This window comes from Blastococcus deserti (assembly GCF_042682525.1).
GTDB lineage: Bacteria > Actinomycetota > Actinomycetes > Mycobacteriales > Geodermatophilaceae > Blastococcus_B > Blastococcus_B deserti.
Window position 1 is genome coordinate 36911 of sequence record NZ_JBHUHP010000004.1, and the last position, 54487, is coordinate 91397.

Below are 54487 nucleotides of genomic sequence, written 5' to 3' on the forward strand. Positions count from 1 at the left end.
CACGGTGGCCGCCGCGCGCGACCCCGAGCTGGCCGCCGGGCTGGCCGACGCCCTCACCCCGGCGGTCGGCCGGGGTGCCGCCCACGACGCCGCGGCCGAGGCCGTGCGCGAGGCGGCCCGCGGCGGCCGGTCGCTGCGCGAGGTGATCCGCGCCCGCGGCGACGTCGACGTGGACGCCCTGCTCGCCGCCGTGCCCGACACCGGAGAGGCCGCGGCGCAGGTCGACGCGGCGCTCGCCGACCACCGCCGACTGATCGAGGGGACCCCATGAGTGCGATCGCCGTGTCCTACACCGTCGACGGCGCGGCCGACGCGCCGGTCGTCGTCCTGTCCAACTCGCTGGGAGCCACGCGGGGCATGTGGGATCCGCAGGTGCCCGCCCTCGCGGAGCGCTTCCGCGTGGTCACCTACGACACCCGAGGGCACGGCGAGTCGCCGGCGCCGGCCGGGCCGTACACCCTGGACGACCTGGTCGACGACGTCGTCGCGCTGATGGACGAGGTCGGTGCCGAACGGGCGCACTTCGCCGGGCTCTCGCTGGGCGGGATGACCGGGATGCGCCTGGCCGCGCGGGAGCCGGCACGCGTGCACCGCCTCGCCCTGCTGTGCACCTCGGCGAAGGCCGACCCGCAGGGCTTCCGGGAGCGGGCGGCGGCCGCCCGGTCCGCGGGCACCGCGTCCCTGGCCTCCACCGTGGTCAGCCGTTGGCTCACACCCGCCTACGCCGCCGCCCACCCCGGTCTGGTGGCCCGGCTGGAGGCGATGATCGCCGCGGCCGACGACGAGGGCTACGCCGCCTGCGCCGAGGTGGTGGCCGATCTCGACCTGCGCGGCGACCTCGGCCACATCACCGCCCCGACCCTCGTGGTGTCGGGAGCCGAGGACCCGGCCCTGCCACCGGACCACCAGCGGCTGATCGCCGAGGGCATCCCCGGGGCCGAACTGCTGACCGTGAGCCCGGGCGCCCACCTGCCGAACCTGGAGCAGCCGCTGCAGGTGACCGGCGCACTGCTCGGCCACTTCGACGCGGCCGGGGCCGCCCGGTGAGCGAGCCGACGACGGACGACGCGCGGCGCGAGGCCGGCATGCGGACCCGTCGCGAGGTCCTCGGCGACGCCTGGGTCGACCGGGCCGTGGCGGGCACGACGCCGTTCACCGCCGGCTTCCAGGACTTCATCACCCGCACCGCCTGGGGCGACCTGTGGCAGCGTCCCGGCCTGGCCCGGCGCGACCGCAGCCTGCTGACCCTGGCCATCACCATCGCGCTCCGGCACTGGGACGAGTTCGCCCTGCACGTGCGGGCCGCGAAGAACAACGGCCTCACCGACGAGGAGATCGCCGAGGTCATCCAGCACAGCGCGGTCTACGCCGGCGTCCCGGCCGCCAACCACGCCTTCAAGGTGGCCGCCCCGATCCTGGAGGAGCTCCGCGGCGAGGGTTGAGCACCCACCCCGTCGGTTCGTGCACCGGCGGTCGGCTCGTGCACTCGATGCGATTCACGCCGGGCGGCCGCGGCCCTCCCGCAGGTAGCGGACCAGCGCGTTGGTCGAGGAGTCCGAGTCGTACTCGGGGGCCCGCTCGCTCTGCAGCTTCGGGGCGAGCTGGTTGGCCATCACCTTGCCCAGCTCGACCCCCCACTGGTCGAACGAGTTGATGCCCCACACCACGCCCTGGGTGAAGACCCGGTGCTCGTAGGCCGCGACCAGCTGGCCCAGCGTGCTGGGCGTGAGCTTCGGGGCCACGATGGCGTTCGACGGGCGGTTGCCCGGCATCACCCGGTGCGGCACGACCGCCTCCGCCGTCCCCTCGGCGGCCACCTCCTCGGCCGTGCGGCCGAAGGCCAGCGCGCGCGGCTGGGCCAGGAAGTTGGACAGGAACAGGTCGTGCATGCCGTCGAGGTCGTGATGGGGCTGCGCGAAGGCGATGAAGTCGGCGGGCACGAGCACCGTGCCCTGGTGGAGCAGCTGGTAGAAGGCGTGCTGGCCGTTGGTGCCCGGCTCCCCCCACACGATCTCACCCGTCGGGACGTCGACCGGTGACCCGTCCAGGGTGACGGACTTGCCGTTCGACTCCATGCACAGCTGCTGCAGGTAGGCGGGGAACCGCGCGAGGTACTGCGAGTAGGGGAGCACCGCCTGGCTCTGCGCCCCGAAGAAGTCGACGTACCAGAGCGAGATCAGCCCCAGCAGGGCCGGCACGTTCTCCTCGTACGGCGCGGTGCGGAAGTGCTCGTCGACGGTGTGGAACCCGTCGAGCATGTCCCGGTAGTGGTCCCGCCCGATCGCCACCATCAGCGAGAGCCCGATCGCCGAGGTGAACGAGTACCGGCCGCCGACCCAGTCCCAGAAACCGAACATGTTGGCGGTGTCGATGCCGAAGTCGGCGACCTTCTCGGCATTGGTCGAGACGGCGACGAAGTGCTTCGCGACGGCCTTCTCGTCGCCGCCGAGTCCCTCGACCAGCCAGCGTCGCGCCTCTCGCGCGTTGGTCAGGGTCTCCTGGGTCGTGAACGTCTTCGACGCCACGATGAACAGGGTCGTGGCGGGGTCGAGGTCGCGGACCGCCTCGGCCAGGTCGGTCGGGTCGATGTTCGAGACGAACCGGAAGACCAGCGAGCGGTCGGAGTAGTCGCGCAGGGCCAGGTAGGCCATGGCCGGGCCAAGGTCCGAGCCGCCGATCCCGATGTTGACCACCGCGCGGATCCGCTCGCCGGTGGAACCGGTCCACGCGCCGCCGCGCACGCGGTCGGCGAAGTCCGCCATCCGCTCGAGCACCTCGTGGACGTCGCGCCGCACGTCCTGGCCGTCGACCCGCAGCCCGCTCGGCGCCGGGTCGCGCAGGGCGACGTGCAGGACCGCCCGGTCCTCCGTGCCGTTGATGTGCTCGCCCCGGAACATGGCCTCGGTGCGCTCCCGCAACCCGGCGCGCTCGGCCACGGCCGCCAGCAGCCGGATCGTCTGCCGGGTCAGCCGGTTCTTCGAGTAGTCGAGGACGAGGTCGCCGGCCCGGCAGGTGAGCTGCTCGCCGCGGTGCGGGTCCTCGGCGAAAAGGTCCCGCAGGTGGCGGTCCCGGACGTCGCGGTGGTGGTCGGCCAGCGCCTGCCACTCCGCGCTCTCGCTGATGCGCACGTGCCCCTCCTGCTCACGACCGGTGTCCCCGCCCACCTTTTCGCAGCGCGGCGCCGTCGGCGACCCGGGGTCCGTCGTCCCGACGGGGTGCGCCGGGCCCCGTCGGCGGCGTCCGGGCGGGCCACGGCGCACTTCTTCCGCGCGTTCCGCGCGGCAGCTCAGACGGTGGCAGGCAGGGGCATCGTGCGGACGTCGTCGGCGACGGTCAGCGGGGCGCCGGTGGCGGCCACCACCTCGTCGGCGGTCACGCCCGGCGCGACCTCGCGCAGCACCAGCCCCTCGTCGGTGACGTCGATGACGGCGAGATCGGTGATGATGCGGTCGACGCAGGCCTTGCCGGTCAGCGGCAGGGTGCACTCCTCGACGATCTTCGCCGAACCGTCCCGGGCGACGTGCTCCATCATGATGATCACCTTGCGGGCGCCGTGGACCAGGTCCATGGCGCCGCCCATGCCGTTGACCATCTTCCCGGGGATGAGCCAGTTGGCCAGGTCGCCCCGCGGGTTGACCTGCATGGCGCCGAGCACGGCCACGTCGAGGTGCTGGCCGCGGATCATCCCGAACGACAGCGCCGAGTCGAAGAAGCTGGCGCCGGGCAGGATGGTGACGGTCTCCTTCCCCGCGTTGATGAGGTCGGGGTCCTCCTCGCCCTCGAAGGGGTAGGGCCCCACACCCAGGATGCCGTTCTCGCTGTGCAGCACCACGTGCACGTCGTCGGGGACGTAGTTGGGCACCAGGGTGGGCATCCCGATGCCGAGGTTGACGTACTGCCCGTCCTCCAGCTCGAGGGCCACCCGGGCGGCGAGCTGCTCACGGTCGAGTGCCATCAGGCGCGTCCTCCGAAGGTGGGGTCGGTCGGGCCCTCGTCGCCGGCGGCCGCCGGGGCGTCGAAGCCGGCCTCGCCGCGGGGCCGGGTGGTGCGCTTCTCGATCTTCTTGCCCTCGGGGCCCACGACGACGACGCGGTCGACGAACACCCCGGGCAGGTGCACGTCCTCGGGCGTGATCTCGCCGGGCTCGACGAGCTCCTCCACCTCCGCGATCGTGATCCGGCCGGCCATGCCGGCCAGCGGGTTGAAGTTGCGCGCCGACTCGTGGAACACCAGGTTGCCGTGCCGGTCGCCCACGGCGGCGCGGACCAGGCCGAAGTCGGCGGTCAGCGCGGTCTCGAGCACGTACTGGTGGCCGTCGAAGACCCGCACCTCCTTCGGCGCGCTGGTCTCCACGACATTGCCCTCGGCGTCGTAGCGCACCGGGATGCCGCCCTCGGCCACCATCGTCCCCACGCCGGTGGGCGTGTAGAAGGCCGGGATGCCGGTGCCGCCGGCGCGCAGCCGCTCGGCCAGCGTGCCCTGCGGCGTCAGCTCCACCGACAGCTCCCCGGACAGGTAGAGGCGGGCGAGCTCCTTGTTGCCGCCGACGAAGGAGCTGATCGTGCGGCTGATCCGGCCCGCGTAGAGCAGCACTCCCAGCGCCTGGTCGTCGACGCCGCAGTTGTTGGAGATGGTGGTGAGATCCCGCGCGCCCTGCTCCAGCAGCGCGTCGATCAGAGCGATCGGCACACCGCAGAGGCCGAACCCCCCGACCGCCAGCGTGGCGCCGTCGGAGACGTCGGCGACGGCCTCCCGCGCCGAGGCGACGACCTTGTCCATGGTCAGCCCCTCCGCACGGCGGCGCCGGCGCCCCGCGTCTCTACCCAGTGCGTCCGATCCACCAGCGTGCTCCCATCGCTCAGAACTGCGGTGCCCCAGTATTGCCGCCGACGGGCGGATCCCCGACGTGCGGGCACCACTGGACGGAATGGCGGCCGCACCCATGGCGTGGGAACTCCGCGGCCCCGGCCCCCGTTGCGCGGGCATGGAGCTGACCTGTCCGAAGTGTTCCGGGACCATGCGGACCTACGAGCGCAACGGCGTGCACGTGGACCAGTGCACCGAGTGCCGCGGCATCTTCCTCGACCGCGGCGAGCTCGACCGGCTGATCGACGCGGAGAACGCCTGGCACGGCGGTGGCACGGCCGCGACGGAGGCCCCGGGTCGTCAGCAGCCGGGCCACCAGCAGCCCGGCTACCAGCAGCCGTCGCACCAGTCCGCGGGGTCGGGCGCCGGCCTCGGCGCCGTGGTGGGCGAGGTGCTGCGGCAGGTGCAGGGGTCCAAGCACTCCGGGCACGCGTCGGGGCACTCCTCGGGCAGCTACCACCGGCGCAAGAAGGAGTCCTTCCTGGGCGACCTGTTCGGCTGAGGCCGGCTGCGCCGGGCGGTCAGCCCACGCGGAGCGTGAGGCGGACGTGGGCGCCGTCGTCGTCGCCGAAGATGTCGACGTGGTCGCACAGCTGCCTGGCCAGCCACAGGCCCATGCCGCCGCGGGACAAGTCCTCCCCGTGCGCGGGACCGTACCCGGCGAACGGGTCGTCGAAGCCGGGACCGTGGTCGTCGATCCGGCACACGAGGCGGTCGTCGCCGACCCACAGCCGCAGGCTCACCGGCGGCTTGCCGTGGCGCACGGCGTTCGAGGTCATCTCGTCGACCGCGAGCAGGTAGTCCTCGATGGCGTCGCGCGGGGCGTCGACGGTCGCCAGCTCGGCGGCGACGGCGTGCCGCAGGCCGATGAAGTCGGCCACCGACAGCGCCGACAGACGGGGCGGGGTGCTCTCCAGCGGATCGACGGGGATCGGGAGCGTCCGCAGGTAGTCGGCCGGGTCGACGAAGTCGCCGTTGGGGAACCGGCCTGCCGGCGTCACGACGGAGCTGTGGGTCCGGCGGGCGGACTCGAGGATCGGCTCGGGCAGGCGCAGGGTGTCGAAGACGCACAGGCCCCAGAGCGGCCAGTCCGCCAGAGCCCGGTTGATCACGGACTCGTAGCGCTGCCACTCCAGCCAGTCGCGCTCGGTCTGCCCGAAGTCGACCTCGCCGACGACGCGCACCTGGCGCACACCGTGGGCGGAGCGCTCGTCGGCGAGCTGCCGGAAGGTGGTGATGGCCGTGGGCGTGCGCGCCCGGTAGACGTCGCCGCGTTCGAGGACGTGCACCCGCGGGTCCCCGTCCACGGCGTCGCGGAGGATCGAGGCGGTCCCGGCGCTGGTCGCGACGACGGCGGCATCACCGGCCGCCAGGCCCTCCAGCAGGAACGGCACCGCCACCGCGACCAGGTCGTCGTGGTGGTCGTACAGCAGCGCGTCGTGCACGTAGGAGCCGGTGCTGTGCAGGTGGTCGGCGGCGGGCGCGTGCGCTCCGTCGCCCGTCGACCACGCGTTCACTGATCCCCCGCAGATGTCTGGTGCCGCCCGGCACCCGGGGCTGCCGTCCCCACGGTAGAGCAGATCCGGCGGGCGAGCGGGAACGACGCCGAGCGACGTGCCACACCACCGTCCCTCGTCCCCCCTCGGCCACGCCCCGGTCCGAGGTGTCCGTTCCGGCGCGGCTCGATCGACCCCGGCCGCCACGGGGGGCCGTCGCGACGCCGGAGCCGGCCGCCTGCGGACCTCGATCGGGACGATTGCCCGCCCGGCCCGGCGGGCAGGGGAGCAGGGCATACGACGCAGTACGAGCAGGGGAGCTCAGCATGGCCATCGCCACGATCAACCCGGCCACCGGCGAGACGCTGAAGACCTACGAGCCGTTGTCCGACGAGGCGCTCGAGGACAAGATCGCCCGCGCCGCCGAGGCGTTCCGTTCCTACCGGCTGACGACACCGGAGCAGCGGGTGGGCTGGCTGCGGGCGGCCGCCGACGTCCTGGACGCCGACGCCGACAGCGTGGCCGAACTCATGACCACCGAGATGGGGAAGACGCTGGCCGCGGCGAAGGCCGAGGTGGCCAAGTGCGCCAAGGGTCTGCGCTGGTACGCCGACCACGGCCCCGCGTACCTGGAACCGGAGCGCAGGGACGCGGAGGCCGTGGGGGCCACCGACGCGTACGTCGTCCACCAGCCGATCGGCGTGATCCTGGCGATCATGCCGTGGAACTTCCCGCTCTGGCAGGCCATGCGGTTCGCCGCCCCGGCGCTGATGGCGGGGAACGTGGGCCTGCTCAAGCACGCGAGCAACGTGCCGCAGACCGCGCTGTACCTGGAGGAGGTCTTCCGCAAGGCGGGCTTCCCAGACGACGTGTTCCAGACCCTGCTGATCGGCTCGGGCACCATCGAGCGGGTGCTGGGCGACGACCGGGTGGCCGCGGCGACCCTGACCGGCAGCGCGCCGGCGGGCCAGTCGGTGGCCTCGATCGCCGGCGACGCGCTGAAGAAGACGGTGCTCGAGCTGGGTGGCAGCGACCCGTTCATCGTCATGCCCTCGGCCGACCTGGACAGGGCGGCCGAGGTGGCCGTCACGGCCCGGTGCCAGAACAACGGGCAGAGCTGCATCGCCGCCAAGCGCTTCTTCGTGCACACCGACGTCGCCGAGGAGTTCACCCGGCTGTTCGCCGAGAAGCTGGGCGCCCTGACGGTCGGTGACCCGATGGACCCCGGCACCAAGGTCGGTCCGCTGGCGACCGAGTCCGGGCGGGACGACGTCGAGAGGTACGTGCAGGACGCCGTGGACAAGGGGGCGACCGTGGTCGTCGGCGGCCGGCGACCCGATGGCCCCGGCTGGTACTACCCGCCGACCCTCCTGACCGGGATCACCCCCGAGATGGCGCTGTACTCCGAGGAGGTGTTCGGCCCCGTCGCCGCGCTGTTCACCGTCGACAGCCTCGACGAGGCGATCGAGATCGCGAACAGCCACCCGTACGGCCTCGGTGCCAACCTGTGGAGCGAGGACGAGGAGGAGCGCGCCCGGTTCATCCGCGACGTGGCCTCCGGCATGGCCTTCATCAACGGGATGGTCACCAGCTACCCGGAGCTGCCCTTCGGTGGAGTGAAGCAGAGCGGCTACGGCCGTGAGCTGACCGAGCTGGGGATGCGCGAGTTCATGAACGCCAAGACGGTCTGGATCGGCCCGCCCAGCAGCGAGCAGGGCGAGGGCGACACCGGGGCGGCCGCCTCCGAGTGACGGGGGCCTCCCGGCACCCCGCGGCCCCCGTCCGCATCCCTGGTAGCGGCGCGACAGGGACACCTGCGGAAGACCTGCCCGCGAGCTCTGCCGCTGCCCACCGTCGTGGGTAGCGGCAGAGCTGCGCAGGGGTCCGCCGTGCCCGGGCAGACCACCGCCGGCAGCAGTCCGTCGGCCGTGGACCCACCGGCTCCGCCGACGGCCCACGAGCGAGCCCCGGAGCGGGGTGCGGTCGGGCGCGTCCGCCGACGAGGGACAGTGGTGGGCGTGTTCGACGTCGACTGGATGGGTCTGCTCACCCGTGAGGTGCTCCGGGAGCGTGCCGCGGAACTGATCGCCGAGGCCTGCGCGTGGTCGGTCGGGATGTCCGACCAGCCGCACCACCTGCGCTCGGGCGGCCGCATCGTGGCCACCGGGCTGACGGTGGGGGAGCGCGCCGCGCACGGCCTCCCGCTCAGCGGCGACGAGGACGGCCGGCTCGATCTCGGCGACGCGCAGCCCGGCAGCTTCCAGGACGCCCTCAACTCGGTGGACGCGCACGGCACCGTCGCGGCCGACCGGTTCGACACCGACGTGCTCCACCCGTTCGTCCACGCCACCTGCCTGGCCGCGGCGGAGCGAGCCCGGCGCACCCAGCCCGACGCCTGGGCCGAGCTCGCCGACGACGTGGGTGAGGACGCGGCCGACCTCGACGACGTCGTCCGGGCCGGTGGCTGGGAGGCACCCCTGCGGATCGACGCCGAGCACCTGGTCCTGGCGGCGCTCCGCGACGTGCCGTTGATCGAGGTGGAGGCCGAGGGGCTGCCGCTCTCGCTGGTGCGCGCGGCCGAGTCCGTCGCCCGGGGCGCCGCGCAGGGATCTGCGGCCCCGACCTCGGACGACCTGGCGGGCTCCCTCTTCCTGGCCCGGGCGGCGGTGACCGCGACCGGGGCGCCGCTCCCCGTCGGGCCGGAGGCCGCGGAGCGGCTGGTCGAGGAGCTGCTCGGTCACGGCCTGGAGCCCGACGAGCTCGTCGCCGTCCTCCCGCGCCTCCCGCTGCAGCCGGCCACCGTCGACGAGGTCGTCGCGATCGTCCGGGCGGCGGGGACCGGGTGAGAGTCCTTCGGCCCTGTCCGTCCGCCGTCCGCGGGGGCCACCCTGACCACCGCTGTGCAGGACCCGGTGATGCGGGGGCGCCGGGAGACTCCGGACCAAGGACGGCCGACCCGTGACCTCGACCACCGGTACCCCCGCCGACGCCGACCGCGCCCTCAAGGCCAGGCACCGGTCCATGTGGGCCTCCGGCGACTACCCGAAGCTGGCCGCCGACCTGCTGCCCGAGCTCGGCGACGTCCTGGTGCGGGCGTGCGGCGTGACCGGTGGCCACCGCGTCCTCGACATCGCCGCCGGCTCCGGCAACGTCGCGATCACCGCCGCCCGGACGGGCGCGAGCGTGGTGGCCAGCGACCTGACGCCGGAGCTCTTCGACGCGGGCAGGGCGCTGGCGGCCGCCGAGGGCGTGGAGCTGGAGTGGCGCGAGGCCGACGCCGAGGCGCTGCCCTTCGCCGACGGCGAGTTCGACGTGGTGCTGTCCGCCATCGGCGTCATGTTCGCGCCCCACCACCAGGCGGCCGCCGACGAGCTGGTCCGGGTCTGCAAGCCGGGAGGCCGCATCGGCATCATCAGCTGGACGCCGGAGGGCTTCATCGGTCAGCTCTTCGCGACGATGAAGCCCTACGCGCCCCCGCCGCCACCCGGTGCCTCGCCTCCGCCGCTGTGGGGACGGGAGGACCACGTGCTCGGGCTTCTCGGGGACCGGGTCACCGACGTGACCACGGAGCGCCGGACGCTGACCGTCGACCACTTCGACCGGCCCGAGGACTTCCGCGACTACTTCAAGGACGTGTACGGCCCGACGATCGCGGTGTACCGCTCGCTGGCCGAGGAACCGGAGCGGGCGGCCGACCTCGACGCCGCCCTCCTCGACCTGGCCCGGCGTTTCGACCGCGGCCACGGCTCGACCGTCCTGGACTGGGAGTACCTGCTCCTGACGGCGACGAAGCGACGGGAGCAGGTGCCCAGCCCGCGGTAACCCCTCAGAGCTGGGCGGCGACCAGGGACTCCAGGAGCAGGTCCGGGTGCTTCTCCTTGAACACCCGCAGGCTCCACTTGTCGCCGAACACCGCGACCAGCTCACCGTTGGTGCGCTGCAGCACCTCGGCGCCGCGGGCGGTCGACACGAGGGGCGCGGACGCCTCGTCGGTGCGCAGCGCCAGGCCGTAGGGCAGCGGCTCCAGCTCCACAGGTGCACCGAACTGGTGCTCCATGCGGTGCGTGGCCACCTCGAACTGCATCGGCCCGACGACGGCCAGGACCGGTGCCTGCTCGCCGCGCCGGTCGGAGCGCAGCACCTGGACGACGCCCTCGGAGTCCAGCTGCTCGATGCCGCGGCGGAACTGCTTGTGCTTGGCGGTGTCCCTGCCGCGGCAGACGGCGAAGTGCTCCGGCGCGAACGTCGTGAGCGGCGGGTATGTCACCGGACGTCCGGCGTAGAGGGTGTCGCCGACGCCGAGGGCGGCGGCGTTCACCAGGCCGACGACGTCGCCGGGATAGGCGACGTCGATGCTCTCCCGCTCCCGGCCGAAGACGTGCTGGGCGTACTTCGTCGCGAACGGGCGGCCGGTGCGGGCGTGGGTGACCACCATGCCGCGCTCGAAGACGCCCGAGCAGATCCGGATGAAGGCGAGCCGGTCGCGGTGGGCGGTGTCCATGCCGGCCTGCACCTTGAACACGAAGGCGCTGAAGGGGTCGGTCAGCTCGCGCGTGGTCCCGTCGGCGTCCGCGAGCCCGGTGGGGGCAGGGGCGAGGCCGACGAGGGTGTCGAGGAGCGCGCCGACGCCGAAGTTGGAGACCGCGGAGGCGAAGAGGACGGGTGTGGTCACGCCGTCGAGGAACAGCGACTGCTCGTGGTCGGCGCCGGTGGCGGCGAGCAGGTCGACCTCCTCGACGGCCTGCCGCCAGGCGTCGCCCTCCCGGGCCAGGGCGGCCTCGGCCGACAGGGTCTCCTCGGGGGCGATCGTGGCGCCGCCGGCGGTGCGGGTGAACCGGCGGTAGGAGCCGTCGGAGCGGTCGAGCACGCCGCGGAAGTCGCCGGCGATGCCGACCGGCCAGGTGAGCGGGGTGGGGGTGAGACCGGTCCGCTCGCTGATCTCGTCCATGAGCTCGAGCGCGTCCTTGCCGGGCCGGTCCCACTTGTTGACCACGGTGAGGACGGGGATGCCGCGGTGCCGGCAGACGGCGAACAGCTTCATCGTCTGCGCCTCGAGACCCTTGGCGGCGTCGATGAGCATCACGGCGGCGTCGACGGCGGTGAGCACCCGGTAGGTGTCCTCGGAGAAGTCCGCGTGCCCGGGGGTGTCGAGCAGGTTGATGACCGCCTTGTCCTCACCGGGCCCGTACTCGAACTGCAGGGCGGCCGAGGTTATGGAGATGCCGCGGGCCCTCTCCAGGTCCATCCAGTCCGACACCGTGCCCCGGCGGCCGGCCTTGCCGTGCACCGCGCCCGCCTGGCCGATCACGCGGGCGTGCAGGGCGAGGGCCTCGGTCAGCGTGGACTTCCCGGCGTCCGGGTGGCTGATGACCGCGAACGTGCGCCGGCGAGCGGCCTGCGCGACGACGTCGTTCCGCCCAACGGGCGCCGTCCGCTCGTCCAGGGCGCTCATCGGCACGCCGCCAGGGCAGCACGGAACCGACCGAGCGCGAAGGGGGGCATCCCTCGACAGTAATCGGGCGCGGGGGGCCGACCGCGCGAGTGCGCCCGAGAGCACACCTGGCGGGCTCGGGACGGGTGCCTCCTGGCGCGATCGCCTACGCCGTGGTCCGCGTGCGGAGGCGGCGGTGTGCGGCCATCCGCACCGCGGCGTTGGCCGTGCCGTACCCGTCGTAGCCCTCCAGGCGCTGCACCACCTCGAAGAAGACGCGGGAGCCCAGCACCTCGGTCGCCAGGTGCAGGTAGCGGCCGTGCTCGTCCTCGTCGTAGAAGAGCCCGCACTCCCGCATGTCGGCCAGCAACCCGGGGTCCAGCTCGAGCCGGGCATCGAGGTCGTCGTGGTAGTTGGCCGGCACCGCCAGCAGTGGGGTGCCGGCCGCGCGGAGCGCCCGGGCGGCGGCGACGACGTCGTCGGTGGCGAAGGCGATCGACTGGGGAGCCGGGACGCCGGGTGCCCATTCCCCGCGGCGCAGCAGGGAGACGTGGATCGCGAGCCGGACCGCCCGCCCGGGACCGGTCACCGCCCGGCTGCGCACGATGCCGAACGGGGCGGCGACCTCGGTGACGCTCTCGGGCCCGAGCCCGAGGACCGCCCGGTAGAACAGCCCCGCCTCGTCGAAGGAGTCGAACGGCTGGGTGAGCGACACGTGGTCGACACGGGTCAGGCCCGCGCCCGCGCCCGGGACCGCGCCGGTCGGCAGGAAGTCGGCGGGCCAGCCGTCGGGGCCGGTCCGGGTGAAGAAGATCTGCGTGCCGTCGGGTGCGGCGACGGCCGACAGGTCGGCCTCGGCGACGCCGCGGGTGCGGGGGAGGACCGGGGCGAGGAACGCCTCCGCGCGCGCCGCCGACCGGCCGGGGTCCTCGCTCTCCAGCGCCAGGGCCGCCACCTCGGCCACACCGGCCCCTGTCGGCCGGACCACGGAGGCGTTGAGCAGGACCCGCGCCCGCCCCTGCTCCCACAGCTGCACCGGCTTGGACCGGTGCTGGCCGGTGTGGGTGAAGCCCAGCGCCGCCAGCGCGCCGCCGACCTGGGGTCCCGACAGCCCGTCGACGGCGAGCTCGGTGAACGCGTAGCCGGTCAGGGACGGCGCCGGTGGCGGCGCACCGGTTCCGGGTCGGGGACGCCGCACCGCGAGCGCCTCCTCCAGCCAGAGGAGCGAGCGCATGGCGTCGACGGCGGTCCGTGCCGGGTCGGCCTGGCGGAACACGTCGTTGAAGACCTCCAGCGACAGGGGACCGGTGTAGCCGGCCGCGAGCACGTGGTCGAGGAAGCCGGGCAGGTCGAAGGCGCCCTGGCCCGGGAAGAGCCGGTGGTGGCGGCTCCACTGGAGCACGTCCATGTCGATCCGCGGGGCGTCGGCGAGCTGGAGGAAGAACAGCTTGTCGCCGGGGACCTCGGCGAAGCCCGCCGGGTCCCCGCCGCGGGAGAGCACGTGGAAGCTGTCGAGGCACAGGCCCAGCGCGGGGGAGTCGGCGCGGCGGACCACGTCCCAGGAGCGGTCCCACGTGGAGACGTGCCGGCCCCACGCCAGGGCCTCGTAGGCGATCCGCACCCCACGGTCGGCGGCGAGGCCGGCGGCCGTGGCGAGCTGCTCGGCGAGCCGGTCGGCATCGGCGACGGCGTCGGCCGCCACCGACGAGCACACCAGGACCGTGTCGGTGCCCAGCTCGGCCATCACGTCGAACTTGCGCTCGGCCCGCCGCAGGTTGCGGGCGAAGCGCCCCGGGTCGGTGGAGTCCAGGTCGCGGAACGGCTGGTAGAGGTCGATCGAGAGGCCCAGGTCGGCGCAGCGCGCGGCCAGTTCCTTCGGCGCCCACGGCGCGGCGATGAGGTCGGGCTCGAAGACCTCGATGCCGTCGAACCCGGCCGCGGCGGCCGCGGCGAGCTTGTCCTCGAGCGTGCCCGACAGGCACACCGTGGCGATCGCCCGCCGGCCCCGTGCTCCCTCAGCGGACACGGGCGTCCGGTCCCGCGCCCACGAGGCCGCCGAAGTGGGCCAGCATGCGCTCGGCGTCGGGCTCGATGCCGGTGAACAGGCGGAAGGCGTCGACGGCCTGGAACACCGCCATGCCGCCCCCGTCGAGCACCCGGCAGCCGACCGCCCGGGCGGCACGGACGAGGGCGGTCTCCAGCGGGCGGTAGACGATGTCGGCGACCCACAGCTCCGGGCGCAGCGAGTCGGCCGGCACGGGGAGGCCGGGGTGGGCCGCCATGCCGGTGGGCGTCGCGTGCACCAGCCCGTCGGCCGTGGCCAGGGCCGCGGCGACGTCGGCGGCGGGGCCGCCGATGGCCCGGCCGGGGCCGAACCGGTCGGAGAGGGCGGCGGCCAGGCCGCGCGCCCGCCACTGGTCGACGTCGAGGATCGTCAGCTGGCCGGTGCCCAGGGTGAGCAGGGCGTGCGCCACCGCCGCGCCCGCGCCGCCGGCCCCGAGGAGGACCACGGAGGTCAGCGGGGCGTCGGGCAGGCCACGGTCGAAGGAGCGGGCGAAGCCCGACCAGTCGGTGTTGTGGCCCACCGCCCGCCCGTCGCGGAGGACGACGGTGTTGACCGCGCCGAGCGCGGCGGCGTCGGGGGACAGCTCGTCGAGGTGCTCGAGGACGAGCTGCTTGCAGGGGTGGGTGACGTTCAGCCCGTCGTACCCGGCCAGGCGGGCGGCGCCGAGGATCTCGCCGATCGCCGTCGCCGGACGGTCGAGGACGTCGAGGTCCAGGCGCCGGTACAGGTAGCGGAGCCCGAGCTCGTCGGCCTCCCGCTCGTGCAGCGGGGGCGTCAGCGAGGGGCCGATGCCGCTGCCGACGAGACCGACGAGGTAACTGGAGGAGCTGCGGCTCACGAGGGGCCTCCGGGATGTACCAGTTGGTGAGTTAGTTCTGAGGGGACCACATCCGCGGGGCGCGCGCCAGCCCTCCGGGCGATCCGGGTCACACCTCCTGGCGGGCGGGTCCGGACGGAGCGGCCGTGCGCCCTAGGCTCGGAGGATCCGTCGACCTGGGGGAGTGTCGTGACCGCGCAGCCGTCCGAGCCGGTGTCGTCCGCGGGCGAGGGCGCTCCGGAGGTGGCTGCCGTGGGCACCGAGCGGATCAGGGACGCCGAGCGGACCCGCGCCGACATCCTCGCCGTCGCGACGCGGGAGTTCGCCGACCGGGGCTACGCCGGCGCCCGGATCAACGAGATCGCCGACAAGACCAGCACCACCAAGCGGATGATCTACTACTACTTCGGCGGCAAGGAGCAGCTCTACGTCGCCGTCCTGGAAGAGGCCTACCGCCGGATCCGGGGCCTCGAGCAGCAGCTCGACGTCGAGCACCTCGACCCGGTCGAGGCCATCCGCGAGCTCGCCGGTCTGACCTTCGACCACCACGAGTCGCATCCGGACTTCATCCGGCTGGTCAGCATCGAGAACATCCACCGCGCGCAGCACATCGCGCGCTCGACCGTCCTGTCGGGGCTGGCCAATCCGGCCGTCGACGTGCTCAGTGCGATCCTCCGCCGCGGCTGGGACGCCGGGCTCTTCCGGGACGACGTCGACGCGCTCGACGTGCACCAGGTCATCAGCGCGTTCTGCATCTTCCGGACGGCGAACCGGCACACGTTCGGCGCCATCTTCGGGCGCGACATGCTCGACCCCGCCCGCCGGGAGCACCAGCGGCGGATGCTCGGCGACCTCGTCGTCGCCTACCTCACCGCGCGCTGAACCCGGCAGCGGCGCCCCTCGGACGTCGCCGACCGGAACTGCTCCGTCTCCCCCCGGTCGCTTGACAAGGTGACTGCGGTCACCTCACCATCTGGTACGTAACCAGTTGGTACATACGCGACTGGGGACGCGCACCGCGCCCGACCAGGGCGGGGGAGCGGGCGGCCGGTGACCCCGGGCGCCGCGCGCCGCACAGCACCGCCGCACGCTGACCGCACCGGGCCCGGCCCGGCCGCCCACCCGGCACGACCCGATCGATGCCGCTGGTCCTCCCAGGAGAACGCCCATGAGCACCACCACCGCAGCCGGTGGCCCCGCGACAGACCGCGTGCCGAGGAAGGCGGCGATCGCCAGCTTCGTCGGCAGCATGCTCGAGTACTACGACTTCTTCATCTACGGCTCGGCCGCGGGGCTGGTGTTCCCGACGGTCTTCTTCGCCGACAGCGATCCCGCCACCGCGACCCTCCTGTCGCTGGCCACGTTCGGCGTCGCCTACGTCGCCCGGCCGCTCGGGGCGGTCGTCATCGGTCACTTCGGCGACAAGCTCGGTCGCAAGAAGATGCTCGTCCTGACCCTCCTGCTGATGGGCGTCTCGACCTTCCTGATCGGCGCCCTGCCGTCCTACGCCGCCATCGGCGTGGCCGCGCCGATCCTGCTGGTGGTGCTCCGCGTCCTGCAGGGCCTGTCGGCCGCCGGCGAGCAGAGCGGCGCGAACTCGCTGACCATGGAGCACGCTCCCGAGGGGCGGCGTGGCTTCTTCACCAGCTTCACGCTGAGCGGCACCCAGGCCGGCCTGATCCTGGCGACCCTGGTGTTCATCCCGGTCGCCGCCCTGCCCGACGAGCAGCTGTTCAGCTGGGGCTGGCGGATCCCGTTCTTCCTCTCCGCGGTCGTGGTCGCCGTCGGCTACTGGGTGCGGCGGACCCTGCCCGAGACGCCGGAGTTCGAGAAGGTCGAGCAGGAGCACGCCGTGGCGAAGCTGCCGGTGGCCGTCCTCTTCCGGGACCACTGGTCGAGCGTGCTCCGCGTGATCCTGTGCGCGCTGGTGTCGGTCGTGAGCACCGTCGTCGCCACCTGGTCACTGGCCTGGGCCACCAACGACCTGGGGCTGGAGCGGTCGACGTTCCTGTGGGTCATCGTCGCGGCCAACGTCGTGGCGCTGGGCGCGATCCCGATGTGGGCGAGGCTGTCCGACCGGATCGGCCGCCGGCCGGTCTTCGCCCTGGGCGCACTCGGCTCCGCCGTCCTCGTCTTCCCTTTCCTGTGGGCCGTGGGACAGGCGAACTTCCCGCTGATCTTCCTCTTCGGGGTGCTGCTGTCCGGGGTCGTCTACTCGGCCGCGAACGGTGTGTGGCCGACCCTGTACGGCGAGATGTTCGACACCCGGGTGCGGTACTCCGGCATGGCGATCGGCACGCAGATCGGCTTCGCGCTCGGCGGCTTCTCGCCGACCATCGCGGCGGCGATCGTCGGCGACGGGCCGAACGGCTGGGTCCCGGTCGCGGTGCTCACCGCCGCCGCCGCCACGGTGGCCGGTCTCTGCGCGCTGACCGCCCGCGAGACCGCGCACGTGCCGCTCGCCCGGCTGGGGATGCCCGACGCCCGTGTGCCCGAGCGGGAGGCGCTGCCCGTCTGACCGGATCCCCTGTGGGCCCCGGCTGCGGCCGGGGCCCACAGGCATGTCCGGCGCCGGGCGCGTGTCGCAGCACGCCCACGGGTAGGGGCCCGGGCATGGCGAAGAACAACGACCAGGACGCCCAGCGCGCTGCCGCCCGCGAGGCGAAGAAGCAGGGCATCGCGCCCAGCGCGGCCGGGGCGACGACCGGCGCCTCGAAGCAGATCGAGCACCACCGGCACGGCGACGACCGGCACGAGCACTCCAGCGCCCAGGGCAAGAGCAAGACCTGACGCCGCGGGCGCTCGCGCACGAAAGCACCGGTCCGCAGGCACGGACGGGTGCTGTCGTGCGCACGGGCGAGGGGGTCTCAGACCTCGGTGACCTCGAAGGTGCGCGTCGGTGAGACGAACTCCTCCTGGGCGGCGACCAGCAGGATCTCCCGGGAGCCGGCCTCCTCGGTCCGCTTCAGCAGTCCGAACACCGAGGCCGCGGCGCGCCCGAGGGCGTCGGCGGCCGAGCGGGTGTCGAGCCAGTGGGCCAGGAACAGCGCCGCGATCGCGTCGCCGGCGCCGTTCACCGACACGTCCAGCCGCGGGGTGCGCACGCGGAAGTGCCGCCCGCCCTCCGAGGCCAGCAGGTCGACGGCGTCGTCGGGGGTGTCGTCGGTGACCAGTGACGTCGTGAGGACCACCCGCGGGCCGAGGCCCTGCACGGCGGCGACGGCGTCCTCGACCTCGGACAGGGAACGCGTGGTCCGGCCCGACAGCAGGTCGAGCTCGAAGTGGTTGGGCGTGACGATGTCGGCGGCCGGCACCGCGACCTCGCGCATGAACTCCTCGATGCCCGGGCGCACGAAGATGCCCCGGCCGACGTCGCCGATGACCGGGTCGCAGCAGTACACGGCGGCGGGGTTGGCGGCGCGCACCTTCGCCACCGTCTGCACGATGGCGTGCCCGATGTCGGCCGACCCCATGTAGCCGGAGAGGACGGCGTCGCACGTGCCGAGGACGCCGCGGTCGACGATGCCCTGGACGACCTCGTCGATGGCCTGCCCGTCGAACACCCGGCCGGTCCACGCCCCGTACCCGGTGTGGTTGGAGAACTGCACCGTGTGGACCGGCCACACCTCGATGCCGAGCCGCTGCAGCGGGAACACCGCCGAGGAGTTCCCGACGTGCCCGTAGGCGACGTGGGACTGGATGGAGAGGACGCTGACCACGGGGGAGAAGGTAGATCCCCAGCCGGTCCGGCGGCGCCCGGGGGCCCGTGACGCCGCGGTGACGGCCGGGGTGCTATCCCCGCACGGGGCCGCCCGGTCCCGCGCCCCGGCTGCCCAGGCAGCCCGACCGGCGAGGCGGATGCGATGGCTCTGGCCACCTACGTCGAGACGTCGTCCCCTCCGCGGGCTCCGGACGGCAGCGCGGCCGACCTCCTGCCCGCGGACCTCACCGTCGCCTACGGGCCCGCGGCGACCCCGGTGCCCGGCTCCGTGCCGCTGGCCGACTTCCTGGCCACGGCGGGCACGCTCACGCACGCGGAGCGGCTGGTCCTGGTCGACCAGGCGCTGCTCCTGCTGGAGGGCAACTACGTCCACCTGCCGCTGAAGTCGGCCATGCACGCGGTCAACCCGGTGCAGCGGCTGCGCCTCCTGCGCGCCCGGCTTCTCCGGCAGACCGACGCGACGATGGACCCCGAGCGCACCTTCCACCTGGAGCTGTCCGGCGTCTTCCACTCCGTGCGCGACCTGCACACCAACTACCTGCTGCCCGCGCCCTTCAACGGGCAGATCGCCTACCTGCCGTTCCAGGTGGAGCGGTGCACCGACGCCGGACGCACGGTGTACCTGGTCAGCCGGGTCGCGCCGGGCCACGACGCGGCTCCGTTCGGGGTCGGCGTCGAGATCACCCACTGGAACGGCGTGCCGATCGAGCGGGCGGTGGCGGTGAACGCCGACCGGTACGCGGGCAGCAACACGGCGGCCCGCCTGGTCCGTGGCGTCGACTCGCTGACCGTCCGCCCGCTGCGGCTGCACCTGCCCCCGGACGAGGAGTGGGTGACCGTCAGCTACGTCGACGCCCACGGGGTGCACCACGAGCTGCGCGAGCAGTGGATGGTGGCGGCCAACGCCCCCGCCATGGCCGACGACGAGGACGTCGTCACCGACGCGAGCGCGTCGATGGGCCTGGACCTGCTGGCCGACGAGAACGCCCGCGCCCGGGCGCTGCTGTTCGCGCCGACGGCGGTCGAGCGGCAGTACACCGCCGGCGCGCCCGACCTGGACACCCGCCCCGTCGCCGCCGGGGGCGAGGTGACCACCACGATGCCCCTGGTGTTCCGCGCCCGCAGCGTGCGCACCGCGGCCGGCACCTTCGGCCACCTGCGGGTCTTCACCTTCCGCGTGCCCGAGCCGGGCGCCTTCGTCGACGAGTTCGTCCGGCTGCTCGGGCTGCTGCCCCAGGAGGGCCTCATCCTCGACGTCCGCGGCAACGGCGGCGGCAACATCGTGGCCGCCGAGTGCATCCTGCAGACCCTGACACCCCACCGGATCACCCCCGAGCCGGTGCAGTTCATCTGCACCCCGCTCAACCTGGAGATCTGCCGGCGGCACACCGACAACCCCACGACGCGGGTGCCCCTCGGACGCTGGTTCCCGTCGATGGACCAGGCCGTCGAGACCGGCTCGGTCTACTCGTCGGCCTTCCCGCTGACGCCCGAGGACAAGGCCAACGCGCTCGGCCAGCAGTACTTCGGGCCCGTCGTCATGGTCACCGACGCCCGCTGCTACTCGGCCACCGACATCGTCGCCGCCGGCTTCCAGGACCACGCCATCGGCCCGGTCCTCGGCGTCGACGACAACACCGGCGCCGGGGGCGCCAACGTCTGGCCGCACCACCTGCTGCGAGCCCTGCGCAACACCCCGCCGGACCCGGACACGCCCTACACCGCCCTGCCGAAGCAGGCCGACATGCGCGTGTCGATGCGGCGCACGCTCCGGGTGGGCGCCCTCGCCGGCACCCCGGTCGAGGACCTCGGCGTCCGCCCGGACGTGCGCCACGACCTGACCCGGCGGGACGTGCTCGAGCGCAACGTCGACCTGCTGGACGCCGCCGGCGCCCTCCTGGCCGGTCGTCCGGTGCGCTGCCTCCGCGTCTCCGCGACCCCCGCGGTGGACGGGTCGTTGACCGTGGAACTCGTGCTCCGGGGCCTCGACCGCATCGACATCCGCCTCGACGGGCGGCCGGTGGGCACGTCCGACGTCGGCGACGAGGACCTCACCGTCGTCGTCCTGGCTTCGGCGGGTGCCGGGTCGGTGCGGGTCGAGGGCTTCTACCGAGGGGAGCTCGTGGCCGCGCGCACCGAATCGGTGTCGCGGACCTAGGGCCGGGCCGACCGGATCCCGCCGCCGGGCAGGGTGCGCGGGGCGGTGCGCAGTCGCGCCGCCAGGAGGCCGGCCAGCACCGCCCCGGCCGCGTTGAGCAGCGCGTCCAGGGGTGAGACGACGCGGCCCAGCGGGAGCAGCCACTGCAACAGCTCGATGGTCGCGCCCGCGGCGACGGCCGCGACGGCGAGCCGGTGGGGTGCCGACAGCGCCGGCCGGCGGAGGACGGCGAGCGCCGCGAGCGGCCCCAGCAGGGCGAGGTTGCCCAACAGCTGGAGCATGGCGGCGCCCGACCCCCACCCGGTCGCGTACCACTGCAGCTCGGCCACGGGCGCGCCCCAGGCCCAGCCGTGTCCGGTCGGGACGAGGGTGAGCAGCGCGACCCCCACCAGCGCCGTGGCCACACCCGCGTCGAGCACCCGGCGGGGCGGCGTCACGGCGGTCCTCCGGGCACCGCCCACGCCGCCTGCTCGGCGAAGGCGCTGATCGCGGCGGCGCCCAGCGCGTCGATCTCGACGGCGAGGTCGCGCAGCGGCACCGGGTCCCCGGACCGCAGGAGCGCCGCCAGCCGCGTGCTGATCCGATGCACCCGGGCCGCGCCGGAGATGTCGGCGACGTCCTCGTCCGGGTCGGTGCGCGGCGGGACGTCCCACGGCTGGCCGAGCTCGTCGCTCAACCGCGGGAGTCGCCGCAGCAGGTCGGCGCAGGACGCGGCCAGCCGCCACCACCTCCCCGCCTCCAGCGCGGTCAGCCCGCCGGTGGCCGCGGTCGCCCAGCGCAGGAGACCGACCACGTCGTGCCAGACGACGTCGGAGACGACGCAGGCGACGGCGGTCCGGGGGAACGGCCGCCGGGCGAGCACCACGTCGTGGGCGGTCGGCGGGTCGAAGAGCCAGCGGTGCGGGTCGTCGTCCATGCCTGCACACCGTGCGCCGCCGACCACCGGGCAGGCTGGGGGCCGGCTGTGCATCGGCTGGCAAGCCGCACCTGGCCCCACCCCGCGGCCGGGACAGCCCCGGCGGAAGGAGATCATGGCGGCGTGACGACGACCGGTCCGGGCACCGTCCGCGACGCCGTGCCGGGCGACGCCGTCCGCTGCGCGCAGATCTACGCCCCGTACGTCAGCGACACCGCGATCTCCTTCGAGATCGAGCCGCCGTCAGCCGAGGAGATGGCCCGGCGGATCGCCGAGGCGCAGCGCGGGCACGCCTGGCTGGTGCTCGAGGACGCGGGGACGGTGACCGGGTACGCCTACGGCGGGCCCTTCATGAGCCGGGCCGCGTACCGCTGGTCGGCCACCGTGAGCGTCTACCTCGACGGCGCCCGCCGCCGCACGGGCGGTGGCCGGGCGCTGTACGGGGCGCTGTTCGACCGGCTCCGCGAGCGCGGCATCCGCACCGTGCTCGCCGGCGTCACGCTCCCGAACGAGGCGAGCGAGGGACTGCACCGTGCGCTGGGCTTCTCGCCGGTCGGCACCTACCGCCGGGTGGGCTGGAAGCAGGGCCGGTGGCGCGACGTCGCCTGGTACCAGCGGCACCTGGTCGACGACGACGCCCCGCCGGTGCCGTTGCACTGACCGGCGGGACGGTCCCGGGCGGGACGGCGCCGGCGTCAGGCGGTGGCCGATTCCCCGTCGGCGCGGCGGGGGATCTCCACGTGGGGCCGGGTCTGCCAGAGGGCCCACTCGGCACTGACCTCGCCCGCCGTCCGCAGCAGGCGGGGGAGGTGCTCCTGGAGCAGCCGCTCGGTGGAGGTCTCGGCCGCGTGCACCGTCACGTTCATCGCCGCCCGCACCAGGCCCGCGCCGTCCCGGACCGGGACGGCCACAGACCGCACCCCTGGGGCGAGCTCCTCGTCGGCCAGCGCCCATCCCCGGGCGCGGACCTCGGTGAGCTCCTGCCGCAGGTCCTCCGGCCCCCGGCCGGTGCAGGGCGGGAGCCCGGACCGGCTGGGGACGGCGAGGGTCGCCTCCAGCTCGGCGGGGGAGAGGGCCGCCAGGAGCACCTTGCCCTGGGACGTCTGGACCGCCGGGAACCGCGTGCCGATCTCCACCCGCAGCGTGATGATCTTGGGTACCGAGACGCGGGCCACGTAGACGATGTCCGAGCCGTCCAGCTGGGCCATGGAGGAGGACTCGCCGGTCTCGGCGACCAGTGCCTCCAGATGCGGCCGGGCGATGTCCCACAGCCCCAGCGACCCCACGTAGGCCATGCCGAGCGTGAGCACCTTGGGGGTCAGCGAGAAGGCGCCGTCGGAGGAGCGGACGAAACCCAGCTCCTCGAGCGTGAGCAGCAGGCGCCGGGCGGTGGGCCGGGCCAGGCCCGCGGCCGCGGCGACCTCGGTCAGCGACATGCTCCGGTGCTCGGCGTCGAAGCAGGCGAGGACGTCGAGCCCCCGCGCGAGGGCCTCCACGAAATCGGGGCCGGTGCCGCGCCCTGCCATCTGCTCGTTCCCTTCGTTCCCCCGGGCGGACGCCCCGTCGGGTCGTGCGCCCGGGTCCGAGAATGGCACGGGGAGGACCGACGACCGCGGTCCTCCCCGTGTCGGCGTCCGGAAGGGGTCAGCGCCCCTCGCCGTTCAGCGTCCGAGCACGCGCTCCTCCCCGCCGGCGCGCTTCCCCTCGTCCTTGTAGTCGGTGTACTGGTACGGGTTCTCCAGGATCTCGGCCTCGGCGGCGGGCATCTCGGGGAACATGCCCTGCTGCCACGCCTCGTCGCCCATCTCCGAGCGCAGGTACTCGATCGTCGACTCGATCTCCCGGCGCACCGGGGCGAGGTCGATGCCGACCAGCTTCCCGCCGTGCTTCACCACCCGGCCGTCGACGATGACCGTGTGCACGTCGCCCCGCTGGGCCTGGAAGGCCACGTGCCCGAAGGGGTTGAGCAGCGGGAAGGAGACGGGGGAGTCGTCGTTCCTGATCAGGACGACGTCGGCCTTCTTGCCCGGCTCCAGCGAGCCGAGGTCGTCGCGGCCGATCGCGTGCGCGCCGCCCCGCGTGGCCCACTCGACGACGCGCTGGGCGCGCAGCCGCAGGTGCGTGACGGTCTCGCCCTTCAGGTGCGCGTCCATGTGCTCGGCCATCCGGTCGGCGTTAAGCGTCGCCCGGATGGCGGAGAACATGTCGCCGCTCCACCACACGCTGGTGTCCATCGACAGCGACACCGGGATGCCGTACTGCAGGACCTGCTCGGTGGGCGCGTGCCCCTGGCCGGCGCTGCACTCCGACTCGGTGGCCACAGAGATCGAGCCGCCGGTCGCGGCGATCCGCTGGTAGCTGTCCCTCGTCAGCGTCGAGGCGTGGACGTAGACCGTCTCCGGCGTCATGAAGCCGTGCTCGTGCATCAGCCGGATGCCGTCGTCGTTGGTGGCCCCCCAGACGCCGGCGTGCGTCGTCACCGGGATGCCCAGCTCGCGGGCCACCTCGAACGCCGCCTTCTCGGGAAAGGCCGGGTCGCCGGTGACGTCGAAGGCGATCTGCACGCCCATCATGTCGTCGGCGTCGTCGCGCAGCCGTTCGAGCAGCGCACGGACGGCGGGGTCGGCGCTCCACTCCCACGGGCCGGCCTGGATGTTGCCGTAGGCCATGACGAACCGGCCCGGCACCGACCGCAGCGCCTCGAGGGCGGCCTCGCCGTGGTCGATGGTGTGCAGGTTGTGCGACCAGTCGACGGTCGTGGTGACGCCCGCGTCGAGCGACTCGATGGCCGCCAGCCGGTTGCCGGCGGCGATGTCCTCGGGCCGGAACTTCCTGCCGTGCTCGAGGTAGTACCAGACGAAGTACTGGGTGAGCGTCCAGTCGGCGCCGTAGCCGCGCATCGCGGTCTGCCACATGTGCCGGTGCGTGTCGATCATCCCGGGCATGACGATGCCGCCGCGGGCGTCGATCTCCTGCGTGCCCTCCGGCACCTCGAGACCCGCGCCGACCGCCGCGATGCGATCGTCCACGATGAGGACGTCGGTGTCGGGGAGGACGCTCCCTGCCCCGTCCATCACCAGCACCGTGCCGTTGCGCAGCACCACCGGGCGACCGGGTGCCGGGGTGGGCTCCGGGTGGGTCATCGTCTCCTCCTGAACGTCGTCGTTCAACGCGGACAGACGTCCGCAGAGCGGTCGCTCGATGCGACGCCGGTCACCGTCGCGGTCGCGCACGCCTTCTGTCAAGACGTCCCGGCCGGTTTCGTTGCATCGCGGAGCTGCGGGTTGACAGTCGAGCGCCGGTCTGTCGAGACTGCCCGGGCGGGTCCGGACGAGCGTCCGTATCCGCTGAACCCGTCGAAAGGTGTCGCAGCGCTGATGACCGCAGAACCGGACCCCACACCCGCGGTCACCGGCCGGGGCCCGCTGTCGGGCCTGCTGGTCGCCGACTTCTCCCGGATCCTGGCCGGGCCCTACAGCACGATGCTGCTCGCGGACCTGGGTGCCGAGGTGGTCAAGGTCGAGGGGCCGGGCGGCGACGACACCCGCACCTGGCAGCCACCGGTCCGCGACGGGGTGTCCACCTACTACCTGGGCGTGAACCGCAACAAGCGCTCGGTCGCCCTCGACCTCAAGGACCCCGCCGACGCCGACCTCGCGCGCGAGCTCGCCCGCCGCGCGGACGTCCTCGTCGAGAACTTCAAGCCCGGTGGCCTGGCCCGGTTCGGTCTCGACTACGACAGCGTGGCGGCGGTCAACCCCGGCGTCGTCTACGCCTCCATCAGCGGCTTCGGCAGCGGGCCGGGCGGCGCGTCCCTGCCCGGCTACGACCTGATCGTGCAGGCGATCTCCGGCTTCATGAGCCTCACCGGCGACGCCGACGGTGAGCCCTACCGCGCCGGTGTCGCCCTCTTCGACGTCATGGCGGGGCTGCACGCCACGATCGGGGTGCTCTCGGCGCTCAACCACCGGCACGAGACCGGCCGCGGCCAGCACGTCGAGGTCAACCTGCTCTCCTCGGCGCTGTCGGGCCTGGTGAACCAGACCAGCGCGTACGTCGCCGGCGGGGTCGTGCCCTTCCGCATGGGCAACAGCCACCCGAGCCTCTTCCCGTACGAGCCGCTGCCCTGCGCCGACGGGGAGCTGATCGTCACCGCCGGGAACGACGGGCAGTTCCGCCGCCTGTGCGAGGTCCTCGGCGTGCCCGAGCTCGTCGACGACCCGCGGTTCCGCCGCAACGAGGACCGGACCGCCAACCGCGACGCCCTCCGGCCGTTGCTGGTGGAGCGCCTGCGCACCCGGTCGAAGATGGACTGGTTCCGCGACATCATCGGTGCCGGGGTGCCCTGCGGACCGATCAACACCATCGACCAGGGGGTCGCCTTCGCCGAGGAGATCGGCCTGGGCCCGGTGGTGACCGTGGGCCGGGGCGGCGCCGCCATCCCCTCCGTGCGCAACCCGATCACCTTCTCCGCCACCGCGCCGGAGTACCGCCTGCCGCCGCCGGCCCTCGACGAGCACGGTGCTGAGATCCGGCGCTGGCTCGCCGCCCCCGAGGAGAAGGAGCGCTCGGCATGAGCCCTGCTGGTCAGTCCCGCCCCACCACCCCCGCAGACGGCGCGCCCCTGTCCTTCCCCACCTCCCTGGGGACCTCCACCGCCGACGAGATCCGGCTGCTCGGGCAGGACCTGACCGCCGATCTGATGGGCAAGGTGGGTTTCGGGGAGCTCGCCTTCTGGCTGGTCGGCATGCGCCGGCCGACGCCGTCGGAGACCCGCGTCTTCGAGGCCGTGCTCGTGGCCCTGGCAGACCACGGCTTCACGCCCACCGCGATCGCCGCCCGGCTGACCTACCTGTCGGCGCCCGACTCCCTGCAGGGCGCGCTGGCCGCCGGGCTGCTGGGCGGCGGTTCCCGGTTCCTCGGCGTGACGGAGGACTGCGGCACCTACCTGCACGAGGTGGTGGAGCGCCACGACGGCGCCCTGCCCGAGGACGACGCCGGGTGGGACGCCCTCGCGCTCCGGGCGGTCACCGAGACACGGGCGGCGAGGCGCTTCGTACCCGGCCTCGGGCACCCGGTGCACAAGGTGCGCGACCCCCGGACGCCGGTTCTCATCGGCATCGCGGAGGAGGAGGGGTTGCGGGGCCCGCACCTGCGGCTGTTCGAGGCGATCGGCCGGGTGCACGAGCAGGTGCTCGGCCGCCGGCTGCCGCTCAACGGGGCCGGGGTGTGCGGCGCGGCGCTGGCCGACCTGGGCCTCCCTGTCGAGCTGCTGCGCGGCTTCGCGCTGCTGGCCCGCGCGGCCGGACTGCTCGGCCAGATCGCCGAGGAGCGGCGTCGTCCCATCGGCATGGACGCCTACCTCGCCGTCGACCGCAACGCCGTGTACGTCGCCCCGCAGGAGGAGCCGGCTCCCGGAGGGACGGCGTGAAGGCGGCCGTGCTCACCGTGCCGGGCAGCGCGCCCGAGCACGCGGAGCACCCTGATCCCGCCGGCGGCGACGGGACCACGCTGGTCCGCGTGACCGCCGCGCCGGTCGTCCCGCTCGACCTGCTGGCCGCGTCGGGCACCTCGTACTTCGGCGTCCCCGCGGTGCCCTACGTGCCGGGGGTGCAGGGCGTGGGCGTGGTCGAGCGGTCGGCCGTGCACGAGCCCGGGACGCGGGTCTGGTTCGCGACGAGCGCCGGCATGGCGCCCGGTGACGGGAGCCTCGCCGAACGCTGTGCCGTCCGCGACGTCGACGTCGTGCCGGTTCCCGGCGACCTCCCCGACGTGCACCTGGCCGCGCTCGGGCTGTCGGCGGTGGCGGCCTGGATGGCGCTCAGCTGGCGCGGCCGGGTGCGCCCCGGGGAGCACGTGCTCGTGCTGGGCGCCGGCGGCGCGGTCGGGCAGGCGGCGATCGGCGCGGCCCGGGTGCTCGGAGCCGGACGGGTCGTCGCCGTGTGTCGCTCCGAGCTGGCCCAGGAGCGGGCGCGTTCGGCCGGGGCGGACGTCGTCGTCCCGCTCGCCGGCGACGTCGACCACCTGACGGCCCGGTTCCAGGACGCGTGCAACGGCAAGGCCGACGTCGTCGTGGACCCGGTGTTCGGCGCCGCCGCGACGGCCGCCTCGCGGGTCCTGGCCGAGGGAGGCCGGCTGGTGAACCTCGGAGGGGCCTCGGGTGACGTCGCCGAGTTCTCGTCGGCGGTGCTGCGCAGCCGGTCGGCGGAGGTGCTCGGCTACACCAACAACGCGCTGACGCCCGCGCAGCGGGCCGAGGCGCTCACCGCGGTGGTGGCGCATGCCGCCCAGGGCCGTCTCGCGGTGGCGCACGAGGTGCTGCCGCTGGGCGCGGTCTCCGAGGCCTGGCGCCGCCAGGCATCGGGAGGAGTCGGCGCGCGCCTGGTGCTCACGCCCTGACCCGCTCGTTCCCCGGGCGGCGCCCGCCGTCCGGTTCCCGTCCCAGGAGGAAGCCGTGCAGCTGGTCACCGAGGAGAACATCACCGATCTGGCGGTGGAGCGCTGGGCGACGGCGAAGGATCCGCGCCTGGCCGAGCTGATGACCGCCCTGGTGCGGCATCTGCACGACTTCGCCCGCGAGGTCAGGCTGACCGAGGCGGAGTGGATGGCCGCCATGCACTGGCTGACCCGCACCGGGCAGATCAGCAACGAGAAGCGGGAGGAATTCATCCTCGCCTCCGACGTCCTCGGTCTGTCGATGCTCGTCGTCCAGATGAACCACCGCCTGGACCCGGCCGCGACGCCGGCCACCGTGCTCGGCCCGTTCCACATCGAGGGCTCGCCCGAGCTGGGCTTCGGCGGCGACATGTCGGAAGGGCTGGACGGCGTGCCCCTGTACGTGCACGGGATCGTGCGCGACCTGGCCGGCGACCCCGTGCCCGGGGCCGTGCTCGACGTCTGGCAGGCCGACGACGAGGGCGTCTACGAGGCGCAGCTCGGCGAGGTGGACGAGGCGCGCCTGCGGGCCAAGTACACCTCCCGCGAGGACGGCAGCTACTGCGTGCGGACGATCGCGCCCAAGGGCTACACCATCCCGATGGACGGCCCCGTGGGCGACCTGATCGCCCGCACGGAGATCAGCCACTTCCGGCCGGCGCACATCCACTTCCTGCTCAACGTGCCCGGTTACGAGCCGCTGATCACCCACCTGTTCCAGGAGGGTGCGGAGTACCTGGACAGCGACGTGGTCTTCGGGACCAAGCAGGAGCTCGTCGTGCGCTTCGAGGACCGCGACCCCGGCCCCACTCCCGACGGGGGCACGAGCGACCGGCCGTGGATCGAGGCGCGGTACGACTTCGTCCTCCAGCCGCGAGCCTGACCCGTGTGCGCGCCGTCCCGGTGAGACGGTCCGCGCGACCGATGAGTTCCGGCGCCGGCCGACGTCCTAGCCCCGACGGACGTCGTGCTCCGGATGGACGTCGTCCGGACGGAGGACGGGATGACCGAGCGCGCGGGCGGGCAGGGACCGCTGGACACCGAGTTCACCGCCACCCTGGTGCGGAGCCCGGCGAAGGGCGGCTGGACGTACGTGCAGATGCCGGGATCGGCCGAGTTCTTCGGCACCCGGGGGCTGGTCCAGGTGCGGGGGAGCGTGGACGGGCACCCGTTCCGCGGCTCGTTCATGGCTCTGGGCGACGGGACCCACAAGCTGCCGGTGGCGGCGCAGGTCCGGCGGGCGATCGGCAAGCAGGCCGGCGACGTCGTCACCGTGCGCCTGACGGAGCGGATCGCCTGACCGGTGCTCCGCGGGCGGGCAGGGGGCCCTCACGGGCGCCTGTCCACGTGCCAGCATGCGCCCATGAGCAGCCACGTCGCCGTCGACGTGAGTGCGCGGGCCATCCACGTCACCGTCCCGGCGTCGCCGGACGGACACGCGGCGCCGGGAGGAGTTCCTGCTGACCACGCTCGACGACCGGCTCCTCCAGGACGGGCGCCTCGCGGCGAGGGCCTACGGCGGGCCGACGGCCGGGGGCCGGGGAACGTGCATCTCCTTCCCGGTGCCGGACCGGCCGGAGCGTGCGGCTCTGGTGTCCGACGCCGCCCGTCGCGCCGGTGAGCTGTGGGCCGCCCACCGCGACCTCGACTGACTGCTCGGCCGTCGCCACGTCTGCGGGAGGCCGTCCTCGGCGCGGCAGCGCCGGCGCACGGGGAACCATTCCCTCTGGTCCGGCGTCGGGGGTGGCGCTGTTCGCCGCCTCTACCGCGAGCGCTGTTGCCGGCGGGCGATGGCCACGAGGACGCCCAGGACGATCACCAACGGCACCCACGACGGCACCCCGAACGGCCCCAGGATCAGGCCGACGACGAACAACAGCAGCTGGAAGCCGAGCAGGAAGGCGACCAGCAGCACGATCCAGAAGAGGACGGGCCGTTCCATCTGCAGGCGGCGCAGGTAGTCCATCGCCCCTCCTCGGTCGCGCATCGGTGACGCGGATCGGCGCCCCGCCACCCCCAACGCCCCCCGGCGATGTGACGTTCCCTGCTGCCCCGCGCATCGCCGGCGCTGCCCCCGCGCCACCGGATGGACCAGGACCGGCCGCCACCCCGCGGCCGCCGAAGGCACCGGGCCGGCCGCTGTCCCGACCCGGTCGGCGACCCCCGGCCCGTCGGGGGTCGGCAGCTCAGGCGTCGATGACCACGGGGATGATCATCGGGCTGCGCCGGTACGTGCGGTGCGCCCAGGTGCCCACGGCGCGCGAGATGAGCTGCTCCAGCTGGGTCGCGCCCCCGACGCCCTCCTCGGCGGCCTTGGCCAGCGCCTTCTCGACGAGCGGCACCACGGCCTCGAACGTCGTCTCGTCGTGCACGAAGCCGCGGGCGAGGAAGTCCGGCGGCTCGGCGAGCATGCCGGTGTCGGCGTCGACGATGGCGACGACGGTGATCACGCCCTCCTCGGCCAGGTTGCGCCGGTCCTTGAGGTGGGCCTCGGTGGCGACGGTCTCGCCGTCGACGTAGACGTAGCCCGCCGGCACCTTGCCGCTGATGCGCACCCGGCCCTTGACCAGGTCGACGGCCATCCCGTCCTCGGCGATGACGACGCCCTTCGGGTGCACACCGGTGCGGATCGCCAGGTCGCCGTTGGCCCGCAGGTGCCGCCACTCGCCGTGCACCGGCATGACGTTGCGCGGCTGGACGAGGTTGTAGCAGTAGACGAGCTCGCCGGCGCTGGCGTGGCCGGAGACGTGCACCCTGGCGTTGCCCTTGTGCACGACGTTGGCGCCCCACCGGGTCAGCTCGTTGATCACCCGGTAGATCGCGTTCTCGTTGCCGGGGATCAGCGAGCTGGCGAGCAGGACCGTGTCGCCCTCGCTGATGCGGATGACGTGGTCGCGGTTGGCCATCCGGGAGAGGGCCGCCATCGGCTCGCCCTGCGAGCCGGTGCAGACCAGGCACACCTGGTCCGCCGGCAGCTTCTCGAGGACCTTCATGTCGACCACGAGGCCGTCGGGCACGGTCAGGTAGCCGAGGTCGCGGGCGATGCCCATGTTGCGGACCATCGACCGCCCCACGAAGGCCACCTTGCGGCCGTGCGCGTGGGCCTGGTCGAGCACCTGCTGGATGCGGTGCACGTGGCTGGCGAAGCTGGAGACGATGACCCGGCGGGGGGCGGTGCGGAAGACCTTCTCGATGGCGGGGACCAGTTCGCCCTCGGACGTGGTGAACCCGGGGACCTCGGCGTTGGTGGAGTCGGTGAGGAAGAGGTCGACGCCCTCCTCGCCGAGGCGGGCGAAGCCGCGCAGGTCGGTGATCCGCCGGTCCAGCGGGAACTGGTCCATCTTGAAGTCGCCGGTGTGCAGCACCAGCCCCGCCGCGGTGCGGATGGCGACCGCCAGGGCGTCGGGGATCGAGTGGTTGACCGCGAGGAACTCGAGGTCGAAGGGGCCGAACTGCTCGAGATCGCCCTCCGCGACCTCGACCGTGACCGGCCGGATGCGGTGCTCCTTGAGCTTGGCCTCGATGAACGCCAGTGTCAGCCGGGAGCCGACCAGCGGGATGTCGGCCCGCTCGCGCAGCAGGTAGGGGACGCCGCCGATGTGGTCCTCGTGCCCGTGGGTCAGCACGATCGCCACGACGTCGTCGAGCCGGTCCCGGATCGAGGTGAAGTCCGGGAGGATGACGTCGACGCCCGGCTGGTGCTCCTCGGGGAACAGGACGCCGATGTCGACGATCAGCAGCTTGCCGGCGTGCTCGAACACGGTCATGTTGCGACCGATCTCCCCGAGACCACCGAGGGCCATCACCCGCAGGCCGCCGTCCGGGAGCGGTGGCGGGGTGCGCAGTTCGGGGTGCGTGCGGCTCATGCCCTGAACGTTACGGCGGCCCTCCGGGACGCTCGGCACGCACTCGCCGGGCGCGCTGCTCGTCGCGGTCCGCGGCGAGCCCGGGAGGGATGGCCGCCCGCAGGTCCCGGGCTAGCGTCCCCGGACCGGCGCCGACCGGGCGCCCTTCCCTGGGAGACGGTGTCCGCATGGCCCGATCGATGAGTGTTCTGCGCATCCTCGCTCGACTCGACCCCCGGCTGTGGGAGCTGGTGCACCCCCACGTGCCGATCCTGCACCAGGGCCTGCGCACGAGCCGGCGGTTCGGGGACGAGGTGTTCCTCAACCCGCAGCCACTGCCGCCGCGCGAACGACTGCTCCTCGAGACCGTGTCCGCGGCCCGAGCCGTCGCCGAGGCCGCCATCGCGGCGCAGTTCGCCGGGCGGGACGTCCGCGAGGTGCTGCAGGAGGTCGGCGACGACTGGTGCCTGACCCGGCCGGGCACGATCCCGTGGCCGCGGCACTGGCCGCACCCGTGGCCGCCCGGGGAGGCCTACCCCATCGCCGAGGAGATCGACCAGGTGGCCCAGGCTGCGCAGGCCGCCGCCGGACTGGTCTTCCAGTCCTACGCGGCCGGCATCCAGGACGAGCGGTTGTCCGCCTCGTTCGCCGAGCTCGCCGATCGCCTCGAGGAGGCGGCCGTCACCGACCGGCAGGGGTGATCCACGCCTCGGAACAGCAGAGCCTCGGAACAGCAGAGCCTCGGGACAGCAGAGCCTCGGAACAGCAGAGCCCCGGAACAGCAGAACGGGGGTCACGGCGCACTGCGCCGTGACCCCCGTTCCGGTGGATCAGAGCGGGCGGACGTTCTCCGCCTGCGGGCCCTTCTGGCCCTGGGTGACGTCGAACTCCACCTGCTGGCCCTCGTCGAGGGACTTGTAGCCGGTCGACTGGATGGCGGAGTAATGGCAGAAGACGTCGGCGCCGCCGCCGTCCTGGGCGATGAACCCGAAGCCCTTCTCCGCGTTGAACCACTTCACAGTGCCCTGAGCCATGCTGTTCTTCTTCCGTGCTGGAGGTGTCCGGACCGGCAGACACCGGTCGTCGGGTCGCTGCACCACCGGCAGGACCGCGAGGAACGTCAGGCAGAAGACGACTGCGGACGTTCGAGAACGAAGCAGAGGCACGACAGCGACCGGCCGCGAGTCTACGCGTGTCCGGGGGGCGGTGGTGCACGGGCGACGAGTCCGTGCCATCGTGCTGCGGGGAGCCGGGCGCCGGACCCGCTCCGCTCCGGCTGCGGAAGGGCCGCATGAATCAGCAACTGGCAGATCGGCTCCGCTTCCTTCGCGCGTTCGCCACCAACCCCCGGCAGGTCGGGGCGATCCTGCCGACGTCCCGCCTGGCCGTGCGCGACATGCTCGACATGGCCGACGTGCCCGGCGCCTCCCTGGTCGTGGAGCTCGGCGCGGGCACCGGCTCGCAGACCGGCGAGGTCCTCGCGCGCATGGCGCCCGACGCGCGGCTGCTGGCCCTGGAGATCGACCCGCGGCTGGCGAAGGTGCTGGAGGAGCGTTTCGACGACCCGCGGCTGCAGGTGGTGTGCGACTCCGCGGAGAACCTCCGCGAGCACCTGGGGGAGGAGCGGGCCGACGTCCTGGTGTGCGCCCTGCCGTTCACCTCGTTCGAGCCGGGCCTGCGCCGCCGGATCCTGGACTCGCTGCCAGGGGTCCTCAGGCCCGACGGCGTGGCGCTGATCATCCAGTACTCGCCGCTCATCCAGTCGGAGCTGCGGCGGCTGTTCCCGTCGGTGCGCCGCCGGATCTCGCCGCTGAACGTGCCGCCGGCCTTCCTCTTCGCCTGCCGGCTGCGGGAGGACCAGGGCTGATCCCTGCGCGGCGATGAGTTCCGCCGCGCCGGGACGTCGGAGAGCTCATGACCGACGACGAGGCGCAGGTCCGGGAACTGGTCCAGCGGTGGGCGCGTGCGGTCCACGAGGAGGACCTAGAGGGCGTGCTGGCCGACCACGCGGCCGACCTCGTCATGTTCGACGTGCCGCCGCCGGACGACGGCGTCCGCGGGCTCGATGCCTACCGCGAGACGTGGCCGCCGTTCTTCGCATGGCAGCGGCAGGGTGCGGTGTTCGAGATCGTCGGCCTGGAGGTGACCGCCGGCCGCGATGTGGCATTCGCGTTCGCCCTGCTCCGCTGCGGCACCGCCGAGGAGCTGGCGCGTGAGCCGGGCAGGCGGCTGCGGATCACGCTCGGGCTCCGGAGGGAGGACGGACGGTGGGTGGTCGCCCACGAGCACCACTCGTTCCCCCTCCGAAGCTGAGATCAGCGTCGGGCGAGCAGCGCCGAGATCTCGTGGGCGGACTCGACGGTGGGGGCGGCGGCCAGGGCGCGGGCGAGGGCTCGCTCCTCGCGCAGGTGGGCGCGGACGGCCCGGCGGTGGCTGAAGGCGTTCTGCAGGCGGGACATGGCGTTTCCTCCGGTTGCTAGTGACTGGCGGTTGCGAGGAGGGGGTCGGGAGGGGCCTCGGCGGATACCGGCTGCGCGCTGGCCGGCAGCGGGCTCACGACGTCGTAGACGCCGGCGTCGGGGACGAGCGTCGAGTCAGGGAGGAGCCGGCGGACGAGGCCGAGGACCGGCTGGTTGTCTGCCTGGACGGTCGCCGTGAGGCGCCGGACGCCGCGGCGGGCGGCGAGGCCGGTGAGCTCGCCGAGGAGCTGCCGGCCCACGCCCATGCCCTGCCAGGCGTCCTCGACCAGGACGGCGACCTCGGCGGTCGACGGGTCGCCGACGGGACGGTCGTACCGGGCCACGCCGATGACCTCCCCGCCCACGACGGCCACCACGGCCTCGCGCAGGTCGTGGTCGACGGTCACGAGGCGGCGGACCGTCTCCTCGGGGAGGGAGTGCACGGGCGAGTGGAACCGGCGGTACACCGTCTCCTTGGACAGGCGCCCCCACAGCCGGCAGAAGAGCGTCCGGTCCGCCGGTTCCACCGGCCTGGTAGCCACTGCGATGTCCATCGCGGCCTCCTGAGTTCGTAAGACGAACTGTGCTCCTCCTTTCGAGGTTCGTCAAGTGAACCCAGCCTGGTTAGGATGCGGATGTGAGCGATGCCTCGTGGGACCGGTCCCGGTGCTCGGTGGCGGGCACCCTCGCCGTGGTGGGGGAGAAGTGGAGCCTGCTGGTGCTCCGGGAGGCGTTCCTCGGCGTCCGCCGGTTCGCCGACTTCCAGCGCAACCTGGGCGCACCCAAGGCGGTCCTCACCGACCGGCTGGCCACCCTCGTCGACCAGGGCATCCTGCGTCGGGTGCCGTACCAGGCGGAGGGGGAGCGGCAGCGGCAGGAGTACCGGCTGACGGAGAAGGGGATCGACCTCTATCCGACCCTGGTCGCGTTGATGCAGTGGGGGGACAAGTACCTCGCCGACGACGTCCCGCCCCTGGAGCTGGAGCACCGCGACTGCGGTTCGCCGGTGCACCTGGGTCTGGTGTGCGAGGGCGGGCACGAGCTGACGGGTGCTCGGGAGGTCCGCCCCGTGCCGCGGGCGACCGCGGCCAGCCCGCGCTGAGCCGGCCGCCGACGGTGGCCGATCGAACTGCCGTGTCGCCGCAGTCGGCGGCGTTCACCCTGAAGGCCTCCGTAGGGACAGCCTGCGTCGTCTGTCAGGCCTGCGGTGTCGGGTCCCGTGTCGGCGGATGCTGGCTCATGTTGCAGCGCGTGCGGTCGACGACCAACCCGCGCCTACCGTCGGAGGGCGCTCGGGGAGGGCTGCGCCAACTCCCTTTGGGGAAGACGGTGCCGCTTCCCTTGTGCACCACCCCGGTGCAGCAGATGTCGGAGCGGTTCTGGCGCCGGAGGGCGCGAAGTCACGCTGGCGTAGATGCCGTCGCGCGCCTGTAGTCGCAGCCGTCGCGGGACAGAGCCACCGCGCACTGGGAAGTCACTTCGGCATCCCGGGAAGGCGGCGCTCAGCCCGTTCCCGGAGACATTGGACCGGGACCTGCCACGGTGGAGTCCCGCGCATGCGGTGCCCCTGCAACGCTTCAGGCGCCCGTCTTGGGCTCAGCCACTCGTGACTTCTTCTCCTGACCGCTGGGTCCCGCTGCGAGGAACGAAGGTTGGAGCTGCGCGTCCCAGTCCCGGGTTCGCAGTTCGCCCTCCTGCGCCCGTCAGTAGAGCCACGCCGATCCAGACATGGCTGCCCGCGAAAATCAACGTCGACAATGGCCCGAGGACCGGGACGAACGGTCCCGCGAGCAGCGGGAACGCAACCGCACCGATCGTGAGAGTCAGCGCCGCCCCGGGGGGCACGATGGCGGAGCGCCATAGGGCGAGGCCCAGCAGGGCCAGTCCCACGACCCACAGCCCGGCCAACGATGCGCTGAAGACAGCGGCCCACGAAGTGACGACTGGGCCGTCCCAGGCGACTACCTCGGGAGCGTGCGCAGCGATCACCGGCAGTAGGAACGCCTCCCAGTAGAAGAGGCAGGCTGCCATGACCAGGCCGGGAACAGCGAGGGCGAACCCAACGGCACCCAATCGGCCCAGGCGGTCGGCGCGAGGGGCATAGCGGCCGAACAACCCCGCCAGCGACGAGATCGCGGCGATAACGAGCCCCGCGTGCATCGGTACCCACAGCGTGGTGTCCAGGGCCGCGTCGGCGAGCGTCGTCTGGAAGATGTCAGGGTGGACGATGACGGGCAGGATGAGCAACGCGGCGACGATGAAGCAGCCACCCGACCAGCGGTCCATTCGTCGGGAGACCCCTGGGTCGGAGTCAGCCATGATGACCTTTCCGGGGCCGACCCGAGCGGCGCCACTCAGTGTGCTTGCATGAGGAACGGTTCGGGAGCTCTTCAGATCGTGAGGTGATCTCTTAGACCGTCCCAGCCACTGACGCCGCTTCGCCATCTCGAGCACGAACAGGCCTCATGGTCATGATGAGAGCAGTCAGAACCATCCACAGCGCAAACATGAAATGCATCAGGATGCCCGCGGCGTCCAGAACGCCAGAAGCGGTGGACCCCGTGCCTGCGAGGGGACGTAGACCGGACAGTAGCGCCATGGCGGTCACCAACACGCCGAACCAGCCTGTCCAGCGGGGCAAGATCCGCCAAGTCAGCACGGCGATGGAGACAGCGCCCACGAATACTGCAACGGGGAAAGGCGAGAACCAGAGGACCTCCCCGAGCAACCTGAATGAGTAGAACGTCTGAACGGTGGTCGGATCCAGAGCGGCGAGGTCCCGGAACAGAGGGGCCGCCATGCACAGCACCGCTATGAGGTAGAACGCGGCCGTCACCAAGCCGCCGGCGAAGGCCACATCGGAGATATGTCCGAATCGACCTTCTGTCAGCCGTAATGAGCCACGAAGCGATCCGAGCCAGATCAGGAAGAAGGCCGCAGCTAAGCCGCCCAATACGGTCCCGACCTGTATCAATGTCGCCTCGGACTCGAAGAAGGCAACCAACTCGTCGGGCGTTGTCTCACCGAGGCGGGGCCCGACGTCGTGACCCATGATCCCGGGCAGAAGCAGAAGTCCCGCGACAACCCCACTGGCCGAGCCCGCGCGAACCAGGTTCACGATCTCCCACCTACTGCTACTGGCTAGCGCTGGATGATCGCGCTGCGGCCGTTGGCATCGACAGGGTCGAAGGGCCTCAGCCCATCGCAACATGCGGGGCCCTCGCCGGTTACCGCCGCCCGTCAAGCCGAGGAGGGAGGGCCGATGAGCTGCCCATGTCGACGGTGCTGACGGTGACTGTCACGGAGTAGGCCGCTTCGGGACACAAGTCGTCCAAGAACACGCCTGCTCATCCGGGTGCCCCGTCGCCGTGGAGGAGCACCCGCACGGCCGGCACCGCTTCGACTCGGCCGATCAGGAACGAGGCCGCCACCACCGATTGTCCGGCCGGTTCTCGGGGTGCAGCCTGTGCGCCGTGACGATCCGGTGGTTGACCGATGCCGACCGGGCCCAGCAGGAGCAGATCGTGCGCGAGCGGTGGGAGCGTGATGAGCTCCTGCTCGAGTTCGCCCGGTGGCTGGCGGACCGTTCCGGACATGATGGGCCAGTCACCGTGCCCGAGCTGAACCCGGAGACGGAGTCACATCTGCTCCGGCTGCTGCGGGACGGGATGACTCCGCCAGCCCCCTGAGCGCGATCGGGGCCCCCCATCTGTGCGACCTCTCGGCGGCGCTCCAGCCGGTTCGGTCCATCACGGCGCCGGGTGCCCAGCAACCTACGGACGGAGGTGCCCGCCTGCACGGGTGCCCCGGGTGCGCCCTCACGGGCACAGTCGCAGGTCGGACGCTCCTGCGGAAGCGTCCGACAAGGCGCACACCTTGTCGGCGTTTCCGCGGAAGCGTCTCAGCGGTCTCCCAAGGTCTGAGTGGGCCGCTTACGGCTGCTCGCCGCAGCGACGACACGTTCCCGCGGAATCGCCGTCACGCCATGACCCCTGACCGCGCTTCCGCGGAAGCGTCGCGGACAGAGTCACGCTGTTCTCGAGTGGGCCGATCCGGGCCAGTCAGCCGGCTCACGGTGAGCGGCGCAGGGTCTGTCGGAACCGGAGAAGACCTGATCGACAGCCTCAGCCGGCGAGGACGCCGGCCATGAGCCGCCGCGCCCGCCGCCCCTCCGGCACCGGCAGGAGGGGGTGCACGTGGATCAGGCCCGTCTCCTCGTGGTGGTCGACCGGTACACCGGCCGCACGAGCGCGGCTGACCAACAGCCGGGTGTCGGGGCTGGTGATGTCGCGGGTGCCGCTGAAGACGGTGAGGGGGCCGAGGCCGACGAGATCACCGAACAGGGGGCTGACCAGCGGGTCCTTGATCGGCAGGTCGCCTCGCCAGAGCTCGATCGCCGCCCGGGTGCCGGGCCGGGCGAGCCACGGGTCCCGTGGCTCGACCAGGTCGATCTCGGGATTGGCGAGGGTCAGGTCCAGCGCGGGTGAGATGAGCACGGTCCGGTGCAGCGGGGGCACGCCCCGGTCGCGCAGGAGCAGCGCCGCGGACAGCGCGATCTGCCCGCCGGCGGAGTCCCCCAGGGAGGCGACCCGCCCGGCGCCGTACCGGTCGACGAGCGCAGCGATCAGATCGGCGACGGAGGGCACGACCGTCGCCGCAGTCCCGACGGGCGCCAGCGGGTAGATCGGAACGGTGACCGCGGCGCCGCTGCGGGCGGCCAGCCCGGCGACCAGCCGCCAGTGCAGCGGGTGGATCTGGTTGACCCAGGCGCCGCCGTGCACGTAGACGGCGGCACGGGTAGGCGTGCGGTGACGCGGCAGGAACCGGTAGACCGGCCAGCCGGTGTCGTGGCCGACGTCCACCTCGATCTCGACCGAGCGCAATCCCCGCGGTGGCCCGTACGGGACGGGCCGCACCAGGCGGTCCTGCACCCCGCGCAGCATGGCCTCCGGGCTGGCGAACTGGCGTCGGAAACCGAGCAGCCGGAACAGCCCGGGCAGGAGACGGCCGGCGAAGCTCGGCATGGGGTCCTCTCGGCTCGAGCGGGGCGGGGACACGGGGCAGCTTTGCAGCGCCGCCTGCGGGCACGGACACGAGGGCCCGGCCGCCGCTCTCCACCGAACCCCAGGAGCACGGGAGGGAGATGCGCCTCGAGCGAGCCGCTCGATCGGCCCTCGACCGGCTGCTCAGCTCTCGGCCAGCACCTCCATGCTGCGGACGAAGTCGGCGGCGCGCTCCTCGTAGTTGCGGTACCTGCCGAAGCTCGGCGCGGCGGGGGAGAGCAGCACCACGCCGTCGGGGCGCGCCCACTCGAACCCGGCGCGCACTCCTTGCGCCAGCTCCGGGACCTCCCGGACGTCGAGGTCGGGAGCCCCCGCCCGCAGCGCCTGGGCGATCCGGGGGCCGCTGTCGGGCAGGCACAGCACCAGCAGGTCCGCCCGTCCGGCGAGGCCCTCGGCCAGCGGCGCGTAGTCGATGCCGCGGTCGTGCCCGCCCACCAGGAGGGCGACCCGCCGGCCCGGGAAGGCATCCACGGCCGCGAGGGTGGGGAGGACGTTGGTGGACAGGCTGTCGTCGACGAAGTCCACGCCGCCGACCCGGCCGACCGGGCGCAGCCGGCTGCCCAGCCCGGCGAAGTCGCGCGCGGCAGCCGCGATCCGGTCGTCCTCGTCGGCACCGGGCACGCCGAGCTCGACCAGCGCGGCACGGGCGAGCAGCGCGTTGCGGACGTTGTGCTCCCCGAGCAGGCCGAGCCCGCCGGTCCAGCCCCGGTCGTCGGACGCGTGCACCCAGCGGACCGCGGGGCCCAGTAGCTCGGCGTGCTCCCGCAGGAGCGGGCTGTCGCCGTCGGCGACCACCCGGCGGACGCCGGGCCGCGCGCACAGCGAGAGCTTGTCCCGGAAGTACTGCTCGGGGCCGCCGTGCCAGTCCAGGTGGTCCTGGCTCAGCGAGGTCACCGCCACGACGGCGGGGCCCAGGGCCACGTCGGTCGCCTGGTAGCTGGAGGTCTCCACCACCCACCAGTCGACGTCCTGCGGCGCCTCCGGGTCCCAGGGGGCGGTGCCGAAGTTGCCGCCGAGCAGCACCCGCTGTCCCAGACCCGTGGCCAGGTGCCCGGCGATGGCCGTGGTCGTGCTCTTGCCCTTGGTGCCGGTGATGCACAGGACCCGGTCGCGGTCGGCCTCGGCCAGCCACAGCCCGAGGCCACCCACCACGGGCACGCCGGCGGACTCCAGCGCCCGGAGGTCCTCACGCCGCCGGGAGATGCCCGGCGACTTCACGACGACGTCGCACCGGCCGAGGGCCTCCAGCCCGCCGGCCGCGGTAGGCAGGACGTCCTCGGACGGCGGCCGGTCGTCGACCAGGGCCGCGGGGGTGACGCCCAGGGCGGCGAGCTTGCGCAGGTTCGCCCGGCCCTCGACGCCCAGCCCCCAGACCCCGACGGCCCGGCCCGGCAGGTCAGACCAGGAGATCGTCGGCGGCATACGGCGCTTCGATGAAGTGCTCGCCCATCGGGGCGAAGTACCGGTCGGTGGACCCGGGGGCGGCCGGCTGCTCGGCCCGCAGCTGCGCCAGCACCGGGTTGCCCGCCCGGTCGGGGCGGGCGGCGGCGAGCTCCAGCGCCACGCGGCACTCGCCGACGTCACCGACGCACTCGAACGGCTTCGTGGCGGCGGTGTCGCCGAGCAGTCCCCGGAACCGCGGCAGCAGCTCCGGCCGGTCGAGCGGCTCCCGGCCGCCGAAGACCGCCCGCAGCTGCTCGGCCGACATGAACGGGGCCAGTATCAGGTCGATGAACGCGCACTTGTCGCACTCGCCGCACCAGGCCGAGGCGCGCAGCGCCGGGTCGACGTGGAAGGCGCGGTTGCAGCTGCGGAAGACCGGGTGGTACTCGGTCAGCTGCGCGAACCGCTCGGCCACCCACAGCTCCGAGTACGGCCGGAGCGCCGAGAAGTAGCGGAAGCCCGGCAGCACGGCGTCCAGCAGCCGGCGGAACCCGCCCTCGAAGTCCAGGGACTTGGAGTACTGGTGGTTGATCCCTCGGCCGTCCACCTCGATGGTCGGGGCCGACGCCGACCACTCGTTGCTCATGATCACCGCGCTGCGGGAGTCGAGGACGGCGGCGACGACGGCGATCGCCGAGAGGACGCCGGTCACCGGCACGTGCCCGTTGAGGAAGCCGAGCTCCCGGCTCCGGAGCACCTGGGGGTCGAGCGTGCGGCTCGCCCGCACGATCGGCAGCCCGGTGACCGCCGCGGCGTCCTCGATCGGGTCGAACCGCCCGACGATGAACAGGCTGCTGTCGGGGAACCGCCGCTTGGTCTCCTCGACGACGACCACCGAGTCGATGCCGCCGCCGAAGGGGATCAGCGGGCGCTCCTCCGGCAGCTCCCAGCTCACCGGCGCGGCCAGGTCGCGGCGGCCCCCGACGATCTGCAGGTCGTCGATCGGCAGGTCGTTGACGTAGCTGAACTCGCCCAGGCCCTGGACGTAGAAGTCGCGCAGGAAGGCGACCTCGTCCTCGGTGACCGGGGTGTCGCCGAGGTCGATCACCGGGGGAGCGGCGGTCTTGTAGTACGAGATGCCGCTCAGCAGGAAGAGGATGCGGGCCGCGGCGGCGACCGCCGGTCGGTGCCAGTCGAGCCCGGCCGGAAGGCGGACGACCTCCTGGAAGGAGCGGCCGTCGAGCGAGTAGCGCGACCTGATCTCGCCGGTGGCGGGGACGACGTCCACGCCCTCGTAGGTGAACCTCTCGCCCCGGCGGTCGTCGCTCTTCATCGCCGGCGAGCCTACCCGTCGCCTGCCACCGGATCCGGTGCGCGACGGGACGCGGCGCAGGCCGGCACGGTCGCCGATCGGCCGGCGGATCCGGGCCGCACCGGCCCGCGCCGGCGCGGTACCGCTCGGTCGTGGTCCGGTCGGGCGACCAGGCCGGCCTGCGGGGCGACGGCGGCTCTCAGATCCTGGCCGCGAGGTGGGCGCGGAGCGCCGCGACCACCATGCGGTGGTCGTCCACCTGGGGCAGGCCGGACACGACGACGACGCCGACCGGCCCCACCGAACGCACGAGGACGGGGAACGCGCCGCCGTGGGCGGCGTAGCCGTCGGGATCGAGCCCGAACTCCGCCTCGAACGTCGTGCCGCGCTCGATGCTCGCCTGCCGCACGTAGAGGCTGCTGTGCCCGAACCGCTCCACGACGGCGGCCTTCCGGCGGATCCACGCGTCGTTGTCCGGGGTCGCGCCGGCCAGGGCGGCGTGGAAGAGCTGGTGCCGGTTGCGGGTGACGTCGACCGCGATCGGCGCCCCCTGGTCGCGGCCGGCGGCGACGAGCGCGGACCCGAGCGCCCAGGCGTCGTCGTTGGTGAACGAGGAGAGGTGGAGCTCCTGCTCCTCGGCGGCCAGGTCGGCCATGGTGTACGGCTGGTCGCTCATGACCTCTTCCTATCGCGTGCGGTTCGCGTCCGGTCGGCGAGGGCACAGGGAGGTCTCCGGTCCGTCATCCACACGAGGATCCTCATGCGCGCGATGGTCTACCGCGGCCCGTACAAGATCCGGGTCGAGGAGAAGGACAAGCCGGTGATCGAGCACCCCAACGACGCGATCGTGCGGGTGACGTTGGCGGCGATCTGCGGCTCGGACCTGCATCTCTACCACGGGCTGATGCCGGACACCCGGATCGGGCACACGTTCGGCCACGAGTTCATCGGCGTGGTCGACGAGGTCGGCTCGTCGGTGCGCAACCTGCAGGTCGGTGACCGGGTGATGGTGCCGTTCAACATCTTCTGCGGCTCGTGCTGGTACTGCGCGCGGGGCCTCTACTCCAACTGCCACAACGTGAACCCCAACGCCACGGCGGTCGGCGGCATCTACGGCTACTCGCACACGACGGGCGGCTACGACGGCGGGCAGTCGCAGTTCGTGCGGGTGCCCTTCGCCGACGTCGGCCCCGTGAAGATCCCGGACTGGATGCACGACGAGGACGCCGTGGTGATGACCGACGCCGCGGCGACCGGCTACTTCGGTGCCCAGCTCGGCGACATCGCCGAGGGCGACACGGTCGTCGTCCTCGGCGCCGGGCCGGTGGGGCTGACCGCCGCGCAGTCGTCCTGGTTGATGGGGGCGGGCCGCGTCATCGTGATCGACCACCTGGAGTACCGGCTGGAGAAGGCGCGGACCATGGCCCATGCCGAGACCTTCAACTTCACCGAGTACGACGACATCGTCGTCGAGATGAAGAAGCAGACCGACTACCTCGGGGCGGACGTCGTCATCGAGGCCGCGGGCGCCGAGGCCGACGGCAGCTTTCTGCAGCACGTCACGGGGACCAAGCTGAAGCTCCAGGGCGGATCCCCCATCGCGCTCAACTGGGCCATCGACTCGGCGCGCAAGGGAGGGACGATCTCGGTCGTCGGCGCCTACGGGCCGGTGCCCAACGCGGTGAAGTTCGGCGACGCGCTGAACAAGGGGCTGACCTTGCGGATGAACCAGACACCCGTCAAGCGCCAGTGGCCGCGGATGTTCGAGCACGTCCGCAACGGCTACCTCACCCCGCGGGAGACGGTCACGCACCGGTTCCCGCTGGAGGACATCGCCGAGGCCTACCACGTGTTCTCCGCCAAGCTCGACGGCTGCATCAAGCCGCTCGTCCTGCCGAGCGCGGCCTGAGGGGGAGCCCGACCATGACCGAGCACCACGGCACCGCCACCGACGTCCCGAGCGCCTACCTCCGGGACAGGCGCACCCCGCCCCCGAGCCGCGAGGAGCTCCGGGCCCGGATCCCCGGCTGGGGCGCGGACCTCGACCCGGCCGACCGGCCGTCGCACCCCAAGCTGCACTACGCGCCGGACAGCACCGGGGCGCACTGGGACTTCCCCGAGCGGCAGCCGGAGAAGTGGCCGCGGGAACGCTCCGTCGAGCACGCCTTCGTCACCCCGGTCTTCGGGACGGCGCAGCCGCCGAAGGGACTGTCGGGCGCGATCCGGAAGTTCTCCTACGCCAGGTACAGCGAGGGCCGGCTCGGGCACTGGTTGCTGCTGATCCTGGCCGACCGCGTGGACGCCTGGGAGCACCACCTGAGGTCGTTCCTCACCCTGCATCCGGACAACCCGATCACGGAGACCGGGGTGCGCAGCGAGTTCACGCACCACGGCCTGAGGTCACGGTTGCGCCATCGCCGCGCCGACCGGGTCCACCAGCTGCTGGACCCGGTCGTCGTCGCCGGGCCCTGGGTGGCGGCCGCCGGTGGCGTCGTGGTCGGCGCCCGGCGGCTGCTGCGAGCCGTCCGCCGCTGATCGTCACCGCGGACGTATCCGCAGGGATTCGGCGCCCTCTTCCCTCCGACGGCCGTGCGACGGGCGCGGCCCTCGGGACCGGGAGGAGATGACCATGGTCGGGACGCCCCAGTCGACGGCCCTGATGACGCGGACGGCGGAGGTGCCGGCCGCCACCCCGGGCAGCGGTGGCCCCATCCCGTCCCGGTGGCCCGGGGCCGCCCTGCTCGACCGCGCCGAGGACATCAACCAGCGGATCGCGCCCACCCTGCTGCGGCTGGCGCTCGCTGCCGTCTTCGTCTGGTTCGGCGCGCTCAAGCTGGTGGGCGCCAGCCCGGTGCACGAGCTGATCGGCGCCACCCTGCCGTTCGTGGACGCAGACCTCAGCGTCCCGGCGCTGGGCGTGGTCGAGGTCGTCCTCGGCCTGGCCCTGGCCGCCGGCGTGTTCCCGCGAATCACGCTGCTGGTGCTGTGCGGGCACCTGACCGGCACCTTCCTCACCTTCGTGACGGCGTCGGAACTGATGTGGTCGGCCAACCCGCTGGAACTGACCGCCGACGGCGAGTTCGTGGTCAAGAACCTCGTCCTGATCACCGCGGCCCTGGTCCTCATCGGCGGCTACACACGGCGGGCGCGGGAGCGTCGCACCGCCTGAGCGCGTGGCCGGCGCCGGAGCCCCGCACGGGCTCCGGCGCCGCACGTTGCGACGGACCCGACTGCCGGCCGGGCGACGTCCTCGAGCCGGCACCGCCGGTTGACCGCGCCCTCGGGCCCCCAGCCGAAACTCGCTCGCCACCGATGACTTTCGGGCGGACCCTGCGTCTCAGACGTGACAGCACCCACGGGGCAGAGACGAGGAGTCCCATGACGACGCACGCAGCACTCGCGATCGAGGCCACGGCGCTGGAGAAGTCCTTCGGATCCACCCGCGCGGTGGCCGGCATCGACCTGGCGGTGCCGCAGGGCGTCATCTACGGCGTGCTCGGGCCCAACGGCGCGGGGAAGACCACGGTCATCCGGATGCTCGCCACCCTGATCCCGCCCGACGGGGGCACCGCGCGGGTCCTCGGGCACGACATCCGCACCGAGGGCGACGCCGTCCGTGGGCTGGTCAGCCTCACCGGCCAGCTGGCCTCGGTGGACGAGGACCTGACCGGTCGGGAGAACCTGGTGCTGCTCGGCCGGCTGCTCGGGCTGTCCCGCCCGGCCGCACGGAGCCGGGCCGACGAGCTGCTCGACGCGTTCGGCATCGCCGAGGCCGCCGGGCGGCTGGTCAAGCACTACTCCGGCGGCATGCGCCGGCGGCTGGACATCGCGGCCAGCATCGTCGTCACGCCGCAGGTGATGTTCCTCGACGAGCCGACCACCGGGCTGGACCCGCGCTCGCGCAACCAGGTCTGGGAGATCGCACGGGCACTGGTCGCCGGCGGCACGACGATCCTGCTCTGCACCCAGTACCTGGAGGAGGCCGACCAGCTGGCCAGCGGCATCGCGGTCATCGACCGGGGGCGGGTCATCGCCGAGGGCACGCCGGGGCAGCTGAAGGCGTCGGTCGGCGCGGGCGCGCTGCACGTGCGCCTGCTCGATCCCGCCCGACGCACCGAGGCGGCAGGTGTGCTGGCGAGCGTCGTCGGCGCGGTGGAGCCGGCGCCCGACCCGGCCGCGCTCACGGTGTCCTGCTCGGACGCCGCACGGGCGGCGGTCGGCGTCGCGGAGCTGGCCAGGAGCGGCATCGGCATCGCCGAGTTCTCCCTGGACCAGCCGAGCCTGGACGAGGTCTTCCTGGCCCTCACCGGGCACATGACCGAGGAGTCGGACGCAACCCTCGAGGAGCAGGCGTCATGAGCACCGCGACCCCGACCACCGGCCGCGCCGACACCGCGGCGGTCCGGCGGGCCATCGCCTCCACCGAGCGGCCACCCCGGCCCGGACGGCTGGCGACCGCGCTCACGTTCGGCTGGCGCGGGATGCTGAAGATCAAGCACGTGCCCGAGCAGCTGCTCGACGTGACCATCACGCCGGTCATGTTCGTGGTGATGTTCACCTACCTGTTCGGCGGCGCGGTGGCGGGCTCGACCAGGGCCTATCTGCAGTACATCCTGCCGGGCATCCTGGTCATGTCGGTCCTGTTCACGACCGTGTACTCGGGGGTCTCCCTCAACACCGACCTCACCAAGGGCGTCGTCGACCGGTTCCGGTCGCTGCCGATCTGGCGACCGGCGCCGCTGCTGGGCGCCCTGCTCGGAGACAGCGTCCGCTACGTCCTGGCCGGCACCGTGATCATCGTGGTCGGTGTCGCGCTCGGGTACCGCCCGGCAGGCGGGGTCGCGGGAGTGGCCGGCGCGCTGGCCCTCGTCGTCGTCTTCTCGTTCGGGCTGTCGTGGGTGTTCTCGGTGCTGGGCCTGCTGCTGCGGTCGCCGAACGCGGTGCTCAACGGCGGCTTCCTCGGCATCTTCCCGCTGACGTTCCTGTCGAACGTCTTCGTCCCACCGAGCACCCTGCCCGGCCCGCTGGAGGCCTTCGTCGAGGTCAATCCGATCTCGGTGCTCGCGACGGCGTCGCGGTCGCTGATGGCGGGGCGTCCCGACGGCGAGGCCGTCGTCATCTCCCTCGCCGTCGCGGCGGCCCTGGCGCTGGTGTTCCTGCCGATCACGACCCGGCTCTACCGCAGCCGCTGACGCGGGAGGCCGTGGTGGACGCGGCCGAGGTCGGGGGGTGAAGGCTCGCGTACCACCGCGCGGGCACCGGCCCCACCCCTCAGGCCGCTTCACGGCGGCTGCAGCGACGGCCGGGAGGTCCTCCTGACCGTCGCGGTGCCGACCCTGGTGCTGCACGGCGCCGCCGACGTGCGGGCGCCCCGGCCGGTCGCCGATGCGCTGCACGCGGCGATCCCGGGCGCCCGGCTCGTCGTCCTCCCGGGCGTGGGACATCTCATCAACGTCGAGGCGCCGGAGGCCTTCGACGCCGAGGTCCGCCGCTTCCTCCGGACGGTCGAGACCACCGTCTGACGACGGCGGCAGGCCTTCGCCCGGCGGCCCCTGTGCCGCGCGGCCGCGGACGATCCGCGCCGACTCCGGGTGAATCCCGCTCGTCGCACCGGCCCTCTTCCCTGCGAGCTCTGCGAAGGAGGACCGCATGCCCACCGCGACCGCCCTGCTCCCGAGCCCGGCCGGCAGGTCCAGCGGGGCCGTTCCGACCCTGCTCGGGGTGTGGGCGCACCCCGACGACGAGGCCTACCTCTCCGCGGGCCTGCTGGCGACCGCCGTGGACGCGGGCTGGCGGGTGGTGATCGCGACGGCGACCCGCGGCGAGATCGGCACGGACGACCCCGACGGCTGTCCCCCGGAGGTCCTGTCCCGGGCGCGGACCCGCGAGCTGGTCGACAGCCTCGCCGTTCTCGGCGTGCAGGAGCACCGGTGGCTCCGGGCGTCGCGACCCCTCGTGGACGGTCGGCTGGCCGACGTCCCGGAGGAGGCGGGGATCCGCGCGGTCGCGGACGTGCTGACCGACGTCGGACCCGACCTCGTGGTCACCTTCGGGCCGGACGGCCTGACCGGGCACTCCGACCACCGGACCGTGTCGCGGTGGGTGACCCGGGCGCGGAACCGGGTCGGCAACCGGGCGGCCCTCTGGTACGCAGCCCTCACTCCCGAGTTCCTCCACCGCTGGGGCGACGTCTGCACCGAGCAGGAGGTCTGGATGGACGGCGGCCCGCCCGAGCCGGTCGACCCGGCCGACCTCGTGCACGTGCAGACCTGCTCGGGGCCGCTGCTCGACCGCAAGTACGCCTCGCTGCGGGCCCACACGTCGCAGACCGCCGGGCTGATCGCGCGGGTGGGGGAGCAGCGGTACCGGCAGTGGTGGAGCACGGAGGCGTTCGTGGCAGCACCGCCACCGGACGACGCCGTCGCGGCAGCGGCGGCCGCCTGACCCGGTCACCCGGTCAGGGCGGGCCGGATGCCGGCGCGGCGCCGCCCCGGCTGCGCCGCGCGTCCTCCCCGACGCGCGCCTCGACCACCGCCGCCGGGAGCACGGCCTGCACCGTGGTGCCCCGGCCGAGATCGCGGCCGTAGGAGTCGGTGGCACGGCACTCGCAGGTGAGCCGGCCGTCGCGCACCTCGACGCAGCGGGCGACGATCCGGAGCGCGTCGCCCACCCAGCTGGGCGCCAGGTGCTCGACCGACACCGCGGTGCCGATGCCGGCCTCGCCGGGCTCCAGGTGCGGCACCAGGAGCTTGCGGCCGGCCTCCTCGAAGTGCTTGGCCATCGCGTAGGTCGCGTAGACCGGGTGCACCTGGCCCATCTCGTCGAAGTCGACCGTGTGCTCGGGGCGCACGACGACGTCGAGGACCGCGGTCTTCCCGACGGGGAGGGGGAGCACGGCCGGTCAGGCGTCGAAGTCGACGGTGAGGGCGTCGGTGACCGGCAGCGCCTGGCAGGTGAGCACGTAGCCGGCGTCGACCTCCGCGGTCTCGAGGGCGTAGTTGCGCCGCATGTGGACCTCGCCGGAGGTCACCCGTGCCCGGCAGGTCCCGCACACGCCGCCCTTGCAGGCGAAGGGGAGGTCCGCGCGCACCCGCTGCGCCGCGTCGAGGAGGGGTTCGTCGCGGGGCAGGGCCATGGTGGTGATCCGGCCGTCGAGGACGACGGTCACCTGGCTGCTCGGTCCCGTCACCGCTGCCTCGTCGCCGCGCACCGGCTGGGGCGGGACGTCGTCGACGTAGAAGAGCTCCTGGTGCACCTTCTCGTCCGGGACGCCGAGCTCGGCGAGCAGGGCGCGGGCGTCGGTGACCATCCCGTGCGGTCCGCACAGCCACCAGTGGTCCACGGCCGGGACGTCGACCAGACGGCCGACCAGCGTGCGCAGGCGGGCCCCGTCGAGGCGGCCGCTGGTGATCTCCGCGTCGCGCGGTTCCCGGGAGAGCACGTGCACCAGCTGCAGCCGGGGCCCGTAGCGGTCCTTCAGGTCGGCCAGCTCGTCGGCGAACATCACCGTGTCGGTGCGCCGGTTGCCGTAGAACACCGTGACGGTCGAGCGCCCGTCCCGCAGGGCGGTGCCGGCCAGGGACAGCGCCGGGGTGATGCCCGAACCCGCGACGACGAAGACGTGGTCTGCCGGGGTGTCCAGGTCGGCGGTGAACGTGCCCGACGGCGGCAGCACGTCGATCGCGTCGCCGGGCCGCACCTCGTGCACCAGGTAGGAGGAGAAGAAGCCACCCGGCACCTCGCGCACACCCACCCGCGGGGGCGCCCCCACCGGGGCGCAGATCGAGTAGGACCGCCGCTCGTCCCGCCCGCCGTCGACCCGGCGGAGCGTGAGGGCCTGCCCCGGCCGGAAGCGGTACTCCTCGGCCAGCTCCGGCGGGACGTCGAAGGTGACCGCCACCGCGTCGTCGGTCAGCCGCTCGACCCGCGCCACCGTCAGCGGGTGGAACCGGGGACGGCGGCGCCGGGTCGCCACCCGCTCCGGCGGTGCCTCTGTCGTCGTCACGCCTCAGATCTCCTTCACGTGCTCGAACGGCTCGCGGCACGCACGGCAGCGGCGGAGGGCCTTGCAGGCCGTGGCGCCGAACTCGCTCAGCTCCTCGGTGTCGCGGGAGCCGCACAGCGGGCAGGCCGCCGTCCGGGGCGTCGGGTCGAGCCGGAGGGGCACGGGTCCGGGGGAGCGCACCGGGGCGGGCCCGGGCGGCGCGATGCCGGCCGCGGCGAGCTTGCGGCGCCCGGTGTCGGTGATCCAGTCGGTGCTCCAGGCGGGGGCGAGCACCGTGCGGACGTCGACGTCCTCGAACCCGGCCCGGCGCAGGGCGTGCACGAGGTCCGCGCGCATCGCCCCCATCGCGGGGCAGCCGGTGTAGGTCGGCGTGATCTCCACGACCACGGTTCCGTCACCCTCCGTCCGCACGTCGCGCAGGACGCCGAGGTCGGCCAGCGTCAGGGTCGGCAGCTCCGGGTCGGTCACGGTCTCGGCGACCGTGCGGGGATCGGTGCGCACGTCGCTCACCAGGTCGCCTCCGGGTGTGCGCGGGCCAGCCCCTGCAGCCCGATGAGCAGCTCGGCCAGGTCGGGCCCGTGCCGGCCGGAGCGTCCGCGCGGCGGTTCGTCGGCCGGCCACGGCGGAACCCGCAGCGTGGCGCGCTCCAGGACCGTGGTGAGGACCCCGGTCACCTCGTCACGGGTGACCGCCGGGTCGACCGCGACGCCGGCCGCGGTGAGCCGCGTCTCGACGTCGGTCGGCGTGAACAGCTCGCCCAGCAGCGGCCACACCACGTCGACCCCGTCCTGGGCCCGGCGGTGCGACTCCTCGGTGCCGTCGCCCAGCCGTCGCACCCAGCGTGCCGCGTGGTCGCGGTGGTAGGTCAGCTCGTGCACGCCCTTGGCCGCGATCGCCGCCAGGACCTGGTCGCGGGACGCCCGGAGGCGCACGAACACCGCGAGGCGGACGGTGGCGGCGGCGAGCAACCGCACCGTCGTCCGTGCGAAGTCGCCGTTGGGGGCGGCCACCAGGGCGGTGCTGCGGAACTCGTCGGCGTCCCGGAAGTAGGCGAGGGCGTCCTCGTCGGGGATGGAGGCCGTCGCCTTCTCGCGGGACCGGCCGAGGACGCCGACCGAGCCGGCGCGGGCCAGCAGCAGGCGGGCCTGGCCGAGCAGGTCGAGGGCGATGTTGGCGAGCGCGACCTCCTCCTCCAGCTCGGGTGCGGCGGTGATCCACTGGGTCAGCCGCTGCGCGAGCACCAGCGCGTCGTCGCCGAGCATGAGGCAGTACTGGCCGAGGTCGGACGGGTCGATGCCGTCGGGGACGGTGGTGTCGACGCCGGCCAGCGGGTCGTGGAACCCGGTGCCGAAGGCCCAGTGGCGCTCGTCGCCGGGAGCGAGGCCGAGCGCCTCGTACACGGTCTCCTCGTGCCCCATGCCAGGGCTCCTCTCGATCGCTGGGTCACCAGCTGCCGGCCCGCCTCCAGGGCCCCCACGGGGAACGACTGGTCGGGAGGGAGGCGGGTCCTTCACATGTGGGGGACGTTCTCGGGGATCTCGTAGAACGTCGGGTGGCGGTAGACCTTGTCGCCGCTCGGGGCGAACATCGGGTCCTTCTCGTCGGGGCTGGAGGCGGTGATGTCGGCGGCCCTGACCACCCAGATGCTCACGCCCTCGTTGCGCCGGGTGTAGAGGTCGCGGGCGGCGTGCACCGCCATCTCGGCGTCGGGGGCGTGCAGTGACCCGACGTGCACGTGGTTGAGGCCGCGCTTGCCGCGCACGAACACCTCGTAGAGCGGCCAGTCGCGCCGGCTGACGGCGGGCTCCGGCTCGACGGGGATCCCGGCGCCGGTGGGGACCGCGCCGTGCCCTCTCTCGGAGGTGAGGTCGCTGGTCATGCGTGCTTCTCCGCGTAGGCCGTGGCCGCCTCGACCACCCAGGCGTTGTCGTCGCGGGCGGCGCGCCGGCGGGCGATCCGCTCGGCGTTGCACGGACCGTGCCCGCTGATGACCCGTTTCAGCTCGTCCCAGTCGATCGGGCCGAAGCGGTAGTGGCCGGTCTCCGGATCCAGGGTGAGGTCGGGGTCGGGCAGGGTGACGCCGAGTACCTCGGCCTGCGGGACGGTCATGTCGACGAAGCGCTGGCGGAGCTCGTCGTTGGTGTGCCGCTTGATGCCCCAGGCCATCGACTGCGCGGTGTTCGGGCTGTCGTGGTCCGGCGGGCCGAACATCATCAGCGACGGCCACCACCACCGGTCGACGGCGTCCTGCACCATCGCCCGCTGCTGGTCGGTGCCGCGCATCATGGTCAGCAGCAGCTCGTAGCCCTGCCGCTGGTGGAACGACTCCTCCTTGCAGATGCGGATCATCGCCCGGGCGTAGGGCCCGTACGACGAGCGGCACAGGGGCACCTGGTTGCAGATCGCCGCGCCGTCGACCAGCCAGCCGATGACCCCGACGTCGGCGTAGGTGAGCGTCGGGTAGTTGAAGATCGAGCTGTACTTCTGCCGGCCCTCGATCAGCTTGTCGGTGAGGTCGGCGCGGTCGGCGCCGAGCGTCTCGGCCGCCGAGTAGAGGTACATGCCGTGGCCGGCCTCGTCCTGCACCTTGGCCAGCAGGATCGCCTTGCGCCGGAGGCTCGGGGCGGCGAGCAGCCAGTCGCCCTCGGGCTGCATGCCGATGATCTCGGAGTGCGCGTGCTGCGCGATCTGCCGGACCAGCGTCTTCCGGTAGCCCTCGGGCATCCAGTCCCGCGGCTCGATGCGGTGGCCCGCGGCGATCGTGGCGTCGAAGAGGGCCTGCAGCGTCTCCTCGTCCGGCGCGGCCGGACGGTCGAGCGGCGGCGCGGACATGGGCCCTCCCGAGCTATTTACTGACCGACCGGTCAGGAATAGTGTGACCCACGCCACGCCGGCACACAAGCACCGGGGGACGACGCGATGACGGCGACCGACCAGCCGGCCGTACGGGTGGAGGTGCGGGGCTCGAGACGCGAGCTCCGGCGACCCGCCGGCCGGGAGCACCGCGCATGACGATGGCGCTGATGGCCACCGCGGCCGCGACACCGGAGCCGGCATGACCGTCACCGGGCCGCGGCGGGGCCGGCCGGGCCACAATCTCGACTCCCTGCTCGACGTCGCGGTCGCGGCGTTCAACGAGCGGGGCTACGAGGCGACCAGCATGGAGGAGCTCGCCGCCCGCCTCGGGGTCACCAAGTCGGCGATCTACCACCACGTGCCCAGCAAGGTCGAGCTGCTGCGGCTGGCCGTCGACCGGGCCCTGGACGCGCTCTTCGCCGTCACCCGGGAGCCCGGCGCGACGACCGGACCGGCGATCGACCGCCTGGAGCACGTCGTCCGGGGCTCGGTGCGGGTGCTCGCCGCCGAGCTGCCGTTCGTGACCCTGCTGCTGCGGCTGCGGGGCAACTCGGCGGTGGAGGACACCGCGCTGCAGCGGCGCCGGGAGTTCGACCGGATCGTCACCGACCTGGTGCGCGCAGCCGAGGCCGAGGGTGATGTCCGGCCCGACGTCGATCCCGCTGTCACGAGCCGGCTGCTGTTCGGTGCGGTCAACTCCCTGACCGAGTGGTACCGGCCCGGCGGCGGGCTGACCCCCGACGACCTCGCCGACGCCCTCGTCGCGACCACGTTCACCGGGCTGCGCGCCCGGCCGGGAGCCGGCCGGTAACCCGGCAGTCCGCGGCGCTCCCGTCGTCCCCCGGCGGGCACCCGGCCGCGGGGGATCCGCCCGAGGGGCGCCGTGCCCGGCCGATCCCGTCCGACCGTCGGCAACCCTCGCCGCCGAGGCGCCATGTCATGCAAACGTCACGCGACTGAGACCCGTGCGGCAACACGACGCCCGTCTACTCGCACGCGACAGGAACCACCCTCAGTAGACGAAGGGCGTGCCGTGGACGTCGGCAGCACTGCATTCATCCTCGCGGCCACGATGGCGGTCGCGCTCATGGTCCCCGGCCTCGCGCTGTTCTACGGGGGCATGGTCGGGTCCCGCTCCATCCTGAACATGATCATGATGGTCTTCGGGGCCGTCGCCGTCGTCGGTGTCCTCTGGACCCTCTTCGGGTTCTCCGCCGTGTTCGGGAATTCCTACGGCGGCGTCGGGCTGCTCGGCGACGTGACCGAGTACCTCGGCCTCGGGTCGGTCGTGGCCGGCGACGAGGAGACCGCGCTGCCGCCGGCGCTGGTCGCGGTGTTCCAGGCGCTGTTCGCCGTCATCACCACCGCGCTCATCGCCGGGGCGGTGGCCGACCGGGTGCGCTTCGGGCCGTGGCTGCTCTTCACCGGCCTGTGGGCGGCGCTGGTCTACTTCCCGGTCGCCCACTGGGTGTTCGCCTTCGACTCGGCCGACGGCAGCGTGATGGGCGGCTGGATCGCGAACGACCTGGGCGCGGTGGACTTCGCCGGCGGCACGGCCGTGCACATCAACGCGGGTGTCGCAGCCCTGGCCCTCGTGCTGGTCGTCGGCAAGCGCACCGGCTGGCCGCGCCAGGCCCGTCCCAACAACCTGCCGTTCGT

General features: G+C 73.3%; 59 protein-coding genes and 2 pseudogenes (1 of these 61 only partly in view). 32 read left to right on the forward strand and 29 right to left on the reverse strand.

Features of this window, described 5'->3' with window-relative positions; translation table 11 throughout:
• From ACFSHS_RS05025 to pcaC, 3 genes and pseudogenes are all read left to right on the forward strand, one after another.
• A pseudogene (locus ACFSHS_RS05025) lies at positions 1-271 on the forward strand (3-carboxy-cis,cis-muconate cycloisomerase); the annotation flags it as partial.
• Positions 268-1047, forward strand: a complete 780-nt coding sequence (pcaD, locus tag ACFSHS_RS05030) for a 3-oxoadipate enol-lactonase (protein ID WP_376872572.1) — start codon at positions 268-270, stop codon at positions 1045-1047. The pseudogene ACFSHS_RS05025 and the gene pcaD, both read left to right, overlap by 4 nt.
• Positions 1044-1442, forward strand: coding sequence for a 4-carboxymuconolactone decarboxylase (gene pcaC, locus ACFSHS_RS05035; RefSeq protein ID WP_376872574.1), 399 nt, complete (start codon positions 1044-1046; stop codon positions 1440-1442). Before pcaD ends, pcaC begins: the two co-directional genes overlap by 4 nt.
• 54 nt (positions 1443-1496) lie before the next feature.
• On the opposite strand, the gene pgi is transcribed toward pcaC, so the two are convergent.
• The 3 genes from pgi to ACFSHS_RS05050 all read right to left on the reverse strand — a co-directional run bounded on the left by pgi (position 1497) and on the right by ACFSHS_RS05050 (position 4779).
• A complete protein-coding gene (gene pgi, locus ACFSHS_RS05040) occupies positions 1497-3128 on the reverse strand; it encodes a glucose-6-phosphate isomerase (protein WP_376872577.1) in 1632 nt (543 codons plus the stop codon).
• 158 nt (positions 3129-3286) lie between these two features.
• Positions 3287-3955 carry a CoA transferase subunit B gene (locus ACFSHS_RS05045; RefSeq protein ID WP_376872580.1) on the reverse strand — a complete coding sequence of 223 codons (669 nt, stop codon included), beginning with the start codon at positions 3953-3955 and terminating at the stop codon, positions 3287-3289.
• Complete coding sequence (locus ACFSHS_RS05050) at positions 3955-4779, reverse strand: CoA transferase subunit A (protein WP_376872582.1); 825 nt, start codon at positions 4777-4779, stop codon at positions 3955-3957. Before ACFSHS_RS05050 ends, ACFSHS_RS05045 begins: the two co-directional genes overlap by 1 nt.
• Positions 4780-4984: 205 nt before the next feature.
• On the opposite strand from ACFSHS_RS05050, the gene ACFSHS_RS05055 reads away from it, so the two are divergent.
• Positions 4985-5368 carry a TFIIB-type zinc ribbon-containing protein gene (locus ACFSHS_RS05055; protein ID WP_376872585.1) on the forward strand — a complete coding sequence of 128 codons (384 nt, stop codon included), beginning with the start codon at positions 4985-4987 and terminating at the stop codon, positions 5366-5368.
• A gap of 19 nt (positions 5369-5387) precedes the next feature.
• On the opposite strand, the gene ACFSHS_RS05060 is transcribed toward ACFSHS_RS05055, so the two are convergent.
• Positions 5388-6383, reverse strand: coding sequence for an anti-sigma factor RsbA family regulatory protein (locus ACFSHS_RS05060; protein WP_376872588.1), 996 nt, complete (start codon positions 6381-6383; stop codon positions 5388-5390).
• Between the two features lie 305 nt (positions 6384-6688).
• On the opposite strand from ACFSHS_RS05060, the gene ACFSHS_RS05065 reads away from it, so the two are divergent.
• The 3 genes from ACFSHS_RS05065 (at position 6689) to ACFSHS_RS05075 (ending at position 10184) form a co-directional block, all read left to right on the forward strand.
• A complete protein-coding gene (locus tag ACFSHS_RS05065; protein WP_376872591.1) occupies positions 6689-8113 on the forward strand; it encodes an NADP-dependent succinic semialdehyde dehydrogenase in 1425 nt (474 codons plus the stop codon).
• 267 nt (positions 8114-8380) lie between these two features.
• Positions 8381-9208: a hypothetical protein gene (locus ACFSHS_RS05070; protein ID WP_376872593.1), complete on the forward strand. Its 828-nt coding sequence runs from the start codon at positions 8381-8383 to the stop codon at positions 9206-9208.
• A 112-nt stretch (positions 9209-9320) separates the two neighbouring features.
• Entirely contained in the window at positions 9321-10184 is an 864-nt protein-coding gene (locus ACFSHS_RS05075; RefSeq protein WP_376872595.1) for a class I SAM-dependent methyltransferase, read from the forward strand.
• A gap of 4 nt (positions 10185-10188) precedes the next feature.
• Here ACFSHS_RS05075 and ACFSHS_RS05080 read toward each other — a convergent pair whose 3' ends face one another.
• The 3 genes from ACFSHS_RS05080 to ACFSHS_RS05090 form a co-directional block, all read right to left on the reverse strand.
• Positions 10189-11814 carry a peptide chain release factor 3 gene (locus ACFSHS_RS05080; protein ID WP_376873177.1) on the reverse strand — a complete coding sequence of 542 codons (1626 nt, stop codon included), beginning with the start codon at positions 11812-11814 and terminating at the stop codon, positions 10189-10191.
• A gap of 145 nt (positions 11815-11959) precedes the next feature.
• On the reverse strand, positions 11960-13819 hold the full coding sequence (locus ACFSHS_RS05085) for a sugar phosphate isomerase/epimerase and 4-hydroxyphenylpyruvate domain-containing protein (protein WP_376872598.1): 1860 nt from the start codon (positions 13817-13819) through the stop codon (positions 11960-11962).
• Positions 13809-14696 (reverse strand): shikimate dehydrogenase, encoded by an 888-nt coding sequence (locus tag ACFSHS_RS05090; protein WP_376872601.1) that lies wholly within the window; start codon positions 14694-14696, stop codon positions 13809-13811. Before ACFSHS_RS05090 ends, ACFSHS_RS05085 begins: the two co-directional genes overlap by 11 nt.
• Positions 14697-14864: 168 nt before the next feature.
• Here ACFSHS_RS05090 and ACFSHS_RS05095 point away from each other — a divergent pair, with 168 nt between their 5' ends.
• From ACFSHS_RS05095 to ACFSHS_RS05105, 3 genes are all read left to right on the forward strand, one after another.
• Positions 14865-15557, forward strand: a complete 693-nt coding sequence (locus ACFSHS_RS05095; protein WP_376872604.1) for a TetR/AcrR family transcriptional regulator — start codon at positions 14865-14867, stop codon at positions 15555-15557.
• A 286-nt stretch (positions 15558-15843) separates the two neighbouring features.
• Positions 15844-17193, forward strand: coding sequence for an MFS transporter (locus ACFSHS_RS05100; protein ID WP_376872607.1), 1350 nt, complete (start codon positions 15844-15846; stop codon positions 17191-17193).
• Between the two features lie 95 nt (positions 17194-17288).
• Positions 17289-17465 carry a hypothetical protein gene (locus ACFSHS_RS05105; protein ID WP_376872610.1) on the forward strand — a complete coding sequence of 59 codons (177 nt, stop codon included), beginning with the start codon at positions 17289-17291 and terminating at the stop codon, positions 17463-17465.
• Between the two features lie 77 nt (positions 17466-17542).
• On the opposite strand, the gene pdxY is transcribed toward ACFSHS_RS05105, so the two are convergent.
• Positions 17543-18394: a pyridoxal kinase PdxY gene (pdxY, locus tag ACFSHS_RS05110; RefSeq protein ID WP_376872612.1), complete on the reverse strand. Its 852-nt coding sequence runs from the start codon at positions 18392-18394 to the stop codon at positions 17543-17545.
• Positions 18395-18538: 144 nt separating this feature from the next.
• Between pdxY and ACFSHS_RS05115 the strand changes: the two genes are divergently transcribed.
• Positions 18539-20554, forward strand: coding sequence for a S41 family peptidase (locus ACFSHS_RS05115; RefSeq protein WP_376872615.1), 2016 nt, complete (start codon positions 18539-18541; stop codon positions 20552-20554).
• On the opposite strand, the gene ACFSHS_RS05120 is transcribed toward ACFSHS_RS05115, so the two are convergent.
• On the reverse strand, positions 20551-20991 hold the full coding sequence (locus ACFSHS_RS05120) for a VanZ family protein (protein ID WP_376872617.1): 441 nt from the start codon (positions 20989-20991) through the stop codon (positions 20551-20553). The genes ACFSHS_RS05115 and ACFSHS_RS05120 overlap by 4 nt on opposite strands.
• Positions 20988-21470, reverse strand: coding sequence for a hypothetical protein (locus ACFSHS_RS05125; RefSeq protein WP_376872619.1), 483 nt, complete (start codon positions 21468-21470; stop codon positions 20988-20990). The genes ACFSHS_RS05120 and ACFSHS_RS05125 overlap by 4 nt, the downstream gene beginning before the upstream one ends.
• A gap of 123 nt (positions 21471-21593) precedes the next feature.
• Between ACFSHS_RS05125 and ACFSHS_RS05130 the strand changes: the two genes are divergently transcribed.
• On the forward strand, positions 21594-22130 hold the full coding sequence (locus tag ACFSHS_RS05130) for a GNAT family N-acetyltransferase (protein WP_376872622.1): 537 nt from the start codon (positions 21594-21596) through the stop codon (positions 22128-22130).
• A 35-nt stretch (positions 22131-22165) separates the two neighbouring features.
• On the opposite strand, the gene ACFSHS_RS05135 is transcribed toward ACFSHS_RS05130, so the two are convergent.
• Together ACFSHS_RS05135 and ACFSHS_RS05140 are read right to left on the reverse strand one after the other, a co-directional pair.
• The gene (locus ACFSHS_RS05135; protein WP_376872624.1) at positions 22166-22996 is read right to left on the reverse strand and encodes an IclR family transcriptional regulator domain-containing protein; all 831 of its coding nucleotides are present in this window, start codon (positions 22994-22996) and stop codon (positions 22166-22168) included.
• A 135-nt stretch (positions 22997-23131) separates the two neighbouring features.
• Positions 23132-24613: an amidohydrolase family protein gene (locus ACFSHS_RS05140; protein WP_376872627.1), complete on the reverse strand. Its 1482-nt coding sequence runs from the start codon at positions 24611-24613 to the stop codon at positions 23132-23134.
• Between the two features lie 234 nt (positions 24614-24847).
• Here ACFSHS_RS05140 and ACFSHS_RS05145 point away from each other — a divergent pair, with 234 nt between their 5' ends.
• The 6 genes from ACFSHS_RS05145 (at position 24848) to ACFSHS_RS05170 (ending at position 29557) form a co-directional block, all read left to right on the forward strand.
• Positions 24848-26047 (forward strand): CaiB/BaiF CoA transferase family protein, encoded by a 1200-nt coding sequence (locus ACFSHS_RS05145; protein ID WP_376872630.1) that lies wholly within the window; start codon positions 24848-24850, stop codon positions 26045-26047.
• A complete protein-coding gene (locus ACFSHS_RS05150) occupies positions 26044-26901 on the forward strand; it encodes a citryl-CoA lyase (RefSeq protein WP_376872633.1) in 858 nt (285 codons plus the stop codon). Before ACFSHS_RS05145 ends, ACFSHS_RS05150 begins: the two co-directional genes overlap by 4 nt.
• Positions 26898-27869 (forward strand): zinc-binding dehydrogenase, encoded by a 972-nt coding sequence (locus ACFSHS_RS05155; RefSeq protein ID WP_376872635.1) that lies wholly within the window; start codon positions 26898-26900, stop codon positions 27867-27869. Before ACFSHS_RS05150 ends, ACFSHS_RS05155 begins: the two co-directional genes overlap by 4 nt.
• A gap of 55 nt (positions 27870-27924) precedes the next feature.
• Positions 27925-28788 carry a dioxygenase family protein gene (locus tag ACFSHS_RS05160; protein ID WP_376872637.1) on the forward strand — a complete coding sequence of 288 codons (864 nt, stop codon included), beginning with the start codon at positions 27925-27927 and terminating at the stop codon, positions 28786-28788.
• A gap of 120 nt (positions 28789-28908) precedes the next feature.
• Positions 28909-29205: a DUF1905 domain-containing protein gene (locus ACFSHS_RS05165; RefSeq protein WP_376872639.1), complete on the forward strand. Its 297-nt coding sequence runs from the start codon at positions 28909-28911 to the stop codon at positions 29203-29205.
• A gap of 91 nt (positions 29206-29296) precedes the next feature.
• Positions 29297-29557, forward strand: a complete 261-nt coding sequence (locus ACFSHS_RS05170; protein WP_376872641.1) for a hypothetical protein — start codon at positions 29297-29299, stop codon at positions 29555-29557.
• 110 nt (positions 29558-29667) lie between these two features.
• Here the strand turns inward: ACFSHS_RS05170 and ACFSHS_RS05175 are convergent, their stop codons facing one another.
• Positions 29668-29871 carry a hypothetical protein gene (locus tag ACFSHS_RS05175; RefSeq protein ID WP_376872643.1) on the reverse strand — a complete coding sequence of 68 codons (204 nt, stop codon included), beginning with the start codon at positions 29869-29871 and terminating at the stop codon, positions 29668-29670.
• A 220-nt stretch (positions 29872-30091) separates the two neighbouring features.
• Positions 30092-31771: a ribonuclease J gene (locus tag ACFSHS_RS05180; RefSeq protein ID WP_376872646.1), complete on the reverse strand. Its 1680-nt coding sequence runs from the start codon at positions 31769-31771 to the stop codon at positions 30092-30094.
• A gap of 167 nt (positions 31772-31938) precedes the next feature.
• Here ACFSHS_RS05180 and ACFSHS_RS05185 point away from each other — a divergent pair, with 167 nt between their 5' ends.
• Complete coding sequence (locus ACFSHS_RS05185; RefSeq protein ID WP_376872649.1) at positions 31939-32451, forward strand: hypothetical protein; 513 nt, start codon at positions 31939-31941, stop codon at positions 32449-32451.
• Positions 32452-32580: 129 nt separating this feature from the next.
• Here the strand turns inward: ACFSHS_RS05185 and ACFSHS_RS05190 are convergent, their stop codons facing one another.
• Positions 32581-32784 (reverse strand): cold-shock protein, encoded by a 204-nt coding sequence (locus ACFSHS_RS05190; RefSeq protein WP_376872652.1) that lies wholly within the window; start codon positions 32782-32784, stop codon positions 32581-32583.
• Between the two features lie 257 nt (positions 32785-33041).
• Between ACFSHS_RS05190 and ACFSHS_RS05195 the strand changes: the two genes are divergently transcribed.
• Together ACFSHS_RS05195 and ACFSHS_RS05200 are read left to right on the forward strand one after the other, a co-directional pair.
• Positions 33042-33617, forward strand: a complete 576-nt coding sequence (locus tag ACFSHS_RS05195) for a class I SAM-dependent methyltransferase (protein ID WP_376872655.1) — start codon at positions 33042-33044, stop codon at positions 33615-33617.
• Positions 33618-33664: 47 nt separating this feature from the next.
• On the forward strand, positions 33665-34063 hold the full coding sequence (locus ACFSHS_RS05200) for a YybH family protein (RefSeq protein ID WP_376872658.1): 399 nt from the start codon (positions 33665-33667) through the stop codon (positions 34061-34063).
• 2 nt (positions 34064-34065) lie between these two features.
• Here the strand turns inward: ACFSHS_RS05200 and ACFSHS_RS05205 are convergent, their stop codons facing one another.
• Together ACFSHS_RS05205 and ACFSHS_RS05210 are read right to left on the reverse strand one after the other, a co-directional pair.
• Entirely contained in the window at positions 34066-34209 is a 144-nt protein-coding gene (locus tag ACFSHS_RS05205) for a hypothetical protein (protein ID WP_376872661.1), read from the reverse strand.
• A 17-nt stretch (positions 34210-34226) separates the two neighbouring features.
• Positions 34227-34763 carry a GNAT family N-acetyltransferase gene (locus tag ACFSHS_RS05210; RefSeq protein ID WP_376872664.1) on the reverse strand — a complete coding sequence of 179 codons (537 nt, stop codon included), beginning with the start codon at positions 34761-34763 and terminating at the stop codon, positions 34227-34229.
• An 83-nt stretch (positions 34764-34846) separates the two neighbouring features.
• Here ACFSHS_RS05210 and ACFSHS_RS05215 point away from each other — a divergent pair, with 83 nt between their 5' ends.
• Complete coding sequence (locus tag ACFSHS_RS05215; RefSeq protein ID WP_376872667.1) at positions 34847-35311, forward strand: winged helix-turn-helix transcriptional regulator; 465 nt, start codon at positions 34847-34849, stop codon at positions 35309-35311.
• Positions 35312-35805: 494 nt separating this feature from the next.
• Here the strand turns inward: ACFSHS_RS05215 and ACFSHS_RS05220 are convergent, their stop codons facing one another.
• Positions 35806-36528, reverse strand: coding sequence for a hypothetical protein (locus ACFSHS_RS05220; protein ID WP_376872670.1), 723 nt, complete (start codon positions 36526-36528; stop codon positions 35806-35808).
• A 91-nt stretch (positions 36529-36619) separates the two neighbouring features.
• Positions 36620-37327, reverse strand: a complete 708-nt coding sequence (locus tag ACFSHS_RS05225; protein WP_376872673.1) for a hypothetical protein — start codon at positions 37325-37327, stop codon at positions 36620-36622.
• Positions 37328-37682: 355 nt separating this feature from the next.
• On the opposite strand from ACFSHS_RS05225, the gene ACFSHS_RS05230 reads away from it, so the two are divergent.
• Positions 37683-37898 carry a hypothetical protein gene (locus ACFSHS_RS05230; protein WP_376872676.1) on the forward strand — a complete coding sequence of 72 codons (216 nt, stop codon included), beginning with the start codon at positions 37683-37685 and terminating at the stop codon, positions 37896-37898.
• A 435-nt stretch (positions 37899-38333) separates the two neighbouring features.
• On the opposite strand, the gene ACFSHS_RS05235 is transcribed toward ACFSHS_RS05230, so the two are convergent.
• The 4 genes from ACFSHS_RS05235 to ACFSHS_RS05250 form a co-directional block, all read right to left on the reverse strand.
• Positions 38334-39233 (reverse strand): alpha/beta hydrolase fold domain-containing protein, encoded by a 900-nt coding sequence (locus ACFSHS_RS05235; RefSeq protein WP_376872679.1) that lies wholly within the window; start codon positions 39231-39233, stop codon positions 38334-38336.
• 162 nt (positions 39234-39395) lie between these two features.
• Positions 39396-40694, reverse strand: coding sequence for a UDP-N-acetylmuramoyl-L-alanine--D-glutamate ligase (murD, locus tag ACFSHS_RS05240; protein ID WP_376872682.1), 1299 nt, complete (start codon positions 40692-40694; stop codon positions 39396-39398).
• Positions 40669-41988, reverse strand: coding sequence for a MurL-like N-terminal domain-containing (locus ACFSHS_RS05245; protein WP_376872685.1), 1320 nt, complete (start codon positions 41986-41988; stop codon positions 40669-40671). Before ACFSHS_RS05245 ends, murD begins: the two co-directional genes overlap by 26 nt.
• A gap of 178 nt (positions 41989-42166) precedes the next feature.
• Positions 42167-42643, reverse strand: a complete 477-nt coding sequence (locus tag ACFSHS_RS05250; protein ID WP_376872688.1) for a heme-degrading domain-containing protein — start codon at positions 42641-42643, stop codon at positions 42167-42169.
• Positions 42644-42727: 84 nt separating this feature from the next.
• Between ACFSHS_RS05250 and ACFSHS_RS05255 the strand changes: the two genes are divergently transcribed.
• From ACFSHS_RS05255 to ACFSHS_RS05285, 7 genes and pseudogenes are all read left to right on the forward strand, one after another.
• The gene (locus ACFSHS_RS05255; RefSeq protein ID WP_376872690.1) at positions 42728-43876 is read left to right on the forward strand and encodes a zinc-dependent alcohol dehydrogenase; all 1149 of its coding nucleotides are present in this window, start codon (positions 42728-42730) and stop codon (positions 43874-43876) included.
• Between the two features lie 14 nt (positions 43877-43890).
• On the forward strand, positions 43891-44502 hold the full coding sequence (locus tag ACFSHS_RS05260) for a hypothetical protein (RefSeq protein WP_376872693.1): 612 nt from the start codon (positions 43891-43893) through the stop codon (positions 44500-44502).
• Positions 44503-44596: 94 nt separating this feature from the next.
• A complete protein-coding gene (locus tag ACFSHS_RS05265) occupies positions 44597-45136 on the forward strand; it encodes a DoxX family membrane protein (RefSeq protein WP_376872695.1) in 540 nt (179 codons plus the stop codon).
• Positions 45137-45345: 209 nt separating this feature from the next.
• Positions 45346-46326, forward strand: coding sequence for an ATP-binding cassette domain-containing protein (locus tag ACFSHS_RS05270; protein ID WP_376872697.1), 981 nt, complete (start codon positions 45346-45348; stop codon positions 46324-46326).
• Entirely contained in the window at positions 46323-47159 is an 837-nt protein-coding gene (locus tag ACFSHS_RS05275) for an ABC transporter permease (protein WP_376872700.1), read from the forward strand. Before ACFSHS_RS05270 ends, ACFSHS_RS05275 begins: the two co-directional genes overlap by 4 nt.
• A gap of 63 nt (positions 47160-47222) precedes the next feature.
• Positions 47223-47489, forward strand: a pseudogene (locus tag ACFSHS_RS05280) (alpha/beta fold hydrolase); the annotation flags it as partial.
• 127 nt (positions 47490-47616) lie between these two features.
• On the forward strand, positions 47617-48411 hold the full coding sequence (locus tag ACFSHS_RS05285; RefSeq protein ID WP_376872702.1) for a PIG-L deacetylase family protein: 795 nt from the start codon (positions 47617-47619) through the stop codon (positions 48409-48411).
• Between the two features lie 13 nt (positions 48412-48424).
• Here the strand turns inward: ACFSHS_RS05285 and ACFSHS_RS05290 are convergent, their stop codons facing one another.
• The 6 genes from ACFSHS_RS05290 to paaA form a co-directional block, all read right to left on the reverse strand.
• Entirely contained in the window at positions 48425-48862 is a 438-nt protein-coding gene (locus ACFSHS_RS05290; protein ID WP_376872704.1) for a thioesterase family protein, read from the reverse strand.
• 6 nt (positions 48863-48868) lie between these two features.
• Positions 48869-49972, reverse strand: coding sequence for a 1,2-phenylacetyl-CoA epoxidase subunit PaaE (gene paaE / locus ACFSHS_RS05295; protein WP_376872707.1), 1104 nt, complete (start codon positions 49970-49972; stop codon positions 48869-48871).
• Positions 49973-49975: 3 nt separating this feature from the next.
• A complete protein-coding gene (gene paaD, locus ACFSHS_RS05300) occupies positions 49976-50482 on the reverse strand; it encodes a 1,2-phenylacetyl-CoA epoxidase subunit PaaD (RefSeq protein ID WP_376872708.1) in 507 nt (168 codons plus the stop codon).
• Positions 50479-51390: a 1,2-phenylacetyl-CoA epoxidase subunit PaaC gene (paaC, locus tag ACFSHS_RS05305; protein ID WP_376872710.1), complete on the reverse strand. Its 912-nt coding sequence runs from the start codon at positions 51388-51390 to the stop codon at positions 50479-50481. The genes paaD and paaC overlap by 4 nt, the downstream gene beginning before the upstream one ends.
• Before the next feature lie 92 nt (positions 51391-51482).
• Positions 51483-51851 carry a 1,2-phenylacetyl-CoA epoxidase subunit PaaB gene (paaB, locus tag ACFSHS_RS05310; RefSeq protein WP_376872712.1) on the reverse strand — a complete coding sequence of 123 codons (369 nt, stop codon included), beginning with the start codon at positions 51849-51851 and terminating at the stop codon, positions 51483-51485.
• Positions 51848-52804: a 1,2-phenylacetyl-CoA epoxidase subunit PaaA gene (gene paaA, locus ACFSHS_RS05315; RefSeq protein WP_376872714.1), complete on the reverse strand. Its 957-nt coding sequence runs from the start codon at positions 52802-52804 to the stop codon at positions 51848-51850. The genes paaB and paaA overlap by 4 nt, the downstream gene beginning before the upstream one ends.
• Before the next feature lie 223 nt (positions 52805-53027).
• On the opposite strand from paaA, the gene ACFSHS_RS05320 reads away from it, so the two are divergent.
• Both ACFSHS_RS05320 and ACFSHS_RS05325 read left to right on the forward strand, forming a co-directional pair.
• A complete protein-coding gene (locus ACFSHS_RS05320) occupies positions 53028-53639 on the forward strand; it encodes a TetR/AcrR family transcriptional regulator (RefSeq protein ID WP_376872717.1) in 612 nt (203 codons plus the stop codon).
• Positions 53640-53861: 222 nt separating this feature from the next.
• A protein-coding gene (locus ACFSHS_RS05325) for an ammonium transporter (protein ID WP_376872719.1) crosses the window boundary here: on the forward strand, positions 53862-54487 show its start. Its footprint extends 736 nt past the window's final position; only the first 626 of its 1362 coding nucleotides appear in the window; the start codon lies at positions 53862-53864; its stop codon lies beyond the right edge, outside the window.

Bases quoted from the DNA above. Each gene is read 5' to 3' on its own strand.
- ACFSHS_RS05195 (WP_376872655.1), top strand. From the start codon at position 33,042: ATGAATCAGCAACTGGCAGATCGGCTCCGCTTCCTTCGCGCGTTCGCC.
- ACFSHS_RS05260 (WP_376872693.1), top strand. From the start codon at position 43,891: ATGACCGAGCACCACGGCACCGCCACCGACGTCCCGAGCGCCTACCTC.
- ACFSHS_RS05100 (WP_376872607.1), top strand. From the start codon at position 15,844: ATGAGCACCACCACCGCAGCCGGTGGCCCCGCGACAGACCGCGTGCCG.
- ACFSHS_RS05165 (WP_376872639.1), top strand. From the start codon at position 28,909: ATGACCGAGCGCGCGGGCGGGCAGGGACCGCTGGACACCGAGTTCACC.
- paaA (WP_376872714.1), bottom strand. From the start codon at position 52,804: ATGTCCGCGCCGCCGCTCGACCGTCCGGCCGCGCCGGACGAGGAGACG.
- ACFSHS_RS05270 (WP_376872697.1), top strand. From the start codon at position 45,346: ATGACGACGCACGCAGCACTCGCGATCGAGGCCACGGCGCTGGAGAAG.
- ACFSHS_RS05265 (WP_376872695.1), top strand. From the start codon at position 44,597: ATGGTCGGGACGCCCCAGTCGACGGCCCTGATGACGCGGACGGCGGAG.
- murD (WP_376872682.1), bottom strand. From the start codon at position 40,694: ATGCCGCCGACGATCTCCTGGTCTGACCTGCCGGGCCGGGCCGTCGGG.
- ACFSHS_RS05320 (WP_376872717.1), top strand. From the start codon at position 53,028: ATGACCGTCACCGGGCCGCGGCGGGGCCGGCCGGGCCACAATCTCGAC.
- ACFSHS_RS05275 (WP_376872700.1), top strand. From the start codon at position 46,323: ATGAGCACCGCGACCCCGACCACCGGCCGCGCCGACACCGCGGCGGTC.
- ACFSHS_RS05210 (WP_376872664.1), bottom strand. From the start codon at position 34,763: ATGGACATCGCAGTGGCTACCAGGCCGGTGGAACCGGCGGACCGGACG.
- ACFSHS_RS05205 (WP_376872661.1), bottom strand. From the start codon at position 34,209: ATGTCCCGCCTGCAGAACGCCTTCAGCCACCGCCGGGCCGTCCGCGCC.
- ACFSHS_RS05105 (WP_376872610.1), top strand. From the start codon at position 17,289: ATGGCGAAGAACAACGACCAGGACGCCCAGCGCGCTGCCGCCCGCGAG.
- ACFSHS_RS05140 (WP_376872627.1), bottom strand. From the start codon at position 24,613: ATGACCCACCCGGAGCCCACCCCGGCACCCGGTCGCCCGGTGGTGCTG.
- ACFSHS_RS05235 (WP_376872679.1), bottom strand. From the start codon at position 39,233: ATGCCGAGCTTCGCCGGCCGTCTCCTGCCCGGGCTGTTCCGGCTGCTC.
- ACFSHS_RS05080 (WP_376873177.1), bottom strand. From the start codon at position 11,814: ATGAGCGCCCTGGACGAGCGGACGGCGCCCGTTGGGCGGAACGACGTC.
- pcaD (WP_376872572.1), top strand. From the start codon at position 268: ATGAGTGCGATCGCCGTGTCCTACACCGTCGACGGCGCGGCCGACGCG.
- ACFSHS_RS05045 (WP_376872580.1), bottom strand. From the start codon at position 3,955: ATGGCACTCGACCGTGAGCAGCTCGCCGCCCGGGTGGCCCTCGAGCTG.
- ACFSHS_RS05050 (WP_376872582.1), bottom strand. From the start codon at position 4,779: ATGGACAAGGTCGTCGCCTCGGCGCGGGAGGCCGTCGCCGACGTCTCC.
- ACFSHS_RS05135 (WP_376872624.1), bottom strand. From the start codon at position 22,996: ATGGCAGGGCGCGGCACCGGCCCCGATTTCGTGGAGGCCCTCGCGCGG.
- ACFSHS_RS05190 (WP_376872652.1), bottom strand. From the start codon at position 32,784: ATGGCTCAGGGCACTGTGAAGTGGTTCAACGCGGAGAAGGGCTTCGGG.
- ACFSHS_RS05175 (WP_376872643.1), bottom strand. From the start codon at position 29,871: ATGGACTACCTGCGCCGCCTGCAGATGGAACGGCCCGTCCTCTTCTGG.
- ACFSHS_RS05245 (WP_376872685.1), bottom strand. From the start codon at position 41,988: ATGAAGAGCGACGACCGCCGGGGCGAGAGGTTCACCTACGAGGGCGTG.
- ACFSHS_RS05180 (WP_376872646.1), bottom strand. From the start codon at position 31,771: ATGAGCCGCACGCACCCCGAACTGCGCACCCCGCCACCGCTCCCGGAC.
- paaC (WP_376872710.1), bottom strand. From the start codon at position 51,390: ATGGGGCACGAGGAGACCGTGTACGAGGCGCTCGGCCTCGCTCCCGGC.
- ACFSHS_RS05065 (WP_376872591.1), top strand. From the start codon at position 6,689: ATGGCCATCGCCACGATCAACCCGGCCACCGGCGAGACGCTGAAGACC.
- ACFSHS_RS05220 (WP_376872670.1), bottom strand. From the start codon at position 36,528: ATGGCTGACTCCGACCCAGGGGTCTCCCGACGAATGGACCGCTGGTCG.
- ACFSHS_RS05255 (WP_376872690.1), top strand. From the start codon at position 42,728: ATGCGCGCGATGGTCTACCGCGGCCCGTACAAGATCCGGGTCGAGGAG.
- ACFSHS_RS05250 (WP_376872688.1), bottom strand. From the start codon at position 42,643: ATGAGCGACCAGCCGTACACCATGGCCGACCTGGCCGCCGAGGAGCAG.
- ACFSHS_RS05125 (WP_376872619.1), bottom strand. From the start codon at position 21,470: ATGGACGACGACCCGCACCGCTGGCTCTTCGACCCGCCGACCGCCCAC.
- ACFSHS_RS05145 (WP_376872630.1), top strand. From the start codon at position 24,848: ATGACCGCAGAACCGGACCCCACACCCGCGGTCACCGGCCGGGGCCCG.
- ACFSHS_RS05200 (WP_376872658.1), top strand. From the start codon at position 33,665: ATGACCGACGACGAGGCGCAGGTCCGGGAACTGGTCCAGCGGTGGGCG.
- ACFSHS_RS05055 (WP_376872585.1), top strand. From the start codon at position 4,985: ATGGAGCTGACCTGTCCGAAGTGTTCCGGGACCATGCGGACCTACGAG.
- ACFSHS_RS05150 (WP_376872633.1), top strand. From the start codon at position 26,044: ATGAGCCCTGCTGGTCAGTCCCGCCCCACCACCCCCGCAGACGGCGCG.
- paaB (WP_376872712.1), bottom strand. From the start codon at position 51,851: ATGACCAGCGACCTCACCTCCGAGAGAGGGCACGGCGCGGTCCCCACC.
- ACFSHS_RS05285 (WP_376872702.1), top strand. From the start codon at position 47,617: ATGCCCACCGCGACCGCCCTGCTCCCGAGCCCGGCCGGCAGGTCCAGC.
- ACFSHS_RS05115 (WP_376872615.1), top strand. From the start codon at position 18,539: ATGGCTCTGGCCACCTACGTCGAGACGTCGTCCCCTCCGCGGGCTCCG.
- ACFSHS_RS05185 (WP_376872649.1), top strand. From the start codon at position 31,939: ATGGCCCGATCGATGAGTGTTCTGCGCATCCTCGCTCGACTCGACCCC.